This window comes from Geomonas subterranea, assembly GCF_019063845.1.
Classification (GTDB): Bacteria; Desulfobacterota; Desulfuromonadia; order Geobacterales; family Geobacteraceae; genus Geomonas; species Geomonas subterranea.
Window position 1 is genome coordinate 115,343 of sequence record NZ_CP077683.1, and the last position, 57,671, is coordinate 173,013.

At 63.9% G+C, this 57,671-nt stretch carries 46 protein-coding genes and 2 pseudogenes (2 of these 48 running past the window's edge); 28 read left to right on the forward strand and 20 right to left on the reverse strand.

The window, feature by feature from the left end:
- The 16 genes from KP001_RS00495 to KP001_RS00570 all read left to right on the forward strand — a co-directional run.
- Positions 1-746, forward strand: partial view of an OmpA family protein gene (locus KP001_RS00495; protein WP_217287651.1) — the final stretch only. 1,612 nt of this gene lie to the left of the window's left edge; the window shows 746 of its 2,358 coding nt (coding positions 1,613-2,358); its start codon lies beyond the left edge, outside the window; it ends in the stop codon at positions 744-746.
- A 77-nt stretch (positions 747-823) separates the two neighbouring features.
- Positions 824-1,354, forward strand: a complete 531-nt coding sequence (locus KP001_RS00500) for a hypothetical protein (RefSeq protein WP_217287652.1) — start codon at positions 824-826, stop codon at positions 1,352-1,354.
- Positions 1,355-1,373: 19 nt separating this feature from the next.
- On the forward strand, positions 1,374-1,949 hold the full coding sequence (locus KP001_RS00505; protein WP_217287653.1) for a hypothetical protein: 576 nt from the start codon (positions 1,374-1,376) through the stop codon (positions 1,947-1,949).
- A gap of 9 nt (positions 1,950-1,958) precedes the next feature.
- Positions 1,959-2,429 (forward strand): hypothetical protein, encoded by a 471-nt coding sequence (locus tag KP001_RS00510; protein WP_217287654.1) that lies wholly within the window; start codon positions 1,959-1,961, stop codon positions 2,427-2,429.
- Complete coding sequence (locus KP001_RS00515; RefSeq protein ID WP_217287655.1) at positions 2,426-3,526, forward strand: hypothetical protein; 1,101 nt, start codon at positions 2,426-2,428, stop codon at positions 3,524-3,526. Before KP001_RS00510 ends, KP001_RS00515 begins: the two co-directional genes overlap by 4 nt.
- On the forward strand, positions 3,498-5,474 hold the full coding sequence (locus tag KP001_RS00520) for a hypothetical protein (RefSeq protein WP_217287656.1): 1,977 nt from the start codon (positions 3,498-3,500) through the stop codon (positions 5,472-5,474). Before KP001_RS00515 ends, KP001_RS00520 begins: the two co-directional genes overlap by 29 nt.
- A gap of 424 nt (positions 5,475-5,898) precedes the next feature.
- Positions 5,899-14,352 carry a VCBS domain-containing protein gene (locus KP001_RS00525; RefSeq protein WP_217287657.1) on the forward strand — a complete coding sequence of 2,818 codons (8,454 nt, stop codon included), beginning with the start codon at positions 5,899-5,901 and terminating at the stop codon, positions 14,350-14,352.
- Between the two features lie 208 nt (positions 14,353-14,560).
- Complete coding sequence (locus KP001_RS00530; protein WP_217287658.1) at positions 14,561-16,207, forward strand: AAA family ATPase; 1,647 nt, start codon at positions 14,561-14,563, stop codon at positions 16,205-16,207.
- Positions 16,208-16,211: 4 nt separating this feature from the next.
- The gene (locus KP001_RS00535) at positions 16,212-16,913 is read left to right on the forward strand and encodes a general secretion pathway protein GspB (RefSeq protein ID WP_217287659.1); all 702 of its coding nucleotides are present in this window, start codon (positions 16,212-16,214) and stop codon (positions 16,911-16,913) included.
- An 88-nt stretch (positions 16,914-17,001) separates the two neighbouring features.
- Positions 17,002-19,194 carry an SF1B family DNA helicase RecD2 gene (recD2, locus tag KP001_RS00540; protein ID WP_217287660.1) on the forward strand — a complete coding sequence of 731 codons (2,193 nt, stop codon included), beginning with the start codon at positions 17,002-17,004 and terminating at the stop codon, positions 19,192-19,194.
- A 25-nt stretch (positions 19,195-19,219) separates the two neighbouring features.
- Entirely contained in the window at positions 19,220-19,921 is a 702-nt protein-coding gene (locus KP001_RS00545; RefSeq protein ID WP_217287661.1) for an aspartate/glutamate racemase family protein, read from the forward strand.
- Positions 19,922-19,955: 34 nt separating this feature from the next.
- Positions 19,956-20,495 (forward strand): surface-adhesin E family protein, encoded by a 540-nt coding sequence (locus tag KP001_RS00550; RefSeq protein WP_217287662.1) that lies wholly within the window; start codon positions 19,956-19,958, stop codon positions 20,493-20,495.
- A gap of 3 nt (positions 20,496-20,498) precedes the next feature.
- The gene (locus KP001_RS00555; RefSeq protein WP_217287663.1) at positions 20,499-21,833 is read left to right on the forward strand and encodes an MFS transporter; all 1,335 of its coding nucleotides are present in this window, start codon (positions 20,499-20,501) and stop codon (positions 21,831-21,833) included.
- Positions 21,834-21,880: 47 nt separating this feature from the next.
- The gene (locus KP001_RS00560; RefSeq protein WP_217287664.1) at positions 21,881-22,144 is read left to right on the forward strand and encodes a toxin HicA; all 264 of its coding nucleotides are present in this window, start codon (positions 21,881-21,883) and stop codon (positions 22,142-22,144) included.
- Positions 22,125-22,454 carry a type II toxin-antitoxin system HicB family antitoxin gene (locus tag KP001_RS00565; RefSeq protein WP_217287665.1) on the forward strand — a complete coding sequence of 110 codons (330 nt, stop codon included), beginning with the start codon at positions 22,125-22,127 and terminating at the stop codon, positions 22,452-22,454. Before KP001_RS00560 ends, KP001_RS00565 begins: the two co-directional genes overlap by 20 nt.
- A gap of 6 nt (positions 22,455-22,460) precedes the next feature.
- Entirely contained in the window at positions 22,461-23,078 is a 618-nt protein-coding gene (locus KP001_RS00570) for a LysE family translocator (protein WP_217287666.1), read from the forward strand.
- 21 nt (positions 23,079-23,099) lie between these two features.
- Here KP001_RS00570 and KP001_RS00575 read toward each other — a convergent pair whose 3' ends face one another.
- The 3 genes and pseudogenes from KP001_RS00575 to KP001_RS22325 form a co-directional block, all read right to left on the reverse strand.
- On the reverse strand, positions 23,100-23,525 hold the full coding sequence (locus KP001_RS00575) for an FKBP-type peptidyl-prolyl cis-trans isomerase (protein ID WP_217287667.1): 426 nt from the start codon (positions 23,523-23,525) through the stop codon (positions 23,100-23,102).
- A 46-nt stretch (positions 23,526-23,571) separates the two neighbouring features.
- Positions 23,572-24,099: a 4Fe-4S binding protein gene (locus KP001_RS22285; RefSeq protein WP_367620616.1), complete on the reverse strand. Its 528-nt coding sequence runs from the start codon at positions 24,097-24,099 to the stop codon at positions 23,572-23,574.
- A pseudogene (locus KP001_RS22325) lies at positions 24,047-24,946 on the reverse strand ((Fe-S)-binding protein); the annotation flags it as partial. The gene KP001_RS22285 and the pseudogene KP001_RS22325, both read right to left, overlap by 53 nt.
- A gap of 219 nt (positions 24,947-25,165) precedes the next feature.
- Between KP001_RS22325 and KP001_RS00585 the strand changes: the two are divergent.
- Both KP001_RS00585 and KP001_RS00590 read left to right on the forward strand, forming a co-directional pair.
- Positions 25,166-28,837, forward strand: coding sequence for a PAS domain S-box protein (locus tag KP001_RS00585; protein WP_217287668.1), 3,672 nt, complete (start codon positions 25,166-25,168; stop codon positions 28,835-28,837).
- Positions 28,834-29,802 (forward strand): diguanylate cyclase, encoded by a 969-nt coding sequence (locus KP001_RS00590; RefSeq protein ID WP_217287669.1) that lies wholly within the window; start codon positions 28,834-28,836, stop codon positions 29,800-29,802. Before KP001_RS00585 ends, KP001_RS00590 begins: the two co-directional genes overlap by 4 nt.
- Here the strand turns inward: KP001_RS00590 and KP001_RS00595 are convergent.
- The 11 genes and pseudogenes from KP001_RS00595 to KP001_RS00640 form a co-directional block, all read right to left on the reverse strand.
- Positions 29,796-30,377 carry a cob(I)yrinic acid a,c-diamide adenosyltransferase gene (locus KP001_RS00595; RefSeq protein ID WP_217287670.1) on the reverse strand — a complete coding sequence of 194 codons (582 nt, stop codon included), beginning with the start codon at positions 30,375-30,377 and terminating at the stop codon, positions 29,796-29,798. The two genes, KP001_RS00590 and KP001_RS00595, sit on opposite strands and share 7 nt — an antisense overlap.
- Before the next feature lie 52 nt (positions 30,378-30,429).
- Positions 30,430-31,104: a sulfite exporter TauE/SafE family protein gene (locus KP001_RS00600; RefSeq protein ID WP_217287671.1), complete on the reverse strand. Its 675-nt coding sequence runs from the start codon at positions 31,102-31,104 to the stop codon at positions 30,430-30,432.
- A gap of 131 nt (positions 31,105-31,235) precedes the next feature.
- Positions 31,236-31,370: a cbb3-type cytochrome oxidase assembly protein gene (locus KP001_RS00605; protein WP_239027859.1), complete on the reverse strand. Its 135-nt coding sequence runs from the start codon at positions 31,368-31,370 to the stop codon at positions 31,236-31,238.
- Positions 31,365-31,441, reverse strand: a pseudogene (locus KP001_RS21830) (cbb3-type cytochrome oxidase assembly protein CcoS); the annotation flags it as partial. The pseudogene KP001_RS21830 and the gene KP001_RS00605, both read right to left, overlap by 6 nt.
- A complete protein-coding gene (locus tag KP001_RS00610; RefSeq protein ID WP_239027860.1) occupies positions 31,434-33,854 on the reverse strand; it encodes a heavy metal translocating P-type ATPase in 2,421 nt (806 codons plus the stop codon). The pseudogene KP001_RS21830 and the gene KP001_RS00610, both read right to left, overlap by 8 nt.
- On the reverse strand, positions 33,851-34,306 hold the full coding sequence (locus KP001_RS00615; RefSeq protein ID WP_217287672.1) for a FixH family protein: 456 nt from the start codon (positions 34,304-34,306) through the stop codon (positions 33,851-33,853). Before KP001_RS00615 ends, KP001_RS00610 begins: the two co-directional genes overlap by 4 nt.
- 231 nt (positions 34,307-34,537) lie before the next feature.
- Entirely contained in the window at positions 34,538-35,710 is a 1,173-nt protein-coding gene (locus KP001_RS00620; RefSeq protein WP_239027861.1) for a 4Fe-4S dicluster domain-containing protein, read from the reverse strand.
- Between the two features lie 47 nt (positions 35,711-35,757).
- Complete coding sequence (locus KP001_RS00625) at positions 35,758-36,243, reverse strand: c-type cytochrome (RefSeq protein WP_217287674.1); 486 nt, start codon at positions 36,241-36,243, stop codon at positions 35,758-35,760.
- Positions 36,244-36,410: 167 nt separating this feature from the next.
- Positions 36,411-36,581, reverse strand: coding sequence for a cbb3-type cytochrome c oxidase subunit 3 (locus KP001_RS00630; protein ID WP_217287675.1), 171 nt, complete (start codon positions 36,579-36,581; stop codon positions 36,411-36,413).
- A 1-nt stretch (position 36,582) separates the two neighbouring features.
- Entirely contained in the window at positions 36,583-37,446 is an 864-nt protein-coding gene (locus KP001_RS00635) for a cbb3-type cytochrome c oxidase subunit II (RefSeq protein ID WP_217287676.1), read from the reverse strand.
- A gap of 12 nt (positions 37,447-37,458) precedes the next feature.
- Positions 37,459-38,862 carry a cbb3-type cytochrome c oxidase subunit I gene (locus tag KP001_RS00640; protein ID WP_217287677.1) on the reverse strand — a complete coding sequence of 468 codons (1,404 nt, stop codon included), beginning with the start codon at positions 38,860-38,862 and terminating at the stop codon, positions 37,459-37,461.
- A gap of 504 nt (positions 38,863-39,366) precedes the next feature.
- Here KP001_RS00640 and KP001_RS00645 point away from each other — a divergent pair.
- Positions 39,367-40,026, forward strand: coding sequence for a hypothetical protein (locus tag KP001_RS00645; RefSeq protein ID WP_217287678.1), 660 nt, complete (start codon positions 39,367-39,369; stop codon positions 40,024-40,026).
- A gap of 5 nt (positions 40,027-40,031) precedes the next feature.
- Here the strand turns inward: KP001_RS00645 and KP001_RS00650 are convergent, their stop codons facing one another.
- Positions 40,032-40,199, reverse strand: a complete 168-nt coding sequence (locus KP001_RS00650) for a hypothetical protein (protein WP_217287679.1) — start codon at positions 40,197-40,199, stop codon at positions 40,032-40,034.
- A gap of 199 nt (positions 40,200-40,398) precedes the next feature.
- Here KP001_RS00650 and hcp point away from each other — a divergent pair, with 199 nt between their 5' ends.
- Positions 40,399-42,048, forward strand: a complete 1,650-nt coding sequence (gene hcp, locus KP001_RS00655; RefSeq protein ID WP_217287680.1) for a hydroxylamine reductase — start codon at positions 40,399-40,401, stop codon at positions 42,046-42,048.
- Positions 42,049-42,902: 854 nt separating this feature from the next.
- Here hcp and KP001_RS00660 read toward each other — a convergent pair.
- From KP001_RS00660 to KP001_RS00675, 4 genes are all read right to left on the reverse strand, one after another.
- Complete coding sequence (locus KP001_RS00660; RefSeq protein WP_217287681.1) at positions 42,903-44,273, reverse strand: cbb3-type cytochrome c oxidase subunit I; 1,371 nt, start codon at positions 44,271-44,273, stop codon at positions 42,903-42,905.
- The gene (locus KP001_RS00665) at positions 44,270-44,986 is read right to left on the reverse strand and encodes a c-type cytochrome (protein WP_217287682.1); all 717 of its coding nucleotides are present in this window, start codon (positions 44,984-44,986) and stop codon (positions 44,270-44,272) included. The genes KP001_RS00660 and KP001_RS00665 overlap by 4 nt, the downstream gene beginning before the upstream one ends.
- Positions 44,987-45,480: 494 nt before the next feature.
- The gene (ric, locus tag KP001_RS00670; protein WP_217287683.1) at positions 45,481-46,212 is read right to left on the reverse strand and encodes an iron-sulfur cluster repair di-iron protein; all 732 of its coding nucleotides are present in this window, start codon (positions 46,210-46,212) and stop codon (positions 45,481-45,483) included.
- Between the two features lie 193 nt (positions 46,213-46,405).
- The gene (locus KP001_RS00675; RefSeq protein ID WP_217287684.1) at positions 46,406-46,825 is read right to left on the reverse strand and encodes a bacteriohemerythrin; all 420 of its coding nucleotides are present in this window, start codon (positions 46,823-46,825) and stop codon (positions 46,406-46,408) included.
- A gap of 367 nt (positions 46,826-47,192) precedes the next feature.
- Between KP001_RS00675 and KP001_RS00680 the strand changes: the two genes are divergently transcribed.
- Entirely contained in the window at positions 47,193-48,143 is a 951-nt protein-coding gene (locus KP001_RS00680) for a divergent polysaccharide deacetylase family protein (protein ID WP_217287685.1), read from the forward strand.
- A 202-nt stretch (positions 48,144-48,345) separates the two neighbouring features.
- Here the strand turns inward: KP001_RS00680 and KP001_RS00685 are convergent, their stop codons facing one another.
- The gene (locus tag KP001_RS00685; RefSeq protein WP_217287686.1) at positions 48,346-49,719 is read right to left on the reverse strand and encodes a ParA family protein; all 1,374 of its coding nucleotides are present in this window, start codon (positions 49,717-49,719) and stop codon (positions 48,346-48,348) included.
- Between the two features lie 398 nt (positions 49,720-50,117).
- On the opposite strand from KP001_RS00685, the gene xseA reads away from it, so the two are divergent.
- The 7 genes from xseA to KP001_RS00720 form a co-directional block, all read left to right on the forward strand.
- Positions 50,118-51,494 (forward strand): exodeoxyribonuclease VII large subunit, encoded by a 1,377-nt coding sequence (gene xseA, locus KP001_RS00690; RefSeq protein ID WP_217287687.1) that lies wholly within the window; start codon positions 50,118-50,120, stop codon positions 51,492-51,494.
- A 76-nt stretch (positions 51,495-51,570) separates the two neighbouring features.
- Entirely contained in the window at positions 51,571-51,798 is a 228-nt protein-coding gene (locus KP001_RS00695; RefSeq protein ID WP_217287688.1) for an exodeoxyribonuclease VII small subunit, read from the forward strand.
- Positions 51,799-51,997: 199 nt separating this feature from the next.
- Complete coding sequence (locus KP001_RS00700; RefSeq protein ID WP_217287689.1) at positions 51,998-52,882, forward strand: polyprenyl synthetase family protein; 885 nt, start codon at positions 51,998-52,000, stop codon at positions 52,880-52,882.
- Positions 52,883-54,820: a 1-deoxy-D-xylulose-5-phosphate synthase gene (gene dxs / locus KP001_RS00705; protein ID WP_224958285.1), complete on the forward strand. Its 1,938-nt coding sequence runs from the start codon at positions 52,883-52,885 to the stop codon at positions 54,818-54,820. It abuts the gene before it with no gap.
- Positions 54,813-56,045 (forward strand): peptidase MA family metallohydrolase, encoded by a 1,233-nt coding sequence (locus tag KP001_RS00710; protein ID WP_217287690.1) that lies wholly within the window; start codon positions 54,813-54,815, stop codon positions 56,043-56,045. The genes dxs and KP001_RS00710 overlap by 8 nt, the downstream gene beginning before the upstream one ends.
- A gap of 75 nt (positions 56,046-56,120) precedes the next feature.
- Positions 56,121-56,498 carry a holo-[acyl-carrier-protein] synthase gene (locus KP001_RS00715; RefSeq protein WP_217287691.1) on the forward strand — a complete coding sequence of 126 codons (378 nt, stop codon included), beginning with the start codon at positions 56,121-56,123 and terminating at the stop codon, positions 56,496-56,498.
- Positions 56,499-57,671: the 5' portion of an NAD(P)H-hydrate dehydratase gene (locus KP001_RS00720; RefSeq protein WP_217287692.1), read on the forward strand. Its footprint extends 390 nt past the window's final position; only the first 1,173 of its 1,563 coding nucleotides appear in the window; it begins with the start codon at positions 56,499-56,501; its stop codon lies off the right edge, out of view.

Consider the following 57,671-nt stretch of genomic DNA (forward strand, 5'->3'; position numbering starts at 1 on the left):
CCGAGGCCAGGCGCGTTCAGGAGCCTCCGGTCGCCTACCGCGACCAGGCCGTGCCGCCCCCCCCCGTGACCGTGGCGGTCCCGGGAGCGCTCCCCGCCGGGGAACTCTCCCCGCAGGCGGCGCCGCTGGCGGAGGGAGCGCAGCCCGCGCCTTTGCTTACGTCCTCCGCGCCGCCACCCCCGCTTCCCGGGGCGCAAAGAATTAAACAGGCAGCCCTGCCTATTCCCGACACCCCCGCCACCTCAGCGCCGACCGCGCTCCCCTCGACCGCCGCCGCGCCGGCCGTACCTCCCCTGGCTGCCGTACCCGACGCAGTACCCGTCGCCTCCGCGCTCAGAAAGCAGGAGCCCGAAGCTCCCGCTCCCGATGAAGCGCCCTTCGTCTTGAAGGCGGCGACACCCACCCCCGTGCCCGATGGCAGGATCGCCCTGACCGGCATCACCATCGACAAGGACGGCCTCAGTCTGTTCACGAGCGGCAAGGTGAACGAGTTCAGCCTGATCACCATGGTGGAGCCCTTCAGCCTGGTTATCGACCTCTACGGAGCGGTGAACGGGATCGGCCTTCCCAAGGCGCCGGTGGAGAAATTCGACCTCACCAACGTTCGTTTCAGAGAATTCCCCGACCACCTCCAGATCACCCTCGATGCCGGCCGGGAGGAAATCATCCCCTACCGCAGTTACAGGACCGACACCGGGTTGAGGATCAACATCAAGCCGAGAAGCAGTCACCACATAGGCCCCTGACCGGCAGCGCATGCCGCTTGCGTCGGAGCCCCACGATACGATGCTCTAAGTAGCTCATCCGTAAGGAGGAGTCTGACATGGACCACGTTATTGCATTGCGATGGAAACTGGCTGTCGTAGTGACGGGATTGGTGTCTCTACTTGCCGCGCCCGCGGTGCTCGCCGCCGACCCCCCGCCGCAGGAAGCACCCACGGAGCAGGCGAACGATCTCGGCCTGGAACTGAGGCTGCAGACGGTGAAGAAGGACCTCCTGGTCATGCTCAACTTCGCCGAGCACTTCATCGCCAGCGGCGAGACCAAGACCGCGGCGCAGCTCCAGGCCCCCCTCGACGACTACCTGCGCAGGCACGCCGACTACCTGGTGACGCAGGCGGTGGACGGCTCCAACATCGAGATGACCCAGCTCTCCGCCGAGATCGCGCTGGTGAAGACACGCCTTCTGATCGTGCTCAACTACCGCGACGACGCCGGCAGCGTCCTCACCGAGATGAAGCGGCTCTACGCTCCCTACCAGAAGATGTCGGTGCAGCTCCAGGGGAAGACCACCACGCTGGACGAGGCCATACGCCAGCTGGACAGCGACCTCGCGCGCATCGCCAGGAAATAACCGCTAAGGAGCATCCGCCATGGACATTCTGGGCCTCATCACCATCAACCCCAACAGCTTCAACATCTGGTCGCTGCGCATCTCGCTCACCCTGACCACCAGCATCTTCGTCATCGCCATGATCCTGGCGGTGCGGGCGTTTTTGCACACGAAGGCACTGGACCACAAGCACCTCGACGGCATCAAGGACCAGCACGCCACACCAGAGGACAGCCTTGCCGAGAGCGTGGCGAAGATGCTCTGGGCCACGAGCCAAAGCGACAACACGACCGGAGCCGCGGCCCCCAAGGAGTTCCTCTACGACGCCACCCGCGAGGTGGCGCAGAACAACTTCAACGGCACCTTCGTGAACCGCATCTACATGTTCGCGAACCTCCTCCCCCCCATTGGCCTTTGGGGGACTGTGGCGGGGATGATCGTGATCTTTCTCTACACCGGGGACCCGGGGAGCGCCATCAACAACGGCGCCATCGGGACGAAGCTCTGGTCCACCTATTTCGCGCTCATGTACTACGTGCTCCTGCAGGCGATCTGCGTCGTCCTGGATGTGATGGCGAAGCGCTCCATCAACCGCGGCCTGCAGGTGAAGATCTAGGAGGGGACCATGCGCACGGTGGGAACGTCCCGCAACCAGTGGCTCATCTCGTTTACCGATGTCGCCTTCCTGCTCCTTTTGGTTTTCACCCAGATGGCGCGCATGGACACCTCCAGCAGCCAGGTGGCGGAGATGCAGCTCCCCGCCCCGGTGGTGGCGAAGAGTCCCGAACTGGTGGCGATGCAGTCCAACCCCGACTACCACCAGCTTTTGGTGGAAAAGCACGGCGCGAGGCCCTACCGCCTGGTGCACATCGTGCGGGGGAGGGAGACGGCGAGGACCGATTCCCTTTCCTACGACGAGCTCTGCGCGGCGCTCAAGGGGCTGCAGGGGGACCGTGACCACCCGCGCCCCGTGGTGGTGCCGCTTCCGGAATCCTACAGCAGCGATCTTTTGTCGGCGGCCGCGGTGGTGAGCAAGTACTGGAACTCGAACGGCCTCGCGGTGGTGCACACCTCGCGCACCGGGGACAAGCCATGACCCTGCGCATCCAGAACGCCTGCGGCCATGGGGGCACGCGGCTCAGGCACATCCTGGTCTGCGCCGAGCATGAGCTGCGCCCTCCGGTCCCCCTGTGGCTGCGCCTTTTGGCGGTGTCGGCGCTGGTCCTGGTCGCCTTTTGCGTGAGCCGCTTCAAGATGCCCGGCGCGCCGGTATCAAAGCGCACCATCATGGACGTGAGCCGGCTGGAGCTGCAGGCACCTCCGGACAAGCCCAGAAAGGCTGCGCCCGTCGAGAAACCGGTGCACGTGGAGCCCCCGCGCATCGTGTACGCCCTCGACGCCAAGCCGCCGGCCTACCGCCCCCCGGAGCGCCCCGGTGACGCGGTGAAGCAAAAGAGAGCGCCGCTCAGGCACGAGGTCGACTACAAAGCGGAACTGCAGCGCCCGGCCATCGCCCGCGACCTCGGCTACCAGAGCGGGTCCGAGGTCCCTCTGTACCCGGCGGTCGCCCGCGAACGAAAGGGTGCGGAAGGTTTCGACGCCGCCGCGAGCGACGCCCCGGCCAGGCTTCCGGCGACCCGGCTTCGGAAGGAGGCGGGGAGCGCCGAGGTGGGGGCGCGCCCCACGCCGAAGAGCACCTACATCTACCGGGTGCGGGGCGGTCCGGGAAATCCGGTCGCTGCCGCCGACCAGCCGGTCGCGCTGCCCCAGCGCCCGACCCGCGCCGTCGAGGTGGGGGGGAGTGCGGCGCCCCCGCGGGTCGCGGCGGTGAGGAGCGCGCCGGAGGTGACCATCGAGGAGCCCAGGGGGGCGCCGGTCGCGTCGCCCAAACAGCGCAGCAAGAGCCCGAGCGGCGGTGGTGCGGGGGGGTCCGAGGTGGCGCTCGCGCGCGGTGTGTCCCTCATGAGCCTCAAGATCTGCGACAGCGCGCTGCAGCAGGAGGAAGCGATCAAGGCGGTTTTGAGCGTGGTGGGGTCGCGCTCAAGCTGCACCAGTGACAAAGGTGAGTTCCAGTTCAAAGGGACCAAACGAGTGTCGTCCTTCAACCTCATCATCTTCCCGTCCGGGGGACGAGAGCCATCCCAGCGATGCGAGGAGTTGGATCATGCCTACGACTGCCTTAAGAAGAACTGACGCCAGACGGATCATCGCATTCATCTTCTGCTGCCTGCTGTGCCTGGTGCTGGCGGCCGCCCCCTGCTGGGGCGCTCCCAGGAAAAAGGGGGGACATGCCGCGCCGGCCAAGAAGGAGCACAAGACGGCGGCCGTTCAGGCACAGGCCGTCCCCCAGATCAAGGAGTGGGGGCCGTACCTCGACGTCGCCTACGAGCTCACCTACTGGGACAAGAACGAGATCAAGGAGTGGCGCGAAAAGCGCGACCAGGAGATCGGCGAACCCCTCGCCTCCTACATCGCCACCTGGAACGGCAAGCTCATGTCGGGGCAGAAAGGGGAGCAGCCGCAGCTTTTCCGCGACCGCGACTACCTGAGGCTCGCCATCGCCCAGACCGTCGACTACCTGCAAAGCGACGCACCGGAGAGCCTCGCCGCCGCGGCCAAGACCATGGAGAGCCTGAAGGGCAAGGCCTCCATGCCCGAAATCGCGTACTGGTCCGGCATGGTGAAGGCGCTGCAGGCCCTGGAGCGCGATGACGCCGAGGATTTCGTCACCCAGGTCTACGGCATCTGGAACGGCTCCATCCTCTACATCGAGAAGAACGAGATCGCCACCGGCGCGACCAGCGGTTCCGTCCCGACCAACACCCCCTTCTACTACCGCAACCTCATCAACCTGGTGGTGAACCGCGCCATCATCGCGAGAAAGCTCGACGGCCTGAACGCGCTGGGCCCCCTGTTCGTCATGATGAACGACAGGAACCTCGGGGAGAAGGACAGCGAGGGGAAGTACACGAAGACGCTGGTGCAGCGGATCGTGGACGGGCTGAACGCGCCCGATTCAGACCGCTACCGGCTCAACTTCACCGTCGCGGCCATCGAGTCCAAGCGCCTGCAGCAGGTGGCGAGCGCCAAGCTCGACGCCGAGGGGATGACCGAGGGGGTGCAAAAGACCTACGAGCGGGCGCGGACCTACAACGACCTCTGTTTCAAGTGGGCGGCAGGGCCCCGCTCGAGCGGCGTCGTCATGGCGGCGGTGGACTACCTGGACATGACCAGCTTCGCGATACCGCGCCTGGCCGACAACGAGAACGCCGCCTCCTACAAGTTCTTCTCCACCCTGCCGGACCAGGAGGGGCGTACCGCGCTCCTGAAGTCGATGGCGATCTTCAACGATATCGCCCCCTATTCCGCGGGAGGATGGGAGCGCGCCGGTTACCAGAGCCGGGAGCTGTATCTCAAGTCGTCGCACCGGCTCTGGCGGGCCATCATGGAACTGGCGCTTTGGACCGGCGACTATTACCTGGTGAAGCTGAACACGACCCAGGACTCGCAGAATATCCAGAGCTACGCCACCTCGATGCAGATGGCGCTCAACTCGTACCTGAACTTCCTCACCGCCCAGCAGGGGAGGGGATTCAACGACGTGATACCTGATTCCGCCTATTTCGGGGCCTTCGAAGCGAGCGACAAGGTTTCCTACGCCTACCGCAAGGTGAGCGAGTTCAGTACCGACAATGGCGCCTACAACCTGTGGTTCACGCACCGCCTGCTCTCGGCCGAGCTGTTCCCGCTCTCGTTGCGCGAGGTGCGTCAGACCTCCGCCACCCTCAAGAAGGACGGGCGCTACAACCTGTACCTCGACTACTACCTGCCGCTGGCGAGCCGGATCAAGCAGTCCCCCGCCATCAAGAAGTGGGTGGGCGCGCAGCGTCCGGAGACGGCGACGGCGAGCCTTGCCTACATCACCGCGGTGGACAAGCTCTTCGCCGGCACCGCGACCGCTGATGCCCCCTCGGACACCCAGTTGATCGCCTCGTTCCAGAGCATGCGCGAGGAGATGCAGAGAAACCCGGACCACCCGACCCACAACCTTTTGAAGCTCTTCTACCTCGAAGAGATCCAGAAGAGTTCCAACTTCACCAAGCTGGTCAAGGAGCCCAACCGGCTGGACCGGCCGTTCTGAGTTCGCGACAGCCCCCCTTCCCTTGACGGGAGGGGGATGGGGGCGGGTGAAGCCGCAAGCAACTGAAATGATCCCGCACGTGAGGGGAGCGACAGCCGCCCGCGTTTGAACCAGCGTTCCCCCCTTTGCGAAGGGGGGACAGGGGGGATTTGCCTTGGCCCCTCAGTCATAAAAAAAGCCCTCCGGGTTACGGAGGGCTTTTTTCGTAGGATGAGAGGAAGCCGTACTGGCAGACAAATTTTATTGCCATGACAGCAGATGTGTGACAGTGACTGAAGAAATATGAGATGGGTGTAATCCGGATTACTATGTCTATCTAGTACCAAGGTACAATAGACATGATTGTGCCTCAGAGATATCTTTACCATAACCAAATTTAGGCAGCTCCCTTCACGTCTCACTATCAAATAAACGGAGAATGGTCATGGCACAGAACAATCAAGCAGCAGCGGCGGGCGCCGGGAACCAGGTAGTCGGCAAGGTTGTGATTCTGTATGGAACGGTGAAAGCGGTGTCCCCGGATGGCGCCGTCCGTCTGCTCATGCCGAACAGCCCGATCTACGCGAACGATCACATCGTCACCGAGAGCGACGGCAGCGTGTCGATCGTCTTTGACGGAGCCCAGGGGAACCAGTTGGATCTGGGCCGGATGATGAACGTCGCCATCGACCATGACGTTTACGGCACCGTCATGTCGGGGGATACAACCGATACCGTAGCGGAGGTGGAGCAGATTCAGCAGGCTCTCGCCACCGGTGATCAGCCCATCGAACTGGAAGCCCCGGCAGCGGGCGGTCCCGCCGATGCGGGCGGCACCCATCCGGTCTTCATCGTCACCCCGACCGGCGAGGAAGTGCTGCCGACGGGTGGGGTAACCACCACAGGTGTGACCTTCGGGACGACAGGTGCAATCGAGGGGGCTGTTACAGTAGCTACTACCTCACCAGTTCCCCCCGCAGGGCCTGGCGTAGGTTCAGATCACGGTTCTGTCACGGAAGATAGCTCAAATCCGACTCTTTCTACGACAGGAACACTAACGGTTGCAGATACCTTTGGCAACCAATACAGCATCAACACAGCTGTTGCACCTGTTGCAAGTGAGGGTGCACTTGGGAGCATCTCGATTGATAGTGCGGGGCACTGGACTTACAGTGTGAACAATGCCGCCGTTCAGTACCTTGGCGCTGGCGAGCCCAAAATAGAGACCTTCACCGTACAAGCCGCCGACGGCACCAGCCATGAAATAGTGATCACGATAACTGGAACCAACGACGTGCCTGTGATCGACGCGGAGCACTCGATCGCGACGGGGAGTGTGTCCGAAGGTGACCCCGCACACGGCACAGGAATGGCGGCAAGTGGCGTGGTCAGCTTTACTGACGTAGACCAGGGCGATCTGCACACGCTGACGGTCACGACAGGCCCGGCTCATGGCGTAGCTACCGTCGATGCCGACGGGACGTGGCACTACACGGTTACCGACAGCGGGGTCGTGGATGCGCTTCCGGAGGGTCAGGTCCTCACTGACTCCTTCATGGTGCAGGTCGCTGACAACCATGGCGGTACGGCGACGCAGCTGGTGACGCTGCAGATCACCGGTACCAACGACGCTCCTGTGATCGACGTAGTGAAGACGGTTGCCACCGGCTCGGTCTCCGAGGGTGATGATGGTTCTCTGAGGACGACGAGCGGTGTGGTCAGCTTCACTGACGTTGACCAGGGCGATCTGCACACGCTGACGGTGACGACAGGCCCGGCTCATGGCGTAGCTACCGTCGATGCCGACGGGACGTGGCACTACACGGTTACCGACAGCGGGGTCGTGGATGCGCTTCCGGAGGGTCAGGTCCTCACTGACTCCTTCATGGTGCAGGTCGCTGACAACCATGGCGGTACGGCGACGCAGCTGGTGACGCTGCAGATCACCGGTACCAACGACGCTCCTGTGATCGACGTAGTGAAGACGGTTGCCACCGGCTCGGTCTCCGAGGGTGATGATGGTTCTCTGAGGACGACGAGCGGTGTGGTCAGCTTCACTGACGTTGACCAGGGCGATCTGCACACGCTGACGGTGACGACAGGCCCGGCTCATGGCGTAGCTACCGTCGATGCCGACGGGACGTGGCACTACACGGTTACCGACAGCGGGGTCGTGGATGCGCTTCCGGAGGGTCAGGTCCTCACTGACTCCTTCATGGTGCAGGTCGCTGACAACCATGGCGGTACGGCGACGCAGCTGGTGACGCTGCAGATCACCGGTACCAACGACGCTCCTGTGATCGACGTAGTGAAGACGGTTGCCACCGGCTCGGTCTCCGAGGGTGATGATGGTTCTCTGAGGACGACGAGCGGTGTGGTCAGCTTCACTGACGTTGACCAGGGCGATCTGCACACGCTGACGGTGACGACAGGCCCGGCTCATGGCGTAGCTACCGTCGATGCCGACGGGACGTGGCACTACACGGTTACCGACAGCGGGGTCGTGGATGCGCTTCCGGAGGGTCAGGTCCTCACTGACTCCTTCATGGTGCAGGTCGCTGACAACCATGGCGGTACGGCGACGCAGCTGGTGACGCTGCAGATCACCGGTACCAACGACGCTCCTGTGATCGACGTAGTGAAGACGGTTGCCACCGGCTCGGTCTCCGAGGGTGATGATGGTTCCCTGAGGACGACGAGCGGTGTGGTCAGCTTCACTGACGTTGACCAGGGCGATCTGCACACGCTGACGGTGACGACAGGCCCGGCTCATGGCGTAGCTACCGTCGATGCCGACGGGACGTGGCACTACACGGTTACCGACAGCGGGGTCGTGGATGCGCTTCCGGAGGGTCAGGTCCTCACTGACTCCTTCATGGTGCAGGTCGCTGACAACCATGGCGGTACGGCGACGCAGCTGGTGACGCTGCAGATCACCGGTACCAACGACGCTCCTGTGATCGACGTAGTGAAGACGGTTGCCACCGGCTCGGTCTCCGAGGGTGATGATGGTTCCCTGAGGACGACGAGCGGTGTGGTCAGCTTCACTGACGTTGACCAGGGCGATCTGCACACGCTGACGGTGACGACAGGCCCGGCTCATGGCGTAGCTACCGTCGATGCCGACGGGACGTGGCACTACACGGTTACCGACAGCGGGGTCGTGGATGCGCTTCCGGAGGGTCAGGTCCTCACTGACTCCTTCATGGTGCAGGTCGCTGACAACCATGGCGGTACGGCGACGCAGCTGGTGACGCTGCAGATCACCGGTACCAACGACGCTCCTGTGATCGACGTAGTGAAGACGGTTGCCACCGGCTCGGTCTCCGAGGGTGATGATGGTTCCCTGAGGACGACGAGCGGTGTGGTCAGCTTCACTGACGTTGACCAGGGCGATCTGCACACGCTGACGGTGACGACAGGCCCGGCTCATGGCGTAGCTACCGTCGATGCCGACGGGACGTGGCACTACACGGTTACCGACAGCGGGGTCGTGGATGCGCTTCCGGAGGGTCAGGTCCTCACTGACTCCTTCATGGTGCAGGTCGCTGACAACCATGGCGGTACGGCGACGCAGCTGGTGACGCTGCAGATCACCGGTACCAACGACGCTCCTGTGATCGACGTAGTGAAGACGGTTGCCACCGGCTCGGTCTCCGAGGGTGATGATGGTTCCCTGAGGACGACGAGCGGTGTGGTCAGCTTCACTGACGTTGACCAGGGCGATCTGCACACGCTGACGGTGACGACAGGCCCGGCTCATGGCGTAGCTACCGTCGATGCCGACGGGACGTGGCACTACACGGTTACCGACAGCGGGGTCGTGGATGCGCTTCCGGAGGGTCAGGTCCTCACTGACTCCTTCATGGTGCAGGTCGCTGACAACCATGGCGGTACGGCGACGCAGCTGGTGACGCTGCAGATCACCGGTACCAACGACGCTCCTGTGATCGACGTAGTGAAGACGGTTGCCACCGGCTCGGTCTCCGAGGGTGATGATGGTTCTCTGAGGACGACGAGCGGTGTGGTCAGCTTCACTGACGTTGACCAGGGCGATCTGCACACGCTGACGGTGACGACAGGCCCGGCTCATGGCGTAGCTACCGTCGATGCCGACGGGACGTGGCACTACACGGTTACCGACAGCGGGGTCGTGGATGCGCTTCCGGAGGGTCAGGTCCTCACTGACTCCTTCATGGTGCAGGTCGCTGACAACCATGGCGGTACGGCGACGCAGCTGGTGACGCTGCAGATCACCGGTACCAACGACGCTCCTGTGATCGACGTAGTGAAGACGGTTGCCACCGGCTCGGTCTCCGAGGGTGATGATGGTTCTCTGAGGACGACGAGCGGTGTGGTCAGCTTCACTGACGTTGACCAGGGCGATCTGCACACGCTGACGGTGACGACAGGCCCGGCTCATGGCGTAGCTACCGTCGATGCCGACGGGACGTGGCACTACACGGTTACCGACAGCGGGGTCGTGGATGCGCTTCCGGAGGGTCAGGTCCTCACTGACTCCTTCATGGTGCAGGTCGCTGACAACCATGGCGGTACGGCGACGCAGCTGGTGACGCTGCAGATCACCGGTACCAACGACGCTCCTGTGATCGACGTAGTGAAGACGGTTGCCACCGGCTCGGTCTCCGAGGGTGATGATGGTTCTCTGAGGACGACGAGCGGTGTGGTCAGCTTCACTGACGTTGACCAGGGCGATCTGCACACGCTGACGGTGACGACAGGCCCGGCTCATGGCGTAGCTACCGTCGATGCCGACGGGACGTGGCACTACACGGTTACCGACAGCGGGGTCGTGGATGCGCTTCCGGAGGGTCAGGTCCTCACTGACTCCTTCATGGTGCAGGTCGCTGACAACCATGGCGGTACGGCGACGCAGCTGGTGACGCTGCAGATCACCGGTACCAACGACGCTCCTGTGATCGACGTAGTGAAGACGGTTGCCACCGGCTCGGTCTCCGAGGGTGATGATGGTTCCCTGAGGACGACGAGCGGTGTGGTCAGCTTCACTGACGTTGACCAGGGCGATCTGCACACGCTGACGGTGACGACAGGCCCGGCTCATGGCGTAGCTACCGTCGATGCCGACGGGACGTGGCACTACACGGTTACCGACAGCGGGGTCGTGGATGCGCTTCCGGAGGGTCAGGTCCTCACTGACTCCTTCATGGTGCAGGTCGCTGACAACCATGGCGGTACGGCGACGCAGCTGGTGACGCTGCAGATCACCGGTACCAACGACGCTCCTGTGATCGACGTAGTGAAGACGGTTGCCACCGGCTCGGTCTCCGAGGGTGATGATGGTTCTCTGAGGACGACGAGCGGTGTGGTCAGCTTCACTGACGTTGACCAGGGCGATCTGCACACGCTGACGGTGACGACAGGCCCGGCTCATGGCGTAGCTACCGTCGATGCCGACGGGACGTGGCACTACACGGTTACCGACAGCGGGGTCGTGGATGCGCTTCCGGAGGGTCAGGTCCTCACTGACTCCTTCATGGTGCAGGTCGCTGACAACCATGGCGGTACGGCGACGCAGCTGGTGACGCTGCAGATCACCGGTACCAACGACGCTCCTGTGATCGACGTAGTGAAGACGGTTGCCACCGGCTCGGTCTCCGAGGGTGATGATGGTTCTCTGAGGACGACGAGCGGTGTGGTCAGCTTCACTGACGTTGACCAGGGCGATCTGCACACGCTGACGGTGACGACAGGCCCGGCTCATGGCGTAGCTACCGTCGATGCCGACGGGACGTGGCACTACACGGTTACCGACAGCGGGGTCGTGGATGCGCTTCCGGAGGGTCAGGTCCTCACTGACTCCTTCATGGTGCAGGTCGCTGACAACCATGGCGGTACGGCGACGCAGCTGGTGACGCTGCAGATCACCGGTACCAACGACGCTCCTGTGATCGACGTAGTGAAGACGGTTGCCACCGGCTCGGTCTCCGAGGGTGATGATGGTTCCCTGAGGACGACGAGCGGTGTGGTCAGCTTCACTGACGTTGACCAGGGCGATCTGCACACGCTGACGGTGACGACAGGCCCGGCTCATGGCGTAGCTACCGTCGATGCCGACGGGACGTGGCACTACACGGTTACCGACAGCGGGGTCGTGGATGCGCTTCCGGAGGGTCAGGTCCTCACTGACTCCTTCATGGTGCAGGTCGCTGACAACCATGGCGGTACGGCGACGCAGCTGGTGACGCTGCAGATCACCGGTACCAACGACGCTCCTGTGATCGACGTAGTGAAGACGGTTGCCACCGGCTCGGTCTCCGAGGGTGATGATGGTTCTCTGAGGACGACGAGCGGTGTGGTCAGCTTCACTGACGTTGACCAGGGCGATCTGCACACGCTGACGGTGACGACAGGCCCGGCTCATGGCGTAGCTACCGTCGATGCCGACGGGACGTGGCACTACACGGTTACCGACAGCGGGGTCGTGGATGCGCTTCCGGAGGGTCAGGTCCTCACTGACTCCTTCATGGTGCAGGTCGCTGACAACCATGGCGGTACGGCGACGCAGCTGGTGACGCTGCAGATCACCGGTACCAACGACGCTCCTGTGATCGACGTAGTGAAGACGGTTGCCACCGGCTCGGTCTCCGAGGGTGATGATGGTTCTCTGAGGACGACGAGCGGTGTGGTCAGCTTCACTGACGTTGACCAGGGCGATCTGCACACGCTGACGGTGACGACAGGCCCGGCTCATGGCGTAGCTACCGTCGATGCCGACGGGACGTGGCACTACACGGTTACCGACAGCGGGGTCGTGGATGCGCTTCCGGAGGGTCAGGTCCTCACTGACTCCTTCATGGTGCAGGTCGCTGACAACCATGGCGGTACGGCGACGCAGCTGGTGACGCTGCAGATCACCGGTACCAACGACGCTCCTGTGATCGACGTAGTGAAGACGGTTGCCACCGGCTCGGTCTCCGAGGGTGATGATGGTTCTCTGAGGACGACGAGCGGTGTGGTCAGCTTCACTGACGTTGACCAGGGCGATCTGCACACGCTGACGGTGACGACAGGCCCGGCTCATGGCGTAGCTACCGTCGATGCCGACGGGACGTGGCACTACACGGTTACCGACAGCGGGGTCGTGGATGCGCTTCCGGAGGGTCAGGTCCTCACTGACTCCTTCATGGTGCAGGTCGCTGACAACCATGGCGGTACGGCGACGCAGATGGTGACGCTTGAAATCATTGGTACGAACGATAAGCCTGAAATTGGAGGCGTCTTTACCGGAACTGTCACAGAGGACAACGGTGCAGCCGGTGTATTGCCGATCAACCTCACTGCCTCCGGCGATCTCACCATCCATGACGTGGACCAGGGACAGTCGAGCTTTATCCCTCAAGGGAGTTTTGTCGGCACCTACGGCACCTTCACTCTCGATGCCAACGGTCACTGGACTTACACCGCTGATAACACACAAGCTGCTATCCAGCAGCTGGGGCTTAGCGGGCAGCTCACCGACAGCTTTACGGCAGTATCTTATGATGGGACGGCGAACCAGGTTGTAACAGTCACAATCAATGGCACCCCCGAATTCCCGACCGTTGATTCCCATAGCGTCTATATGCCGGACGCTTCCGCTGAGATGACCGGGGACTACGCAAACGGATATGCACTCCAGATCAGCGCACCTACCGATGCGGCGAGCATTACGGTGGGCAATGTCCCGACTGTCGGAACTGTAGGTTACATGGATGGTGGAACTTTCCATACCGTGCACGGTGGAGACGTGATCACTTCGTCCCAACTGCAGTCTCTTCTTTACAAACCGGACGGTGTAGCTACCTTCGATCCGGCGACTGGGTTTGGTGTCACAGGCGCCGACAACGTGAACTTCACCTATACCGTGAACAACGGTTTTGGCTCATCCGACGGTACCATCGACCTTCACACCATGCTGGGAACCGGCGGCTATATTGCTGAGGTACAAGTCGGTAGCGCATCCCATCCTTTAACTTCGGGAAGCAACCAGGCTGTTCAGTTCGCAGTCGATCCGGTGCTGGCATCAGCTACCGACTACTCACAGTCTGCGATCCAGCTCACAACAGACTTTAGGGATATGAACACTAAAACCCTGACTTCCCAGGTTGAGACCCAGGTAAACGTCAAGCTGATTATCGACGGCCATACCTTCACGGTGGTATCCGCTACCGACCCGGCCGTGAACTGGGAGAAAATTGCAGGGAGTGGGGGAAGTACCGACTACAATGTTGACCATGGGGCCTATTGGACCAGCGTAAATACCCATGCTCCTGCTGACGCCAATACTATTGAAAAGCACAGTATCTCCTTCAACGACATCTCGGATGGAACCAGTACCCTGGCTGACTACCTGACTGCTCATCCCCAGACCCCCGGTTCACTTTGGACTGTGGTGTACGACGATATCAAGTCCGGTAACGAACAGGCCCGGTTCATACATTTGTCCATAGTCCAGGATGTGGGGGCTCAGAATGCTGTGACCATTAATGGCTCCAGTGGCAATGACGTTATGTATGGCACAACGTCCGATGGTGACATCATTAACGGTGGTGCTGGCAATGACACTATTGTCGGTCGTGAAGGCAATGATGTTCTTTCTGGTGGCACAGGCCACAACACGTTCACGGGTGGTGCAGGTGCCGACACATTCAAAGTCTCAGGTAATGACACCATAAAAGACTTCACCGCCAACGAGGATAAGATCGTCATCGATCAACCGCATACGGATGTTCTGTTCGAGCATACGGCCGGATCCACTACGGCAAGTCTGACCGTCACTAACAACGGAACCCAGGTGGGTACGGTGACTTTTGAAAATGTTACCGATGCGACTGCTTTATTGAATTCTTTGATCCACGATGATCCTAAGATTCACTAAAATTCAGTAACTGGTTCAGCCAGGCTGCCGCGAGAGACTTCTTTCGCGGCAGCTTTTTTTTACCGGAGAGTGGTCCTCCATATGTGCCACCTTAGTTGCCGTTCATTCACGTGCAGGATTCGCTTGACACTCCCGCCGCAAAAAACTATAGCTATAACCTCCACTTCACCCAACCTTCTCCCGCCCTGACCGGGCACATCGGGGAAACATGTACTGGGAATCTTTCGGCTTCAAGGAAGCACCTTTCGCGCTCACTCCTAACCCGTCCTTTCTGTTCCTGAGCTCTCCGCACCAGGAGGCTTTCGCGCACCTGCTCTTCGCCATCGAGAACCGCGCCGGCTTCATCGAACTCTCCGGCGAGGTCGGCACCGGCAAGACCACCATCGTCCGCACGCTCTTAAACCAGCTCGACCCGGAAACCCACCGCACCGCGCTGATCTTCAACCCGATCCTCTCTCCCTTGGGCTTCATGAAAGAGGTGAACGCGGAATTCGGCCTTCCCACGGAAGGGAACGAGATCCGCGACCTGCACGCGGCCCTCAACGCCTACCTGCTCGAGGAGAACCGCGCGGGGCACACGGTGGTGCTGGTCATCGACGAGGCCCAGAACCTCGCGGTGGAGGTGCTGGAGCACGTGCGCCTCATCTCCAACCTGGAGACCGAAAGCGACAAGCTGATCCAGATCGTGCTCGTCGGACAGCCGGAACTGAACGCGCTCCTCGCCCGGGACGAGCTGAGGCAGCTCGACCAGCGCATCACGGTGCGCTACCACCTGAAGCCGATGTGCTTCGAGGACACCTGCGCCTACATCCGGCACCGGATCCGGTTCGCCGCCGAAGGGAGGGAGCCGCTGACCTTCTCCCCCGGCGCCTTCAAGCGCATCTTCAAGTTCTCCGGCGGCCTGCCGCGCCTGATCAACGGGGTGTGCGACCGCGCCCTGCTGCTCGCCTACACCCGCGAGTGCAAGGAGGTCACCCCCGCCATGGCGTCGCTCGCCATCTCCGACCTGCGCAAGGAATCGCCGCGCCGGCGGCGGGCATTGCAGGTGAGGGCGCTGTCGGCCGCGCTGGTTTTATGCGTCGCCATCATCGCGGGCTTTTCGGCAGTGTCCTTTCATCTGCTCCCCGAACCGAAGCAGGAAACAAAAGCGAAGAAGAAGGAGGGGGACAAGAAGGTCCCTCCCTTGTCGGCCGAGGCTGCGCGCCAGGCGATGGCGGCCCAGCCCGAACAGGAAAACCTTTACGCCGCAGTGAATGCCGTTATGGACGCTTGGCGGGTGCAGCGGGTCGAGCCGGTCCCGGGGCAACCCGCGAACCTGCGCACGCTGGTCCGTCAGCGCGGGCTGGTCGCGTCGAAGTTTTCCGCCAACATGGAACTCCTGGCCCGGCTGGACGCCCCCGCGCTGCTTCACATCACGCTGCCGGGGGGAGCGGAACGTCTGGTCGCCCTCGTGGGGGTGGATCAGGACGAGGTCGATGTCGTGCCTCAGGTCGCGGGGCGCTCCCGGCTCACGCGCGCCGAATTGGCGCAGCTTTGGAGTGGCGGGACCACGGCCGTCTGGAAGGATTTCCACGGCATCGCTTCCAGGACCAGGGGCACCGAGAAGGCTGCCGGGACCAGATCCCTCCAGGGGCTCCTGAAGCAGGTGGGGTGCTACGACGGCCCGCTCGACGGGAGCCTCAACGAGACCACCAAGGGGGCCCTTGCCGAGTTCCAGCGCCGGGAGCAGCTGACGGCGGACGGCAAGGTGGGGGCGCAGACTCTCATGCTCCTTTATCGCCGCGCCGGTGGCTTCTTCCCGCCGGGGGTGGCGCGGACCAAGGGCAACGACGGCAACCGGACGGGACGGATGTGACGATATGAGCCTGATACTCGACGCATTGAGAAAGATGGAACAGGAGCGCAGGAGCCGGCGCGGGTCCGCCCAGAACCTCCGCCCCGAGGTGCTGCGCTACCGCCTGGCGGCCCAGCCGAAAGAGCCGCGCCGGTTCCCGGTGGCGGTAATCGCGGGCGTCGTGCTGCTTTTGGCCGGCGTCGGCGCGGGATTCCTGCTGAAGGGGCATGCCCCGCAACCGGCAGCCGAAGCAACCCTCGCCCCCCCGACGCCGGTCGCCGCGGCGCCGTCCGCAGCCCCGGCCGTCACGGTGCCCCCGGCCGCCACCGTCGCACCACCGGTTCCGGCCGACGTCCCGGTTCCCGCGCCCGCTGTCGCACCGGCCGTTGCCGATAAAGCTCCGGCTGCAGTTCCCCAGCCGGTTGTGCCACCCGCGAGGAAGTCCTCCCGGGCTGCCGCGGCCCAGTTCGCGCCGTCCGCTCCCCCGCAAAGCGCGGCCCAGGAGCCTGCCGCAGCCGCGGGCGCACCCCAGGACATCACCATCTCCGGCATCGCCTACCAGGACGAGCGGCGGATGAGGCGGGCGGTCCTGAACGGGATCCTGGTCGGCGAGGGGGCCGAAGTCGGCGGCGCCCGCGTGCTCGAGATCAAGGAAACGAAGGTGAAGCTCTCGCGCGGCGGCCGCGTCTTCGAGGTTCCCTTCTCCTCCGGGCTGCAATCGCGTTAATCCCGGCCTGCACAGCCGGCCCCGGCTGCAGCGCCGTGGCCGGTCATCCCTGTTCCCAACTCCCCCGCGCACCACACCGGGAGCCCCGATGAAAGAACGATCACCAGCTGAGCATCCCGTCGAAAGAATTTCCGGCTCCCTGGAAAGGGTCACCTTCCACAGCGAGGAGACGGGCTTTTGCGTGCTGCGGGTGAAGGTTTCCGGGCACCGCGACCTGGTGACGGTGACCGGGAGCGCCGCGTCGGTGACGCCGGGAGAGTTCCTGGAGTGCACCGGTTCCTGGCACAACGACCGGACCCACGGGATGCAGTTCAAGGCGGAGCACCTGAAGGTGGTGCCCCCCACGACGCTTGAGGGGATCGAGAAATACCTCGGCTCCGGCATGGTGCACGGCATCGGCCACCACTTCGCCAAGGTGCTGGTGCAGGCCTTCCGCGAGGAGGTCTTCGACGTCATCGAGCACCGCCCGGAGCGGCTTTTGGAACTGCCGGGAATCGGCCGCAAGCGGATGGAGTCGGTGGCGGGCGCCTGGGTGGAGCAGAAGGCGATCCGCGAGATCATGGTCTTCCTGCAGTCCAACGGCCTCGGTACCGCGCGCGCCGTGCGCATCTACAAGAGCTACGGCAACGAGGCCATCTTCAAGGTGACCGAGAACCCGTACCGGCTCGCCCTCGACATCCACGGCATCGGCTTCAAGACCGCCGACGCCCTCGCCGCCAACCTCGGCATCGCGCGGGACTCCATGATCCGGGCGCAGGCAGGCGTCCGGCACGTGCTGCAGGAACTCTCCGCGAGCGGGCACTGCGCGGCCGCCCGGGCCGACCTGGCGCAGAGCGCCGCCTCCCTTCTCGACATCCCCCTTGCCGTCATCGAAGCCGCCATCGACGCGGAGATCACGGAGCAGAACCTCGTGGCCGAGCCGATCGCCGGGCGCCCCTGCGTCTTTTTGGCACCGCTGCATCGTGCCGAGGTCGGGGTCGCCGCCGCCCTGTCGCGCCTCTCCGGGGGCACCCCCCCCTGGGGCGGCATCGTCGCGGAAGAGGCCATCCCCTGGGTGGAAAGCCACAACGGCATCACCCTTTCCCCGTCGCAGCGCGACGCCATCCGGCTTGCGCTGAAGAGCAAGGTGGTCGTGGTGACCGGTGGCCCCGGGGTGGGCAAGACCACGCTGGTGAACAGCATCCTGGCCATCATCCGCTCGAGGCACCTCAAGGTGACCCTGTGCGCCCCGACCGGAAGGGCGGCCAAGCGGCTCACCGAATCGACCGGGATAGAGGCGAAGACCATCCATCGCCTGCTGGAGTTCGACCCGCAGAGCTTCGGCTTCAAGCGCGACCGCGACAACCCGCTTCCCACCGACCTCCTGGTGATGGACGAGGCCTCCATGGTCGACGTGGTGCTGATGAACAAACTCCTCCCGGCCGTCCCGGACCATGCGGGACTCATCATCGTGGGCGACGTGGACCAGCTCCCCTCGGTCGGCCCCGGCAGCGTCCTCGCCGACATCATCGATTCCGGCGCCGTCGCCACCGTGCGCCTCACGGAGATCTTCCGGCAGGCCGCGGGCTCCAGGATCATCGTCAACGCCCACCGCATCAACCGGGGCGAGCTCCCCCTGCGGGACGAGGGGAAGGAACTGGCCGACTTCTACTTCATCCCCGCCGCCACCGCCGACGACATCCACGGCAAGCTGCTCCAGGTGATCACGGAGCGGATCCCCAAGCGTTTCGGTTTCGATCCCGTGCGCGACATCCAGGTGCTCACCCCCATGAACCGCGGCGGGCTCGGCACCGGTTCGTTGAACGCGGAACTGCAGGGGGTGCTAAACGGCAAGGCGGAACCCCGCGTGACCCGCTTCGGCACCGGTTTCGCGCCGGGGGACAAGGTGATCCAGACCGTGAACAACTACGAGAAGGAAGTCTTCAACGGCGACATCGGCCGGATCGTCGAGGTGCGCCAGGAGGAGGGGACGCTCAGCGTCGATTTCGACGAGCGGCTGGTGGAATACCAGTTCGGCGAACTGGACGAGGTGAGCCTCGCCTACGCCACCAGCATCCACAAGAGCCAGGGTTCCGAATACACCGCCGTGGTGATCCCCCTGTCCATGCAGCACTACACCATGCTGGAGCGCAACCTGATCTACACCGCCGTGACCCGGGGTAAGAAGCTCGTGGTGGTGATCGGCGAGCCCAAGGCGCTCGCCATGGCGGTGCGTACCAGCAAGTCGCAGCGCAGGATGACCGACCTGGCGCGCAGGATCTGCAGCGCCCCCGCTGAATAAGGCGAACGTTCAAGAGGAGGAAGCGATGAAGACCATCGGCATGATTGGCGGGCTCGGCCCGGAGTCCACCGTCGACTATTACCAGTGCATCATCGGGGCGTTCCGTGTGCCGGGTAGCCTGGCCGCGCCGGAGATGGTGATCTACAGCGTGAGCCTGCAGGAGGTGATGGACCTGGCCGCCGGACGCGAGTGGAACCACCTGGTCTACCTCCTGGTGCAGAAGGTGAGGGCGCTGCACAAGGCCGGCGCCGACTTCGCCATCATCACCGCGAACACGCCGCACGTCGTCTTCGACGAGATTCAGCAGAAGTCCCCCATCCCGCTCATCAGCATCGTTACCGCCACCTGCGACCGGGCGAAGGAGCTGGGGGTTAAGAGGGTCGGCCTGTTGGGGACGAAGTTCACCATGGAAGAGAACTTCTTCGCTCCTCCCTTCGCGGCGGCGGGGATCACTGTCGCGGTCCCCTCTGCCGGCGACCAGCGCTACATTCACGACAAGCTGATGACGGAGATCGAACTGGGGATCATCAAGGACGACACGAGAAAAGGGCTGATCGACATAATCGGGCGTCTGGTGCTGCAGGAAAAGGTGGAGGCGATCATCCTTGGCTGCACCGAGCTGCCGCTGATACTAAAGGACGGCGACTTCGACACGACCTTTCTCAATACCACGGCGATCCATGTCGAAAGCGTGGTGAGGTATTGCAGGGAAGGGAGGACGTGGTAAAAGGAGCAGGGCTGAATTAAGCATAGGGGGAAGTATGAAGATATTGATGATCCTGGCGCTGGTTCTCATCGCGTCGACCTCGTTCGCCGGGGAGAAGAAAAAGGCGGCCAAGGAGGCGCCGAACTCGCGATCGCTGCAGGAGAAGTGGGATGCGGACGCCTCGCTGCTGAAGCTCGACTGCAACGACAGCATGTGCGCCTACGGCGTCAAGGGGTCCGCGCAGATCGTCGACGCCGACAGCAACATCCGCTCGGCGTGGGTCGCCTTTCTCTATACCGACGAGGGGCGCAAGGGGCTGTCGGGTGCGCTGAAAGGGAGCTATTACAGCAAGGAAAAGTGGAATATCAACTGCAACGACGCGACCATGAACGTCTCCTCGGTGAACTACTACGACGCCAAGGGGAGTCCGGTCAGCTCCTACGGCAACGACGAGCGGTGGAGCGACATCGTCCCCGGCAGCTTCGGCGAGACCGTCGCCGCCATAGTCTGCACCCTGGAGGATGACGGGGACGAGCAGGACAATTCCGGCGCAGTGCCGGGAGAGTCGCCCCCCCAGGAAGGCACCCCCTTGTAAGCCATGAGCCCCCTCACCGGCATATCCCGCGCAAAGGTGCTGCTTCGGGCGCTGCGCTCCCGCAATTACCGCCTTTTCGTGGCGGGGCAGAGCGTCTCGCTGGTCGGTACCTGGATGCAGCAGGTCGCCATGAGCTGGCTCGTGTACCGGATGACCGACTCCGCGGTGCTCCTGGGGGTGGTCGGCTTCACCAGCCAGGTCCCCACCTTCATCTTCGCGCCGGTGGCGGGGGTCTTCGCGGACCGCTGCAACCGGCGCCGGCTTTTGATGCTGACCCAGGCGCTGGCCATGGTCCAGGCGGCGCTTCTGGCTGCGTCGGTGATGCTGGGGGTGGTCCAGGTCTGGCACATCGTGCTGCTCAGCCTGGTTTTGGGGGTGGTGAACGCCTTCGACATACCGGTCCGCCAGTCCTTCGTGGTCGAGATGGTGACCGAGCGTGAAGATCTCGGCAACGCCATCGCCCTCAACTCATCCATGGTCAATGCCGCCCGCCTGATCGGCCCGACCGTCGCCGGTCTGCTGGTCGCCACGGTCGGGGAAGGGATCTGCTTTCTCTTGAACAGCGCCAGCTATCTGGCCGTCCTTCTCGCCCTGGCCGCCATGCGCATCGAGCCCCGCCCGGGGAGGGAAAAGCCCCGGCGCCGCATCTACCATGAGCTCAAGGAAGGTTTCATCTACGCCTTCGGCTTCGGGCCGATCCGCAGCATCCTGTTGCTGGTCGCGCTGATGAGCCTTACCGGAATGCCGTACACCGTGCTGGTCCCCGTTTTCGCCAAGGATATCCTGCACGGCGGCGCCCACACCTTCGGCTTTCTGATGACCGCCGCCGGATGCGGCGCCCTGGTCGGCACCATCTACCTTGCCTCCCGCGGCACCGTTTTGGGCCTCGGCAAGGTGATAGTCCTCTCCACCTGCCTGTTCTCCGTCGGGGTCGCCGTCTTCGCCATCTCGAGCAGCATGGCGCTTTCCCTCGCCGCCCTGGTCGTGGCGGGGTTTGGCGCCATGACCCTGGTGGCGTCCTGCAACACCATCCTGCAGACCATCCTGGAGGAGGACAAGCGGGGGAGGGTGATGAGTTTCTTCACCATGGCCTTCATGGGTATGGCCCCCTTCGGCAGCCTCGGAGCCGGTGCCATGACCAAGGTCGTCGGCCCGCGGGTAACCCTGGTCATCGGGGCCTGCTGCTGCCTTGCCGGAGCGTTTGTCTTTGCCAGGAACCTCCCCCGCATCAGGCAGATGGTCCGCCCCATCTACGCGCGGATGGGAATCGTGAAAGAGGTCGCCCAGGGGATGGAAACCGCGGCGGAGCAGCCGCAACTGCCCAAGGAGAAGGAGTGACCTGCCGCGCAACTTGACCTCGTAGTGTCAATATTGGTACTATACATATGGCCAGCGTAGTGGACATCATCGAAAGGCTTCGACGCGCGCCCGAAGCCGTGCGTTTCGCGGAGCTTTGCAGAGTCTGCGAGCACTACTTCGGGGAACCCCGCAGGAGAGGGGGGAGCCACCAGGTCTACAAGACCCCGTGGACCGGCGACCCGCGGGTGAACATCCAGAATTCCAACGGGTACGCGAAGGCGTACCAGGTGAAGCAGGTGCTGAAGGCGATTGAGCGGTTGGAGGTGGAACGTGGCAGAACTGACCGATAAATATACTTACAGAATCACGTGGTCGGAGGACGATGAAGAATTCGTGGGACTGTGCGCCGAGTTCCCAAGCTTGAGCTGGCTTGATAAGAGCCCCGAAGCGGCACTCAAAGGCATACGTGAACTCGTCGGCGACATCATCGTCGACATGAGCGGCGCCGGAGAGGCCGTTCCCGAACCTATCGCGGCCAGAAACTTCAGCGGGAGATTCGTGGTGCGCGTCCCTCCCGAGGTGCACCGGCAACTGGCGATTCAGGCCGCAGAAGCGGGGGTGAGCCTGAACCGGCTGGCCAGCGCCAAGCTCAGTCATTAAGGAACCATGATAGATTTTCTTACCGCAGGTTTTGTCCTTGGATGCTCGGCGGGGTTCTCGCCGGGGCCGCTTCTGATGCTGGTCATCTCCGAGACGCTCACCCACGGCACCCGCTCCGGGGTGCGGGTGGCGCTCTCCCCCATCATCACCGATTTCCCCATCATCGCCGCCACCCTGCTTCTGTTGATGAACCTCTCGGGGTATCACGGCATCCTCGGGGCCCTGTCGCTGGCGGGCGGCCTCTTCATCCTCTACACCGGCTACCACTCCCTGCGGGCACGGCCGGTCGAGCTGGAACTCCCCAAGGAGCCCCCGAAGTCGCTGCGCAAAGGCGTGCTCACCAACTTCCTCAGCCCGCACCCCTACCTGTTCTGGATCACCGTGGGGGCGCCCCTTTTGAGCCGGGCGCTCAAGGCCGGTCCCGCCGCCTTTGTCGCCTTCATCGGGAGCTTCTACCTCTGCCTCATCGGCGCCAAGATCATCCTCGCCGTCGCGGTGGGGAGATCGCGGGCCTTCATGGGGAGCACCGTTTACCTCTGGATCATGCGGATCCTCGGCGCGCTTTTGACTTTTTTCGCGCTGCTCTTGTTCCGGGAGGGGCTCAAGCTGTTGGGGGTAGGGTAGGAGGAGGGCGCGAGTCCCCCCTCAGGTGTGCTCTATTTCCACCACGTCGATCTGCAGCACGATCTCTTCACCCGCCAGTTGCGGGTTGCGGTCCAGGCTGACCCCCTTGTCGGTGCTGACGAAGCTGAACTCATCCGTGGTCCCCTGGTCCACCACCTCCTGCTGCATCTCGGTCGCGCTCCCGCCGATGGGGGCGGACTCGCGGGAGAAGCGGGACACGGCGGAGGGGTCCCTGCGCCCGTAGGCCTTGTCCGGCGGCACGGTGACCCGCTTCGATTCTCCCGCCGACATCCCCTCCAGCGCCTCCTCCAGCCCCCGCATCACCCTGCCCAACCCCACCGTGACCCGCAACGGGTCTCCTCCCGCCGTCGATTCGACCACCGCCCCGTTCTTGCGCAGCGCCGTGTAATGGACCTGCACCGTACTGCCGTACTTTACCGTTGGCATGTGCCACCTCCGTTGACGCTCTCTCTCACCTGCCGCCAGCCGTCCTTCAGTCGCACCCCGAGAAGCGGTCCACCTCCACGTTCTCCAGCAGGCGCCCCAGGTAGCGGGACTTCAGCTGTTCGCTGGCCATGAGCCTCTTGACGGGGGGCATCCTGAGTATGGCCCCGAGTATCGCCGCCATGGCGCGGTGGCTCAGGTAGGCCTGGTTGTCGAAGATGAGGTTTTGCAGCTTGCCGCGCTCGATCGCCATGAGCACCAGGCGATGGGCCGTGTTCACCGGCGTCAGGATGCGCCTCGCGCGGGGTTCCAGGCGCACGGCCCCGGCGGGACAGACCCGCGCGCAGATCCCGCACCCCAGGCAGAAATCTGTGGCGGCCCGCGCCTTGCGTCCGCCCCCCTCCCGACCTCCCCTTCCGGGGGAGGAGCTGTAGGTCGGACATCCCCGCCCCCGGAGGGGGAGGGTCAGGGAGGGGGGACGGCCCCTCGTCGGTGTCCATCGTGATGGCGTCCACCGGGCAGATGGCGGCGCACGTGCCGCAGCCCGTGCAGCGGTGGCTGGCCGTGGTCTGGACAAAGTTGGTGCTGTACATGGCGTTGGAGATGGCCAGCCTGCGGGTGGCGATGAGCCCTTCGCAGCAGCAGCGGCAGCAGTTGCAGATGAAGTTGACACGCTTCTGAACGTTGTCCGCGCACTGCACAAGGTTCAGGTCGCGCGCTTTTTGCAGCAGATCGAGCCCCTCGACGCTGTCCACCCGGCGCGCCACGCCGCGTCGCAGCAGCGATTGCGCCGCGAGGTTCAGGGTCATGCAGATGTCCAGCGGCGCCCCGCAGCCCCGGTCCAGCTGGGCCATCTTGTGCCGGCAGTAGCAAAGCCCCACCGCGATGTCGCTCGCGCTCTTGATCACCTCGCTCGCCCGCTCGTAATCGAGCACCAGGCAGGCCTTCTCGTCGGGGACCGCCTCCTCGTTCACCAGCACCCGCCCAAGCGAGGTCTCGCCGCCGGCAAAGAGGTCGCGGATGAAGGCGTCCTCGACGTTTATGTAGTGGAAAAAGAGCCGGGCCAGCTCCTTCTGGTCCAGGTCCGGACGCCGCCGCATCAGCGAGAACTCGAAGAATCCGGCCATCGGTGGAGGGAGGATGTAGATCGTCCTGCCGCCGCGCTCGATGTCGAGGAGCAGCGAACGCGAGGCGAGCTGTTCGAGCAGGATGCGCGCGTCGTTGGTGGCGACCTTCCAGATCCTTGCCGCCCTCGCCGCAGAAAAGGGGCGCAGCGGCAGCTGGCTCATGAGCGCCGCCTCCCGCTCGCTGCACAGGATGGAAAGGATCCTGAGCAGGAGCTCCGACTCCGGCGCCCCTTGCGGGAACTTGTTCACCCGCCGCATCAGGCGGTGGTAGCCGTCGTTTGGTCGCTCGCCCGGCATGTGAGGCCCCTTTTATTAGGAAAAAGACAATGTGCCAGTATAGCAGTCCGCCAAGGGCAGGCAACCACCGCTTGGAGCCGCCCGCATCCGGGAGATCCGGCCCTCGCCGTTTCGTTTATCCTGATGCCGCTAATTAAAGATCCCCCCCGCTGCGCCGAAAAAGAATAGAGCGACCGATGCGTTTCCGTCCCCGTGGTGGTCGAGGAGCCCTCCCTGACGATGAAGAAATTGACCCTGACAACGAAGATGAGCCTCATGGTGTCCCTTTTGGTGGCGCTGGTGCTCTCGTTGATGACGCTGTGCGCGGCGTGGTTCCTCGAAAAGCAGTACCAGGATACCGTGTCGGAGCAGCAGTTCTCCATGGTCAGCTCCATGGCCGGGGAGATCGACAGCAAGATGCGTCAGACCCAGCTCCAGCTCGTGGCCCTCGCCGACAGCATCCCGCACCGGCTCTTCACCAGCCCCCTGCTGGCCCAGCGCTTCCTGGAACAGCGCCCCGAGGCACTGGCGCTCTTCGACAGCGACATCTTCATCTTCGACGCCACGGGAAAGCTCCTCGCGGTCAATCCCCCGGAAAAGCAGCTGATCGGCAGGGATTACTCCTTCCGCGACTATTACCGGGAGGCGGCCCGCGACAAGAAGCCCGTCATTTCCGACCCTTTCATCTCAACCCAGGCCCACGGTCACCCAACGGTCGCCTTCGTGGTCCCGGTGCTGGACGGGCGGGGCGACATCCTCGGGATGATCGGCGGCATGATCGACCTGTACAAGGACAACTACCTGGGCAAGCTCTCCCACGCCCGGATAGGGGAGAACGGCTACCTCTACCTGTTCAACACGCGGCGCATCATCATCGCCCACCCGGACCAGCAACGCATCCTGAAGCACGATCTCCCGCCGGGGGGAAATCCCCTGCTGGACCGTGCCCTGGCCGGTTTCGAGGGGGCCGGCGAGACGGTCACCTCGCGCGGGTTGCCTGCGGTGGCCGCCTTCAAGCGCCTCAAGAGCACGGGGTGGATCCTCGCCTCGACCTTCCCGCTCACCGAGGCCTACGCGCCGGTGCGGGAGGCCAAGGTGCTGCTGGCGGCCGGGCTGGTGGCGGCGCTGGCGGGGAGCGTGCTGGTCTGCCTCTTGTTCATGAGGCGGCTGACGGCACCCCTTTCGACCTTCATCCGCCACGTGGAGGGGATCAGCGACGGGGACCAGGAGCTGGAGCCGGTGGCGATACGGACCGGCGACGAGATCGGCACGCTGGCCCGCGCCTTCAACCGCATGATCCTGGAGCTGCGCCGGCAAAAGGAATCGGCGCGCGAACTGCGCCTCGCCATCGACCAGGCGCCGGTGACGGTCATGGTCACCGACCGCAACGGCACCATAGAGTACGTGAATCCCCATTTCACCAAGGTGACCGGCTACAGCGCGGAGGAGGCGCTGGGGGGGACTCCGAGGCTGGTCAAATCGGGATGGCACCGGCGGGCGTTCTACGCGGAGATGTGGCAGACGGTCCTTTCCGGGCGGGTGTGGCGCGGCGAGATGCGCAACAAGCGTAAAAACGGCGACCTGTACTGGGAGAGCGCCTCGATCTCCCCGGTCAAGGACGACAGCGGGACCATCAAGAACCTTGTGGCGGTCAAGGAGGACATCACCGAGAGAAAGCGGGCCGAGGAGGCGCTGATCAGAAGCGACGAGCGGATCCGGCTCCTGCTGGAATCGACGGCGGAGGCGATCTTCGGGATGGACCTCCTCGGAAACTGCACCTTCGCCAACCGCGCCTGCGCCACCCTCCTCGGCTATGCCGGAACGGAGGAGCTGCTGGGCAAGAACATGCACCTGCTCATCCATCACACCGCCGTCGACGGCTCTCCCAACCCGGTGCAGCAATGTCCGCTCTACCGTGTGCTGCGCGGGGAGCAGGGGGTGCACAACGACGACCAGATCTTCTGGCGCGCGGACGGGACCAGCTTCGCCGTCGAGTACTGGTCCTATCCGCAGCTGAGCAACGGGGAACTGGTGGGGGGGGTGGTCACCTTCTTCGACATCACCGAGCGGAAGCGGGCCGAGGAGGAACTGCTCCGCGCGACCGAGGCCGCCGAGGCGGCGACGCGGGCCAAGAGCGAGTTTCTCGCCAACATGAGCCACGAGATCCGCACCCCGATGAACGCGGCCCTGGGGATGCTCTACCTCTTGCGGCAGACGGAGCTCACCGAACAGCAGAAGGAATACCTGGACAAGGCGCAGAGCGCCTCGGGGGTGCTGCTCCGGGTGATCAACGACATCCTCGATTTCTCCAAGATAGAGGCCGGGAAAATGCAGGTGGAGCAGATCCCGTTCCGGGTGGAGAAGGTGCTCTCCGACCTGCGGGACGTGGTGAGCGCCATCCTGCGGGACAAGGAGGTCGAGTTCGTCGTCAATAAAGCCGGCGACATTCCGGAGCTTTTGGTCGGGGACCCCCTCCGGCTGGGGCAGGTGCTGCTCAACCTGACCGGCAACGCCATCAAGTTCACCGAAAAGGGGAAGGTCGAGGTGGACGTGGCGCTGCTGGCACTCGAGGAGGGATGCGCCACCCTGCGCTTTTCCGTCACCGACACCGGCATAGGAATGGGGGCGAAGCAGCGGGAAGGGGTGTTCAAGCCCTTCACCCAGGCCGACACCTCCACCACCCGCAGGTACGGCGGGACCGGGCTGGGGCTCGCCATCTGCCAGGAACTGGTGCAGCTCATGGGGGGGCGGATCTGGGTGGAGAGCGAGCCGGGGCGCGGCAGCACCTTCAGCTTCGTGGCGCGCTTCGGACGGCTGGAGCCGGGGCAGGCGGCACCTCCGGAGCTCCCGGCGCACGATTCCCCCCCGGAGGGGCTCGCGGGGGTGCGCGTGCTCCTCGTGGAGGACAACACGATGAACCAGGAGGTGGCCCGCTTCATCCTCGAGCGCGGCGGTGTGAGGGTCGACGTCGCTCGGGACGGCGCGGAGGCGCTCTCCATGGTGCACGCCGACGGGGCCCGGTACCATGCCGTGCTCATGGACGTGCACATGCCGGTGATGGACGGCCTGGAGGCGACCCGGCGCATGCGGCTCGACCCCGCCCTGGAGCGGCTCCCCATCATCGCCATGACCGCCAGCGCGCTCCCCGGCGAGCGGATCCTCTGCCGGGAGGCCGGCATGAACGACCAGGTGGACAAGCCGATCAACGTCCCCGGGCTCTTCGCCACCCTGAGCCGCTGGGTCGGTCCGCTCCACGGTGCCGCCGGGGCGCCCCCCGAACCGGCGGGGGAGGGGGAGGACGTGCCGCTTCCCGACCACCTGCCGGGGCTCGACCTGAAGCGGGCGAAGTCCGTGCTCCAGGAGAACAGGCTCCTCAAAAAGCTGCTGCTCACTTTCCTGAAGGAAAACGAGGGGCTCGTGCAGCGGATCGCCGCTGCGGCCGGAAAGGGCGACCTCAAGGCGGCACGTCAGATGATCCACACGGTGAAGGGAAGCGCGGGTAACGTGGGGGCCATCTGGCTCGGGAGCGCCGCGGCTTCACTGGAGATCGCCCTGCGGGGAGACGACGCCATGGTGGTGCATGAGACCCTGGAGCGCTTCGCGGAGAAGCTCGCCGAGGTGCTCGGTTCCATCCGGGTGCTGCGGCAGGGGTGGACCGGGCGCGGCGGCGCGGAACCGGGGACGGCGGCCGGGCTCAGCTGCGAGGATCCCCCCCGCGCGGTGGCCCTGGCCGGGATTCTCGCCAGCCTGCTCGAGAGCCAGAACATGAACGCGCTCCCGGTATGGGAGGAGATGCGTTCCCTGCTGGCGGGCGACATCGTGGAGCGCCTGGACCTCACGCTGCAGGGGCTTGATTTCGCCGATGCCGGCGCGGTATTGCAGGAAATCATTCAGGAACTGGAGAACGCATGAACCCAGACCGCAGCGAACAAGGGGCAAGACCCAAGATCCTCATCGTGGACGACACCGCGGCCAACATCGAGGTGCTGTACCAGATCCTCAAGGCCGAATACGACATCCTGTTCGCCAAAAGCGGCACCGACGGCCTGCGCATGGCGCGGGAGCAGATGCCTGACCTGGTGCTCCTGGACGTGATGATGCCGGACATGGACGGCTACGAGGTATGCCGGGTGCTGAAACAGGAGCCGGAGACGGCGCGCATCCCGGTGGTGTTCGTGACGGCGATGGACAACGATGAGGACGAGACACGGGGGCTGGAGCTCGGCGCCATCGACTACCTCACCAAGCCGATCCGCCCCTGCATCGTCCGGGCGCGGGTGCGCAACCACCTGGAGCTGAAGCACCGGGGGGACCTGCTGGAGCAGTTGAGCGCGCAACTGGCGCACAAGAACCGGGAGCTGGAGGTGCTGGTGCGGGAGGATGGGCTTACCGGGATCGCCAACCGGCGCCACTTCGACGAGGCGCTGCGCTGTGAGATCCAGCGGGCCGCGCGCAACGGCCGCAACCTCTCCCTCATCATGTGCGACATCGACCACTTCAAGAGGTTCAACGACCTCTACGGCCATTTCGCCGGTGACAAATGCCTGCAGCTGGTGGGGGAGCTTTTGAAGAAGAGCTTCAAGCGTGCCGGCGAGGTGGTGGCGCGCTACGGCGGCGAGGAGTTCGCCGCCATCCTCCCCGACACCAGCGGCGAGCTGGCGGGGCACCTGGCGGAGCGGCTGCGGCTCGAGCTTTTCGGCCAGGCCCTGCCGCACGCCCAGTCCCCGTCCGGGGTGGTGACCATGAGCCTCGGCGTGACGGGGGGGCTCGTGACGCGGGAGCGGGGCGTGGAGTGGTTCATAACCTCAGCCGACAACGCGCTGTACCGCTCCAAGGAGGGGGGGAGAAACCGGGTCACCGTCTGGGAGGATCAGTAGTCGACCCCCGGCTGCGGCTCGATCTCCTTGCGGTAGGCGTGCTTCACCTCGACCACCTCGCTCACGGTGTCGGCCAGTTCCACCACCAGCGGGTGCGCGTCCCGCCCGGTGAGCACGAGATGCATGAGCGGCGGCTTGCGCGCCAGGATCTCGAGGAGCTGTTCCAGGTCGATCAGCTGCAGTTGCAGGGCGTTGTTGATCTCGTCGAGGATCACCATGTCGAAGGCGCCCGAGCCGATCTTCTCCAGGGAGAGCCGCACGGCGTCCTGCGCGTTGGCCCGGTGCTCGCTCCTCGGGTAGGGGTTGCCCAGGATGCCGCAGAACCCCTTGCCGGTGGTGTGCAGTTCCACCTGGTCGCCCAGAAGCTTCACCCCGTCCCACTCCCCCGCGTACAGGTCCCCCTTCATGAACTGGATGATGCAGACCTTCATGCCGTGCCCGCAGGCGCGCAGCGCCATCCCCAGCGCCGAGGTGGTCTTCCCCTTGCCGTGACCGGTGATGACCACGGTCAGTCCCTTTTTCAGCTTCGGTTCCAGCCTGTGTATCCGCACCGGCGGGCTTCCCTCTTTATTCATGATGCGGCCTCCCCTCGTTTCCTTATCAACAGTCCCGCGACGGCGGGGAGGATCAATGGTGCGCCGCCATCTTCCCGAGAACGCGCCACAACCCCGCCACCCCCATGAGGGCGATGGCGATGCCGGCGGTGCGCAGCATGGCGTTTCTGAGGGCGCCGGAGATGGCGCTCGACGCGGTCCCGAAACCGAGCATGACCGGGACCGTCCCCAGGCCCATGGCGGCCATGGTGGCCGCGCCGGTTGCGGGGCTCCCGGTCCCGGCGGCGATGAGGAGCGGCGCGTAGACCAGGCCGCAGGGGAGCAGGCCGAGCACCAGGCCGAGCGGCAGCGAGGCCAGGGGGGAGGGGGCGGCGAGGGCCCGCCTCACCGGCGCGGCGAGAAAGCGCGCGCCGCTTCCCTCCAGGGTGGAGAGGTTGAGGACGCTCAAACCGAGCGCCGAGGAGAGCCCCACCATGATCACCATGAGGTTCGCCCCCACCATGAACCAGCGGAACACCATCTTCATGGCCATGAGGTTGAGCGACGAGCCGATCAGCCCGGCCAGCGCCCCCAAAAGCGTGTAGGTGGCGATGCGGCCAGTGTTGTAGAAGAGCTGGGACTTGAGCCTCGCCCCGAGCGCCCCTTCCTTGTCTTTCAGGGAGATGGCGGCGACGATGCCGCCGCACATCCCGATGCAGTGGAAGCTGCCGGCGAGGCCGGCCACGAACGCCAACCAGATCTGTATCATAGCGGTCTCCTTGGGGAGTGGCTGCAGGGGAGTGGCTTCGCAGGTGCCTGTCCCCGTTGCCCGTTATCGGTGCGGCACCGCCCTTGCCCCCGTCCGCGTCTCCGGATCTTTGGGAAGGGGGTGAGACTGGGTCAGTTCATGCGCGTCGGGGGGGGGGACGGGGAGGGGGGAGGCCCGGCGCGACGGGGGAGCGGGTTCTCGTCGTCGTCCAGCATCCTGTGCTTGGGGCGCTCCAGGTCGGTGAACTCCCCCTTCTGCACCCCCACAGGAAGAAGAGCCAGCAGCCGCAGCCCAGGAAGAAGGAGAGTCCTATCAATGCGAAAAGCGAGTTATTCATCCGGAGTCCTCATGAGTCTCAACGAGTTGCCGACCACGCAGACGGAGCTGAGGGCCATGGCGGCCGCGGCGTAGACCGGGGTGAGGCGGCCGGTCATGGCGAGCGGGATGCCTATCAGGTTGTAGAGAAAGGCCCAGACGAGGTTCTGGCGGACCACCGCCATGGTGCGCCGCGCTATCCGGTGCGCCAGCGAAAGGCGCTCGAGGTCGGGCTTGGCGAGCACCAGGTCGGAGGTCTCCAGCGCGATGTCGGTTCCCCCGGCGACGGCGCAGCCGACGTCGGCGGCGGAGAGCGCCGGCGCGTCGTTGATGCCGTCCCCCACCATGAGCACCGTCGCGCCCCGCTGCTTGAGCTTCTCTATCTCCCTGGTCTTCTCCGCCGGCGACAGCGACCCGACCCCCCTGGCCACCCCGGCGCTTTTGGCCACCTTGTCGGTGCACTCCTGGCGGTCGCCGCTTAAAAGCAGGGTGTCGAGCCCCTTGCGTCTGAAGTAGGAGACCACGCCGGGCGCGTCGTCGCGCATCCGGTCCTTGAAGGTGAGGGTGCCGCTGTAACGTCCCTTGTGCGCCACTCCCACCAGCATCCCCCCCTCCGGCGATTCCAGCTCGCGCGGGATCCCCGTCACCCCGAGGCGCTCCAGGAACGGAACGCTCCCGAGGGCCACCGTCTCGCCCGCGACCCGCCCCGTCACCCCCGCGCCGGCCAGCGTCACCAGCTCGGTCCCGGCGGGATACTCGATGTCGTGCCGGAGGGCGTAGTCGCGCACCGCCTTCGCGATGGGGTGCAGCGAGCCGCATTCGACCGCGGCGGACAGTGCCAGCACCTGGCGCGGTTTCAGTCCCGGCGACGCCTGGATATCGACCAGCATCGGAGCCCCCCGGGTGAGGGTGCCGGTCTTGTCGAAGACCGCGATGCTGACGCGGCTCAACCGCTCCAGCACGTCCCCCCCCTTGAAGATCACCCCAAGGGCCGCGGCGGCCCCGGTCCCGGCGAGGATCGCCGTCGGCGTGGCGAGCCCCAGAGCGCAGGGACAGGCGATCACCAGCACCGCGAGCGCCACCATGAGGCTCGCTCCGAGCGATCTTCCCTGGCTGTAGTGCCAGCAAAAGGTCGCCACGGCGAGGGTGAGCACGGCCGGGACGAAATAGGCGCTGACCCGGTCGGCCATGGCCTGGATAGGCGCGCGCCGGCTCTGGGCCTCCTCCACCAGCTGCGCCACGCGGGCGATGAAGCTGTCCCCGGCCTTCCTGAGGCAGCGCACCCGCAGGGCGCCGGTCAGGTTGGAGCTCCCGGCGATCACCTGGTCCCCCCTTTTCCTCACCTGCGGCAGCGGCTCGCCGGTCGCAGCCGATTCGTCGACGTCGCTACTTCCCTCGACGACGGTCCCGTCCACCGGGAAGCGCTCCCCCGGGGCCACCAGGATCAGGTCTCCCGGGACGAGCTCCGAGGGCTCCACGCTCTCCAGGTGTTCCCCCGCGAAACGCTGCGCCTGCCCCGAGCAGAGCTCCAAGAGCCTCCCGATCCCGCTGGAGGCCCGCCTCTTGGCGCCGTTTTCCAGGAGCCTTCCGGCGAGGATCAGGGTGACGATCATGGCGGCGGTCTCGTAGTAGACCTCGCCCCCGGAGAAGGTCGCGTAGACGCTGTAGCCGTAGGAGGAGAGGGTGCCGATGGCGATCAGAAGCTCCATGTTGGGGGCGCCGTTGCCGAGGCCGCGCCAGGCCCCGGAGAGAAAGGGCCAGCCGCAGTAGAAGACCACCGGCGTCGTGACGAGGAGCGAGAAGAGCTGCAGGTACGCCTTCATCTGCGGCTCGATCCCCTGGAAGTAGCCGGCGTAGAGGGCGAAGGCGTAGGCCATGAGCTGCATGGTGAGGAAGAAGGCGGTGCCGAAGCGGACCAGGAGGTCCTTCTGCACCCGTTGCCCTGACTCCCTTGCGGCGTCCTCGGTGTAGGGGCGCGGCACGTAGCCGATCTGGTCGATGCGGTTGAAGATGGCGGCGGGGGTGATCCGTTCCGGGTCGAAGCGGACCCGGGCCCGCCCGGTGGCGTAGTTGACGCGGGCCTCCGTGACCCCCGGGATGGCACCGATGATCCTTTCGTTGAGCCAGACGCAGGAGGCGCAGCGGATGCCGTCGATGATGATGTCGATGGCGCTTCCCTCGGCCGAGGTGTAGACGAAGCGGGACAGGTAGGCGTCGCGGTACTCCCCCTTGAAGGCCTGGGGGATGAGCCCCGTTTCCTGCCAGTCGCGCCGGCGGTAGTAGTCGGCGAGGCCGGAACCGCTGATGAGGAGGTATGCGCCGTGGCAGCCGTGGCAGCAAAAGGAGAGCACCGAGTCCGTGGTGCGCTCCTCGACCAGCATCCCCGGCGCAATGTCGCCGCCGCAATGGAAACAGGGCGCGAGGGGGGCTCTCAATTGAAGAACACCACTTTCTGGGAGGCGATTGCCTCCCCCTTGGTGAAGAGAAGCTCGCCGCGCACCTCACCCTGCCCGGACGCGGGCCAGGGGGCGACGAAGACGCCCGGCTCTGATTCCGCCAGGGTCAGTACCTCTTTCTCGTTGCCGCTCCTGGTCTGGAACAGCAGGGTGCCGCCGGCGACCGGAGCTCCCTGCTGGTTGTGGACCCGGACCTGCAGGTCGCTGCCGGCAAGCGAAGCTGACATGACCCAGTCGAGACCGGGATTGTACGCGCCGCTCCTGGTCTTGGCGTAGTTGAGCCCGTTTTGGTAGTAGTCCGCGTCGGTGACCCGGCTCCCCTTTTCAAACGAGATGAACATGCTGGTGCCCATCCCGAGGAGAAAGATTGCCAGCAGCATCAGGATGGCGAGCTGCCACCGGCAGGAAGATAAGGTGATTCTTTTTTGCATGGTTCCTTCCTTCATTGAAAAGCCCTTGAAAAGCCCCTCACCCGGCCTCCGGCCACCCTCTCCCAGAGGGCGAGGGGATGGGTGGGCTTCGATCTTGATTCCAGCTCGGTTACCCCTCGCCCTCCGGGAGAGGGGCAGGGGTGAGGGCGCGGCGCAACCGCACCACGAACGGCAGCGGCAGGGGCGCGGCGCAACCGCACCACGACCGGCAGCGGGCTAGGGGGGAGGGCGCTACTGCGCCGCGACCGGCAGCGGGCTCGACGCCACCACTTTCCCGCCCGACACGAGCCTCAGCTCCACCAGCGTCCCCTGCGGCGGCTCCGGTTTGAGCTTCAGCGCAAAGCCGATCTTCCGATTGGCGTTGCCGGCCAGCTCCAGGCCCCGCACCGGCCCGACCAGCTCCACCCGGTACCCCGCAAGCGGCGCCGCCTCCAGCGAAAAGCTCCGGGCCTCGCCGCCGCGGTTCTCCAGGAAGGCGGAATAGAAATTCACCAGCGAGCCGTCCGGCAGCCGCTTCACCTCGCCGCTTTCGGCCCGCTGCACCTTGAGTGTCGCCTCCTTGCGCGTGGTCACCCCCACGACCAGGAGCCCCACCAGAAACAGGAGCACGCCACCCAGAAGGAGCGCCTTCTTGTTCACCGGCCGCGACCCGTCGGCGCCCGCCGGCCCGAAGGTGTAATGGATCAGCCCGCCGCTGCTGCGCTTGGCGAAAACATCACGGCAGGCGTCCAGGCAGCGGCCGCAGTTGATGCACTCTATCTGCAGCCCCTCGCGGATGTCGATCCCGGTCGGGCAGGCCCTGACGCAGGCGCCGCAACGCAGGCAGGCTTCCCTAAGCTCCGGGTCGAACTCCAGGGTGAGCGTGCCGCGCTCCATGGTCATCAGCTGGATGCGGCCGTAGGGGCAGACGGTCTTGCAGAACCGGCGCCGCACGAACGCAAGGTCGAGGTAGACCACGAGCGCCGTCACGGCGAAGGATATTCCCGCCACCGCTCCCAAGCTCCCCGAGCCGAGCCTCGCGAAGAATTCCGGCGGCGCGATGAAGTACCAGACCAGGTTGGCGGCGACCAACGCCGAGAGGGCGAGGTGCCAAAGCTGCCTCACCACCCCCCGCGGCAGCGCGGGGAGGGTGGAGGTCCGGCTGTCGATCCAGTCGGCCAGGTCACCGAGCGTGGTCTGCGGACAGAGCCAGCCGCACCAGACCCTGCCAAAGAGCATGGTGACGAACAAAAAGGCGAAGACCAGGATCAGCACCACGATGAGGAAGAGGTAGAACTCCTCGATGCGCAGCTTGGCGCCGAAAAAGAGGAGCGTCCTCGTTCCCGCGTCCAGGCGCAGCAGCGATTCCCCGCCTGGACGGATAAACGGGATCGACAGGATGAGCAGGGTGGCAAACCACTGCACGCCCCGGCGCCACGGCCCGACGCGCCCTTTTTTCAGCGGTGCGGCCTTCAAAGCGACAGGACGTACTGCACCACCCCCTGGATCTTGTCGCCCGACAGCTCGTTCTTGAAGCCGGGCATGCCGCCGGGGCGCCCGTCACTGATGCTCGCGGTCACCTCGGGGGCGGTCCTGCCGTACTTGAACTGCTTGGCGGTCAGGTCGGGGCCGATCCCCCCCTTGCCGTCGGCGCCGTGGCAGGATGCGCAGCGGGCGGCGAATTCCTTCTTCCCTGCCGCGATGAGGTCCGTGCTCCTGATCTCCTCGTGGGCCGGGACCGCCTGTCCCGCGCCCGGTGTCTGCACGGCCAGGCGCGCCTCCTTGGCCTTCTTGATCTCGGCGTACTCGCCGTACGAAGTCCAGCCGCTGAACAGGTAGTACGCCATGAAGATGATGCCCCAGGTCAAAAGGCCGAAGAACAGGATCCTGAACACGAGCGGGGAGTTCTTCTCCGCGCGGTACTTGATGCCGTCGTACTCTTTATTTTCGTCGGACATCGCGTCCTCCTTTGCTTATTTTTGAAGATGTTGCTCAGTTCCCCCTCCCCTTGCGGGAGGGGGCTAGGGGGTTGGGGAAGACGCCACCATCTTCACATTGGGCCGCTTCACCCACCCCCCGGCCCCCTCCCGTCAAGGGAGGGGGAGGCTAGAGCACCAAGTTTTTCCTATTTTTCGCTATTGTCCTCTTTTTTCGGTTTATCGTCGTCCATCATCCGGAACTTCGGTTCCTCCCCCTTGGCCTTGTGTTTTCGGCTGTAGGTGCGCACCACGATGACCGCAAAGATCAGGAAGAGGAGCAGGGTCACCCCCAGGTAGTAGATGCTCGCGCTGTCCATGTCAGTGCTTGTGCACCGACTTCAGGTAGGTGACCACCTTCCAGGTGCGCTCCTTGCCCAGTGTGTCGCCGAAGGCGGGCATGCCGCCGGCGGCGATGCCGCCGTAGACGCTGGAGAATACCTTGGAGTCAGGCTGGTCCATGTCGCGCAGGTCCGGCCCCACCTCGCCCTTGAGCTCGATCCCGTGGCACTGGGCGCAGTGTTCGGCGTAGAGCTTCTGCCCCTCGGGGAGGACGCTCATGTTGTCCTGGAACGGGTTCTTCAGCTCGCCGAGCACCGCGGCGGTGCCGGTCTTTCTCCAGGGGATGTCGTTGCCCACCTTCTGCATGTAGGCGATGATGGCGTCCATCTCGCTCTTGCCCTGCAGCGCCTGGATGTCGGCCGGGGTGTAGGGGAACCTGAGCGCCTTCATCTTCTTCTCGGAGAGGCTCGTGTCGAGCGGCCGGTTCAAAAAGTCGTAGGCGGGCATGTTGGAGCGCGGCACCATGGAGCGCGGGTCCTTCATGTGCTTCACGTGCCAGGCGTCCGGGTACTTGCCGCCGATACGGGCGAGGTCGGGGCCGTTTCGGCGCGAGCCCCAGAGAAAGGGCTGGTCGTAGACGAACTCGCCGCTTTTCGAGTACTCGCCGTAGCGCTCGGTGTCGGAGAGGAGCGGGCGCACGGTTTGCGTATGGCAGTTGTTGCACCCCTCGCGGATGTAGATGTCGCGTCCCTCCAACTGCAGCGGGGTGTAGGGCTTCACCGAGGCGATGGCGAGCTTCGGGTCGTTGATCCACCGGAAGGGGAGCACCATGGTGATGATGGTGCCGACCAGGATGGTGGCGGTGGCGAGGAGCAGGAATATGATGGGCTTCTTCTCTATCATGGCGTCTCCTCCCTAGGCTCTTTGCGCCGCGGCCTGGGCCTTGCCGCCGGTGATGGTCTGGTAGATGTTGTAGAGGAAGACGAGGAGCCCGGCGAGATAGATCACCCCGCCGACGGCCCGCATGTGCCAGTACGGGTAGAGTTCCACCATGGTCTCGATGAAGCTGTAGTGGAGGCTGCCATCGGGGTTGGTCGCGTTCAGCATCGCCGCCTGCTGCACGCCGGCGATCCACATGGTGATGGAGAAGATGAGCTGCCCGGTGAGGACCAGCCAGAAGTGCACGTTGGCAAGTCCTACGCTGTAGATCTCCGTGTGGTAGAGCCTGGGGATGGTGTAGTAGATGGCGGCGAAGAGGACCAGCGAGACCCACCCCAGCGTCCCCATGTGCACGTGCCCCGGCACCCAGTCGGTGAAGTGGATGAAGGCGGAGAAGGTGCGGATCGACTGGGATGGCCCCTGCAGCGTCTGCATTCCGTAGAAGGTGATGCCGAAAATGAGGAACTTGACCAGGTAGTTTTCCCGCATCTGGTGCCATTGGCCGTTCATGGAGAAGTAGCCGTTGAAGACCGCGGCCCAGGAGGGGGCGATCAGCATCACCGAGAAGCCCATGGCGAGGGTCTGGACCCAGTCGGGGACCGGCGCCCAGAGCAGGTGGTGCGCACCGGTCCAGAGGTACATGAAGATGAGGCTCCAGAAGGCGATCACCCCCATCCGGTGGCTGTAGATGGGGACGCCGGTCGTCTTGGGAAGGAAGTAGTAGAAGATGGCCAAAGGCGGCGTGGTGAGCACCATGGCCACCGCGTTGTGCCCGTACCACCACTGCACGTTGGCGTCGTTGGCGCCGGCGTAGGCGGAGTAGGACTTGGTGAGCGAGACGGGAATGGAGGCGTTGTTCACGAGGTAAAGCACCGCAACCCCGACCAGCGTAGCGAGGATGTACCACAGCGATATGTACATCTGCTCCTCGCGCCTTTTCACGATGGTCATCACGATGTTCACCGCGAAGATCACCCAGAGCACCACGACCAGGCTCGCCACCGGCCACTCAAGCTCCGCATACTCCTTGGAGCGGTTCATCCCCATGGCCAGCGTGACGGCGGCGAGCGCGATGACGATGTTGAAGAGCCAGAGCTGGGCCTTGGCGAGCCCCGGGCTCCACAGGCTCGTTCGCGTCAGGCGCTGGGTGATGTAGATGAAGAAGGCCATGAAGCTGCCGATGCCCCAGCCGAAGATCCCGGCGTTGGTGTGGATCGGGCGCAGGCGGCCGTAGGTGAGGTAGGGGGGGAAGTTGAGCTGCGGGAAGGCGATCTGGAACGAGATGAAGACGCCGACCAGCACGGCCACCAGTCCCCACACCATGCTCCAGATCACAAACCCTTTGACGATGTCGTCAGCGTACCCTTCCTGTTGGTTCATGCCGTCCTCCTGGAGATGAATGGATCAGTGCGGCGACATGTGAACGACGGATCTGCTGTGCCGAAACCCGTTGCTTGGTAGCCGCAAGCTTATGTCATAAATATAGGAACTGCCGCGATTTTGTCTGATTGAACCGGGGATTGTGTCAGAGTAACGTCCAATGATCCTGCAATAACAAAGTGTTAGTTTAAGTTGTAATCGCCGTTTAGCAAGCGCTCCTCCTGTATACGTAGTCATTTTGGTTCTCGAGTGAACTCCTGGGAATGTGGAGAATGTTTGCCGGTAACCGTTGCCTGTGACAAAGCGTCCCCCCCTTTGCGAAGGGGGAACAGGGGGGATTTGCTTGTTGCCGGTTCAAGCCCGTCTCTTTTGCCTGCAGAAACCGGCGCGGATGCCGATAGGAAAACTATCGGAGTGCCTGTGTTGACTGTGACGGGCTCCTCCTTTAACTAATTCTTGGCGTCGCCTCTTTCTACGGAGAGCGAGCAGGCGCGGAGGAGCCATATGAGTACCAGCGAATTGCTCTACTACTGTGCGGCGGGAGCGACCCTGGTCGTTCTCTGGATCGCGGCGACCTACTGGGCGGTCAACTTCTTCATCAGGCAAGTGACCCAGCAGAGCTGCCATGAATTCAGGGTGCGCATGAAGAGCGAGACGGAGCGGGCCCTGAAGCTGTTCCGGGAGGGGCTTTGCGAGCAGATCGTCCAGCAGGAGAACAAGTCCGACGCGCTGGCGAGGCTGTACGCCAACCTGATCGACCAGTTGCGGCTGGGGAGGGAGTTCCTTGCCTCCATAGGGCAGGGGGAGCGGGCCCAGGCGGAGAAACAGCTGAGGACCATCAGGGGGACCGGCGAGAGCTTCTCCGAGATCTTCCAGAAGCAGAGCCTCTTTCTGTCAGAGGAATTCACCAGGACCGGCAAGGATTTGTTGACTCAGCAAAAAACGGCGCAGGAGCGGCTGGAGGAACTGCTGCGCCGGGTGCAGAGGGAACCGCAGAACGCTCTCGCCGTCGACGACCTGAAAAAGGAATGGGGGCAGTTCGAGGACCTGTTGAACAAGCTCATGGATTTCGTGCGCAACGAGTTCCGCAAGCGCAACCCGGTGAGCAGCGCCATGATGAAGTGGCTCAACGAGGTGCCGGGCGAGTCCACGCACCCGTCCTAGCCTTCCTACTTTTCCAGGGGGTCAGGCTTGCAGAGGTGTTCCTCTTTCTTCGCCGCGCGCCCGCATTTCTTGCAGACGTAGCGCGGCTCCGCGACGATCTTCTTAAGTTCCTTCAGATTGTCCTTTATTTCGTCCTTGTCCCACTTGCATAGCGTCTTCGTGTCCTTTCCCATATCCAAAGCTCCTCTGGCATTGACAGCCAATGTTCTGTCTTTGCTAAGTATATTCTGCCGGCTGAGAATACCTGTTGTTCTGTTAGTTTGATTTAATTCGATTTTTGGGCAGACGGTTGTTGAAATGGAATTCTTTCCAGATATAGTAAAACAGTTTTCGAAATTTCCTAGTGAGTTCAATAGAAAAGGGGGAATACATATGTCGATGTTTTGCCGTCAATGTGAGCAGGCCGCCAAGGGTACCGGATGCGACGTAGTGGGGGTGTGTGGCAAGAACCCCGAGGTCGCCGCGCTGTTGGACCTCATGATGTACGGGCTGAAAGGACTGGCCATTTACGCTGACAAGGCAAGGGCGTTCGACGCCCGCAACACGGTCGCCGACATGTTCCTCATCGAGGGGCTTTTCACCACCGTCACCAACGTCGACTTCGATCCGGTGCAGTTGGCCGGCAAGCTGAGGAAGTGCTACGACCTGAAAGAGCAGGTGAAGGCGATGTACGAAAGCGCCTACCGCGCCAAGAACGGCGCGGCCGCCCCCGCCATCACCGACGGCCCCGCAGCGTGGGTCATCGCCGACAACCTGGAGGGGCTGGTTGCGCAGGGGCAGGTGCAGGGGGTGAAGAGCCAGCACAGCGACCCCGACATACTCTCCGCCATCGAGATCATCATCTACGGCCTTAAGGGGATGGCCGCCTACGCGAACCACGCCTTCATCCTCGGCAAGACCGACGAGGAAGTGTTCGCCTTCTTCCACAGCGCCCTTGCCGCCACCACCGATACCGGGAAGGGGCTCATGGACTTCGTGGGGATCGCCATGGAGTGCGGCAAGCTGAACATCAAGGTGATGGAGATGCTGAACACCGGGCACGTCGAGCACTACGGGCACCCGGTTCCCACCAAGGTCCAGCTCGGCACCCGTAAGAGCAAGGGGATCCTCGTTTCCGGCCACGACCTGCGCATGCTCGAGGAGCTCTTGAAGCAGACCGAAGGGAAGGGGATCGACATCTACACCCACGGCGAGATGCTCCCGGCCCACGGCTATCCCGGGCTCAAGAAGTACCAGCACCTCTACGGCAACTTCGGCGGCGCGTGGCAGGACCAGGCCAAGGAGTTCCCGAACTTCCCCGGCGCCATCATCTTCAACACCAACTGCATCCAGCGCCCGGCGGACAGCTACAAGGACCGCCTCTTCACCTGGGGCGAGGTCGGCTGGCCCGGCGCCAAGCACCTCACCGGCTACAAGTTCGACGAGGTGATCAACAAGGCACTGGAATGCCCGGACCTCCCGGACGCACCGGGTCAGGAGATCCTGACCGGCTTTGGTCACAACGCGGTGCTCGGCGTGGCGGACAAGGTGATCGAGGCGGTGAAGGCGGGAGCGGTGAAGCACTTCTTCCTGATCGGCGGCTGCGACGGCGCGAAGAGCGGGCGCAACTACTACACCGAGTTCGCCGAGAAAGTGCCCAAGGATTGCGTCATCCTGACCCTTGCCTGCGGCAAGTACCGTTTCAACAAGCTCGAGTTCGGCGATATCGGCGGCATCCCGCGTCTTCTGGACGTCGGTCAGTGCAACGACGCCTACTCCGCCGTGCAGATCGCATCGGCCCTGGCCGGCGCCTTCAACTGCGGGCTGAACGACCTGCCGCTCTCCTTCATCCTCTCCTGGTACGAGCAGAAGGCGCACGTCATCCTGCTTTCGCTGCTGTACCTGGGGGTGAAGAACATCAAGCTGGGACCGGCGCTTCCCGCCTACCTGTCGCCCAACGTGTTGCAGTTCCTGGTCGACAACTTCAACATCGGCCAGATCGGCAGCGTGGACGCGGACCTAAAAGCGAGTCTGGGTCAGTAAAGGATCATGAGCCTCGGACAGTAATCGCGGGGCTTGGGCAGTAATCGAAGGGGGGACCGGCGTGAGCCGGTCCCTGCAGTAGCAGCACGCAGCACCAGAGCAGATGTAGCTCCTTTAGCGCCAGGTCCGGGCAGACCTGGCGCCTTTTTTTGTCCATCCGGGATGCTGGAGACGCCGACCATATTTCACCAAGCGCTTCAGTAGAACTCGCGTTCCCCCCTTTGCGAAAGGGGGGACAGGGGGGATTTGAATTTAGGAAGCGTCCCTTACAATTCGTGCGGGGTCGCGGCAAATTCGGCACGCCCCGCTTTTACTGCTCCCGCCTCGCATTTAAAATCAGTAAGGCCTTCTTTAAAATAAGTAAGACCCTTTTTAAATTAACTAAGACCCCTGTTAAAAAAAAGAAGGTCATAGTTAATTTAAACAAGGTCGTGTTTAAATTACTCGGAGGGCTCATTAATTTAAAGTGCCCTGTAGCGTTTATCGAACGACCCTGTTGCAGGTAAAAAAGGGGGGCGTTAGAAAGCAACAAGGGTGTCTTCCGTAAAAAGGAGCACTGCTGCAAAATAAACCGGGTGTGCGAAACCTTAAATACGCCCCTCATCAGTTGATGAGGCATCTGCTTTGCATTACGGCAGCCCATATTTATTTTAAATGCACCCTTATATTAGAAAAAGCGACCCTGCTTTATTTTAAAATGGACCTTACATTAGAAAAAGCAGCCCTATTTTAAAATAACTGCAAGCGCAGCTCGCTCGCTGGCGGGGCGGATTTAAAGAGTCGACTGGATAATAGACGGAGAAAGGTGAAGGGACCATACCAAGGCGTATGGTCCCTTCCTTGTTTGGCAGGCATCAGATGTCGGAGGCTGGCGCGACCACCGGTTCGGGGGCGGGGATCGCGGACGGCTTGATGGTGAAGAGGTGGTACACGGTGATGATGACGCCGGCAAGGAAGACGAGACCGACGCCGAAGGCGACCCGGAACCAGAACATCATGGTGAGGTGCGCGGTGCTGTAACCGATGTCCAGGAACCGCTCCAGGTAGGTCTGCAGGATCCCTGCGATGCCGAAGACGAGCCCCAGGACGAACATGCCGATGGTGGTGATCCAGAAGCCCCACTTGCCCAGCCGGTCCTGGTATTTGTTGATCCCCTTGAGGCGCGGCATGGCGAAATAGAAGATGGTGAGGTTCAAGAGGGCATAGGCGCCGAAGAAGGCGAGGTGCCCGTGCGATACGGTGATCTGGCTGCCGTGGGTGTAGTAGTTGATCGGCGGCAGCGTGTGCATGAAGCCCCAAAGCCCGGCGCCGACCAGATGGTAGATGGCGAGACCGATGATGTAGTACCAGGTGAGCGGGTTCACGATCGGGTTTTTGCGCTCCCGCACGTGCATCCAGGTGTCCACCACCATGAGCACGATGGGGAGCGGCTCGAGGGCGCTGAAGATGCCCCCCCACCAGAGCCAGTAGTCGGGGGCGCCGATCCAGTAATAGTGATGGCCGGTGCCGACGATGCCGGTGAAGAGGAAGAGGCCGGTTTCAACGTAGAGCCATTTCTCCACTACCTTACGGTCCACCCCGGTCACGCGCATGATGATGTAGGCGACGATGGACGCCGTCACCACTTCCCAGGCCCCCTCCACCCAGAGATGGATGACCCACCACCAGTAGTAGTAATCCGTGTTGAGGTTCTGGTAGAAGGGCATCCCGAACAGGTACATGAGCGCCAGGAAGGTCACCCCGCCCAGGAGCATCCACTGCAGCGCCGTGCGCACCTCGGCCTTTATGATGGTCATGGCGACGTTGGCGATGAAGATGAGAGCCGCGACCACGATGAGCCAGTCCAGTGGGAGGGGTATTTCCAGCAGCGGCTTGCCTTGGGTCCACCCGAAAAGAAAGCCCACGACGGCCGTCACCGCCGTGCCGACGAAGATGGCGAGCTGCAGGTAGGCGAGCTTTTCGCTGTAGAGGTCCCGGGCGCATTCCGGAGGGAGGATGTAGTAGGTGCCTCCCATGAAGCCCAGAAGCATCCAGGCGACCAGGAGGTTCGTGTGCAGCGCGCGGGCGGTGGAGAAGGGGAAGACGTTGACCAGGTCCTGCGGCAGCGTGAAGGCGTAGTTGATGGAGAGCCACAGCCCCAAGATCACCTGCAGTATGAAGAGCACCAGGGCGATGCGGAAGTACCACAGTGACACCCGCTGGCTTTGGTATTCGATCAGCATCATTTGCTCACCTCCTTGTTCGACTTAAGGCTCAGCAGGAAATCCGCGATGATGCCTGCGGTCTGCGGGCTCACGTCCTGCGGCGGCATGGTCACGCCGGGACGAACCGACTGCGGGTTGATCATGTAGTTGATGAGGGTTTGGCGGTCGTAGGTGATCCGGTTGGCGATGGTGGTGAGATCTCCCCCGACGTTGCGCCCCTGGTTCTCGAAGGTGTGACAGCCGCCGCACGCCTGCAGCACCAGGTGGACCTTGTCCAGCTTCTGCGGCTGGGACTCACGCAGTTTATAGGCTTCGACGAATTTCTCGTCCTGCGGTGGCCACTTGCGGTTCTCGATCTCCCCCACCCAGCGCAGGAAGCTGACCAGCTGCCTCGTCTCCGTCTCGCTGACACCAAGCTGGGGCATTTTCCTGAAGGAGTTTTTGTACATGACGTCGGGGTGCTGCACGATGGAGGCGATGTTGTTTTCCCCCAGCCGGTAGAACGCCTTGGTCATGTCGGGTGCGTAGTACCCCCCGAAGCCCAAAATGGTGTGGCAGTCGTTGCAGTTGTACTTGTGCCAGACCTTCTTGCCGGCTACGACCTGTTCGTTGAGCTTGTCGGTGTGGGTGAACTTGGGGGTCTGCATGTGGAAATCGTAGGTTTGCCAGAGGAAGATCGCTGCCGAGGTGAGGGTTCCCACCCAGAAGATCAGCCGGGCTGTTTTTCCGGTCATACCGCCCTCCTTTTGTGGTGTGTTTGGTGACTATGGTTAGATTAATCTAATGATTGACAGCAGGAAGGATATCGTGAGGAGGGGGGATGTCAACCCGGCGCCATAAATAAGGCCCCGAAAGGATTGTCGTGATCCGGTTTCGGGGCCGCTGGCCTTCGGGTGATGTACTGGGGAGAAACTAATGTGGGAGTGGCTGCACCCCTTTAATCTTTGCGCTGCCTCAGGGGGCAAAGCGAAATGGCCGCCATGGCGAGCCAGGAAAAGGCGAACGTTGCTACTATGACGGTCATAAAGTGCTCCTTGTTTTTTGGCTGTTCGTAACGTGTGGCCCCTCCCTTACGGCAGGTGGGCGAAGCCGCGATGCCCGGAAAAGGTGGCGCCTCGCCCCTCCCCCTAACCCCCTCCCGCGAGGGGAGAGCGGGAGGGGGGACCAGGGAGAGCGTTTGCCGGAATCCCCGGATGAACGTGCGCCGTGACGGCACGCTGCGGTTGCGCTACAGCTTACCGGCTTTCAGGAACAGTATGTTGTTCTCCAGATGGACGTGCTTGTGCAGGTCGTCCTCAAACTCCTTCAGCTTCTGATAGGTGACCATGAAGGTGTTGCAGGCGTCCGCGGGCACCGCATAGTTCTTGGAAAGCCGGCGGATCTCGTGCACAGCGGCCCCGACTTCGTCATGCTCGTGGCCCAGTTCCGCCAGGACCGCCTTCAGCTTCTTGATCTCTTCCGGGTTGGGCGCTCCACCTTCCTTTCTCATTTCGGTCAGCTTCCTGATGGCCGGGAAGAGTTGTCCCTCCTCGCTTTCCAGGTGCTGCATCAGGTCGGCCGCCACCTTGCCGAAGATCTCGGCGATCTGCACCACCTCGGGGTGGTTGGGGCCGTGAACCTGGGCGATCTTGTTGGCATAGGCGGTGATGGTCGGGATGCTCTCCTTGAGGTAGCCGTGGTGCGCGTTGACGATGTAGTCGGCCAGGAAGGGGAGTTCCCAGGCGTCGTAGTTCTGGCTGCGCTCCAGCGGGCGGGAACCTGCCTCTTCAAGGTCGCGCTGGAGCGACGCGAGGTCGATCCCTCTTTCCCGGCAGGCCTGTGCCAGCGGCATGTTGCCGCCGCAGCAGAAGTCGATGCCGTATTTTTCAAAGACTTCGGCGGTGCGAAAATCCCTGGCGACCACCGTGCCTACGGTTTCCACGTTGGTTGCTGCGACTGGTTCCGGATGTGTTTTTTCCATGGTGTCGCTCCCTTGGCGGCTCTTCTATGGCAGAGCGGCCGGTTCGGACGTTGCGGGGTGTGTTCCCCCTTGAGACCCATGGTAACACTATATGCAGTTTAGAGTATGATCCAGATCAAAAAGTGGCAGGTAGTGCGGGGTGGGTGGTCTGGCAGCGCCGGGGGCGCCGGCGCGGGCGGAAGATGGATGATGGTCAGGGGAGGCGGGGGGAGGCGGCGCTGTTGACAAACCGGCCGATGGCGCGGTCCATGGTGGAGATGTGGTCGATGAGCCAACTGGTGATGAAGTTGGTCATGGCGCTGACAACGCTTTGGGAGATTCCCTCCGCCTTAAGGCGCTCTTTCAGTAGATTGATCTGGTCGATGAAGGCAAGGTGCTTTTCGCGGTGTTTCTCATAGTCCGGGTAGCGGACCTGCTGCATCAACTTCTCCTCTTCCTTGAAGTGCGTCACGGCATAGGCTTCGAGGAACCAGAACATGCGCATGATCTCTTCCACGTCCAGGTTATTCTGGTAGGCGTTGACGAAGGCGTTGAACTTGTCGAAAAGAAGCTTGTGCTGAACATCGATCTCCAGCATCCCGATGCTGAGATCGTCTCTCCACTCCACCAACATACATCCCTCCGTAACAGTCTCCGCTGTATATACATTACTCTCCTCGCTTTTATCAATATCTTTAATGTTCGTCGGGGGGAGGAGGGAGGGGCACGACAGTCGTGGTTGAATTGGTCGGGAGAGGCAAAGCCCTTGAAAGTCCGTTGGAAATGTCCGCGTCCGCCATGGCGCGCCGGTGCCTGCTCTCCAAGCAGGGGGTGGCATTACGTGATGAACCAGCCTCCCCCTTTTTCTTTCTCAAGGACTCTCCTTTGCAAATCATTTGCAATGCCACTGCGCCTCATGCTATCTCACATTAAAATGATGTCGTGGGGCGGGCGCTGCTGCAACTCCTGGTTGCCATGCGCTCATCCCGTCGGAGGTGTGTGTGGCAAAAAGGGGTAAGGCCGTAAACAGACGTAAACCCGCACCGGGCGGTGGACGCACGCCGCTTTTGGCGCTTTTGATAGTCGCACTACTTATAGCCGCGGCTTTCTTCCTGCTGGAGCACTTCAAGAAGCCCTCTCCGCCGTCCCAGCCTCCCGCCAAGCCCGCGGTCAGCGCTTCGAAGCACCAGCCGATGCCCGAACGGACGCCCCCGGTGCAGCAGAAACTTTCCACCTCCCGGGCGCCGGCGGTCAAACCGCATCCGGCCGCACTCCCCAAGGCCACAGGTCCCGGTCGTCTCGCCATCATCATCGATGACATGGGAACCAGCATGCAGGAGTTGAAGACGCTGCAGTCGATCGGGCAGCCGCTCACCTACTCGGTGATCCCGAGCCTTGCCCACGCAAAGCAGGTGGCTGAAGGGGCGCACGCGGCGGGCGCCGAGGTGATGGTGCATATGCCGATGGAGCCCGAGGGGTATCCCAAGCAGAAGCTGGAGTCGGTGGGAGTGTTGGTTGCCATGGACGACGGCGAGATCGCGAACCGGATCAGGAGTTACTTCGCCACTGTGCCCCACGCCGTCGGCGCCAACAACCATATGGGGTCGCGCTTCACCCAGGACGCGGCGAAGATGAAGGTGGTGCTGCAGGTGCTGAAGGAGAAGGGGGTCTTCTTCGTGGACAGCAAGACCTCTCCGGCCTCGGTTGGCTACCGGGAGGCGAAGGCGCTGGGGATGAAGTGTGCGGTGCGACAGGTGTTTCTGGACAACGTGCAGGACGAGGGCGCCATCGGCAAGCAGTTGGCCCAGGCCGCAGCCACGGCAAGAAAAAAGGGTGCGGCGATAGCAATCTGTCATCCGCACCCTGCAACCATGCGAGCCCTCAAGGTCTATATGCCCGAACTGGCCAAAAGCGGCATCACCTTTGTCCACGCGTCGGAGCTGACCAACTAGAACCTTGCTCCTTACACATTGCCCGCCCATCCCCTCTCCCTTTGGGAGAGGGTGCCCGCAGGGCGGGTGAGGGCGACGCCATGAGGGAGATAGTGGTCCCGGGTTCTGGGTTGGAAGCATAAAGGGGACAGGCACCTGCGGAGCCAGTCCCCTTTGTTTAGGCGTAAAGCGGACAGGCACCTGCGGAGCCAGTCCCCTTTGTTTATAGCTGTGCCGCGATCCGCTTCTTGAGCTTCGCTACTTCCCGGTACTTCTCATCCACGAGGATGGAGGCGGGATTGTCACCGTTCACGGGATGAACCATCAGGAACGCGTCCCGCAGTTCCCCCTGGTACCCGGACAGCGTCTCCGTCATGATCCCGGAGAAGCCGTCGTACTCCGGCGCGCGGGCCAGCGGATACTTCTTCTTCAGCAACTCACTTCCGGTCAGGTCGAAACGGTGGAAGTCGATGCTCCCTGCCTCGTCACCCACCCCCGGGTTCAGCACGAACACCGATTCCAGCGCGGTCTGGTGGATCATCTGCCTGGTCGGGTCGTCGGGCGGCAGCTGGCGCTCGATCTTGAATATGGTCGAAACCAGGAACCCCGTGAAGCAGTCGGCTTCCATGTAGCCGCTTGCGGCGCCGTCGGAACTCTCGCAGTAGTAGGAAACCTGCGAATCCTGGCGCAGTTCCTTGCCGCAGACCAGGCACTGGCTCTTCAGCCCGGACAGCCTGCCGAAGTACTCCTCTTTCTTGCGCTTGTTCTCCTCGTGCTGCCACTTGTCGTAGAGCATGGCGCGCGGCTCTTCGGTCTCGTAGAACTCGTTGAGGCAGGTTTGCCCCAGCGCCGCGAACTGGCCATAGACGTCGGTGCCGCGCCCGTGGGTAAGGATCGGGTAGATCTTACCCTCCGGGTTGGTGTTGAGGCTTTCCACCTTGGGGCTCTTGGATATGAAGATGTCGGAGCAGCGGAAGCCGCGGTTGATGGCGAACGCCTTCAGGAGCGTTTTCTGGTCCTTGAACATCCCTTCGAACTTGATCCTCTCGTCGATCAGGCAGGGGATCAGTGACAGGCTTTTCCGGTCCAGCCCCTTCTTGTCGAAGAGCTCGAAGATGTTGCGGCAGTTGTCCATGCTGGCCATATCCTTGATCGGGACCAGCACCCGGTCCGCTGCGTAGAGCGCGTTCTGGGTCATCACGTCGAGGTCCGGGCGGGTGTCGACGATCAGGATCCCCGGGATCTCGGACATCGCCAGCAGCCGCGCCAGCACCATCGGTCCCTTGAGCGAACCGCGCAGTTCCGGCAGGGTGGAGGAGGAGGGGATGTAGTTGACCCCGTACTGTCCGGTGTGCAGCAGGTCGCGCCCGCGGGTCTCCAGCAGGAGGTCGGCCACGGTTCCGTTGAGCTTCTGCCCCTTGATGGAGAACATCTTGTCGATGGTGAAGTGGTTGTCGAAGGAGAAGATCGACACCGGGAGATTCTCGTCAAGGCCCTTCAGGAAGATCGCGAGGTTGGTTGCCAGCGTGGTCTTGCCGACCCCCCCCTTTTCAGAGGAAACGGTTATTACATAAGGGTAATTTTTCATGGCGCGCATACTAACATTGACACGGCCGGACGGTCAACCCGTTTGACAGTGGCGCTGGGTGCGTGCTAGAAAACGGCTGCAGATGTCGTTTTGACGGACCGCTTCTTCCCCGCCCCCGGAGGGGGAGGGGAAGGGAGGGGGGAAGCCGGTTTCACCCTGTCGTTGCACCCTGTCGTTGCACCCTGTCGTTGCACCCTGTCCTGCCGCAGCTGGGCTTTTCTCCCTCGCCCTCCGGGAGAGGGTGGCCGAAGGCCGGGTGAGGGCGATGGCGGCGGCATGATTTTGCCATCAGGCGGGGCCCTCACCCCTGCCCCTCTCCCGGAGGGCGAGGGGAGTATTACGATGGGCGGCGCTTCAGCCCGACCTTCTCCAACGGGGAGAGGGGGATACGCAAGCAAGGAGGATACGTGCAACTTTTCAAGGACCGGCGGGTCCTCACGGTAAGTGCTTTGACGGCGCTGGTGCGCGGCCTCCTGGAGGAGAACTTCGAGCAGGTCTGGGTCGAAGGGGAGATCTCCAACCTCGCCTGCCCCCAGTCCGGCCACTGCTACTTCACCCTCAAGGACCCCGGCGCACAGATCCGCTGCGTCATGTTCCGCGGCGCCTTCCGCTCCCTCAAATTCACACCGCGCGACGGCATGCGCGTGCTCGTGCGCGCCCGCATGACCTTGTTCGAGCCGCGCGGGGAGTACCAGCTCTCGGTCGACTCCATGGAGCCACAGGGGATCGGCGCGCTGCAGATGGCGTTCATCCAGCTGAAGGAGCGTCTCGCCAAGGAGGGGCTCTTCTCTGAGCTCCACAAACGTGAGATCCCCAAGCTGCCGCGCCGGATCGGGGTGGTCACTTCGCCCACCGGCGCCGCCATCCGCGATATCCTCACCGTGCTTTCCCGCCGCTTCGCCAACGTGGAACTCCTGATCGCTCCGGTCCGGGTCCAGGGGGAGGGGGCGGCGCTGGAAATCGCCGCGGCCATCGCCGACCTGAACCGCTACGGCAACGTCGACGTCATGATCGTCGGGCGCGGCGGCGGATCCCTGGAGGACCTCTGGGCCTTCAACGAGGAGGTGGTGGCGCGGGCCATTCATAAATCCACCGTTCCTGTCATCTCGGCGGTCGGGCACGAGATCGACTTCACTATCGCGGATTTCGTTGCGGACCTGCGGGCCGCCACCCCGTCGGCCGCGGCCGAGCTGGTGGTGCAGAGCAAGCAGGAGCTGACCGCGGCGGTGGAGGCGCTCAGCCACCGGCTGCAGGTCGCGCAACTGCGCCGTCTGGAGCGCTCCCGCGCGCTGGTGACGGCGCTCAGTCGCGCCATCACCGACCCCAGCCGCATCCTCGGCCATCTGGCGCAACGGGTCGATACCCTGGACGCACGCCTGGTGCGGGAGGCGGGGCTGATCCTCGACGACGCCTCGGAGCGGATCGTCACCCTGTCGGCGCGCCTGGCCCGCCAGAGCCCCGCGCTCATCCTGAGGCAAAACGCGGAGCGGCTCTCGACGCTGTCGCTGCGCCTGGATCACGCCATGACCCGGCGCCTGGCCTGCGCCGCCGAGAGCGTCGGCCTCGCCACCGGAACCCTGAACGCGGTCTCCCCGCTCGCCACCCTTTCCCGCGGCTACAGCATCGCCCGCAAGCTCCCCGGCCGCTCCGTGATCACCTCCTTTAGGCAACTGGCCCCCGGGGACCGGCTGGAACTCTCCCTCGCCGCCGGTTCCGCCCTTTGCACCGTGGAGCGGGCCTGCGGGCAGAGTGAATCCTTGACGGCACCTGAGCGATCGGTATAATAGGCGATCACTTTTTAATAATTAAACGCGGCGGCGCTTCTAATCCGTCGCGGCAGTACCCGGACACGAGGTTGGCATGGCAGTCGAGAAGTTTGAAACCGCACTGAAGAAGCTCGAGGACGTCGTGAAAAAGCTGGAAGGGGGGGAGCTCTCGCTCGAGGATTCCCTGAAGGCGTTCGAGGAAGGGGTGAAGCATTCCGCCTTCTGCTCCAAGAAGCTCAACGAGGCCGAGCGGCGCGTCGAGCTCCTCGTCAAGCAGCGCGACGGCAGCCTCTCGGCCAGGCCTTTCGAGGAAGAGGAGTAGACCAACCTCTTGTTTCATCGCGCCCCGGCATCGAATGCAGGACGCCTCCCCCGCCCTCGACAGGCCTACGCGCAAGCGCTACGGCCTGCTAGCGGGAGGAGGGGGAAGCCGCAGGGGTACGGCAATGATGGCACCTTCCCCCACCCCCTAACCCCCTCCCGCAAGGGGAGGGGGATCTTGATTGACAAGGGAATCTCACATGGATCTTAAGGAATACCTGAAGCAGAAGTGCCAGTTGGTCGACCAGGCGCTGGAGCGCTACCTTCCCGATGCCAAGGAACTCCCGGCATCCCTGCACGGCGCCATGCGCTACTCGGTTTTCGCCGGCGGCAAGCGCGTCCGGCCGGTGCTTATGCTGGCGGCCTGCGAGGCCGTGGGGGGCTCGGCTGATGCGGTCATGCCGGCGGCGTGCGCCATGGAGATGATCCACACCTACTCGCTGATCCACGACGACCTTCCCGCCATGGACAACGACGACTTCCGCAGGGGGAACCCCACCAACCATAAAGTATATGGTGAGGCGACCGCCATCCTGGCGGGCGACGCCCTGTTGACCGAGGCCTTCATTCTCCTCTCCAACGGCACCGGGGGGGATCCCGCGGCGCGGCTCAGGGTGATCCAGGAGATCGCCGTCGCCTCCGGCTCGCACGGCATGGTGGGGGGGCAGGTGGTCGACATGGAAAGCGAGGGGCGCCACGACGTCGACCTCCCCACGCTCTCCTACATCCACACCCACAAGACCGGCGCGCTGATCCGGGCATCGGTCCGCTGCGGCGCCATCCTGGGGGGGGCGAGCGGGGAGCAGTTCACGTCGCTCACCCGTTACGCCGATGCCATCGGCCTCGCCTTCCAGATCGCCGACGATATCCTCGACGTCGAGGGGACCACCGAAGAACTGGGCAAGGACGCCGGCAGCGACCAGGCTAGAGGCAAGGCGACCTATCCGGCGCTGATGGGGCTGGAGGCGTCCAAGGCCCGCGCCCAGGAGCTGGTGCAGATCGCCCTCGACGCGCTCGCCTCGTTCGACGAGCGGGCCGAGCCGCTGCGCGCCATCGCCTCGTACATCGTGAAAAGGAAATCGTAAATGCCCAGCATCCTTGACGGCATCACCGACCCGAGTCAACTGAAGTCGCTCTCGTTGCGCGAGCTGGAGACGCTCGCCGAAGAGCTGCGTGCGCGCATCATCGACACCTGCGCCGCGAACGGCGGCCACGTGGCACCGAGCCTCGGCGTGGTGGAGCTCACCATCGCGCTGCACCGGGTCTTCGATTCCCCCAAGGACAAGATCGTCTGGGACGTGGGGCACCAGGCCTACGCCCACAAGCTGCTGACCGGCAGGAAGGAGCGCTTCGGCACGCTGCGCACCCGGGGGGGGATCAGCGGCTTCCCCAAGCGGCTCGAGTCGCCGCATGACTGCTTCGACGTCGGGCACTCCTCCACCTCCATCTCCGCCGGCGTCGGCTTCGCCGTGGGGCGCGACCTGAAGAAGGGGCGCAACAAGGTGCTGGCAGTGATCGGCGACGGCGCCATGACCGGCGGCCTCGCCTTCGAGGGGCTGAACCACGCGGGGGAGCTGAACAAGGACCTGGTGGTGATCCTGAACGACAACGAGATGTCCATCTCCGAGAACGTCGGAGCCCTCTCCAACCTCCTCTCCCGCACCATCACCAGCGAATACGTGCACCGCGCCAAGAAGGACCTGGAAGCCTTCCTGGAGGGGCTCCCGATGTTCGGCAAATCGGTCTTGAAGATCGCCAAGCGTGCGGAGGAGTCGCTGAAGACCCTGTTCACCCCGGGGATGCTCTTCGAGGCCTTCGGTTTCGAGTACATAGGCCCCATCGACGGTCACGACATTCCGAAACTTCTGGAGACGCTTGAGAACGTGAAGCGCTTCGACGACGCGGTGCTGATCCACGTGTTGACCAGGAAAGGAAAGGGGTATCCCCCCGCCGAGGCGAACCCCTCGCTGTTCCACGGTGTTGGGCCCTTCGACGTCAAGACGGGGAAGGTGCTCAAGGGGAAGGGGGGCGCCGCCTCCTACACCGGCGTCTTCGGAGAGACCGTGAAACGGCTGGCGCAGGAGGACGAGCGGATCGTCGCCATCACCGCCGCCATGCCCGACGGTACCGGCCTCACCCCGTTCGCCAGGGAATTCCCCGAGCGTTTCTTCGACGTCGGGATCGCGGAGCAGCACGCGGTGACCTTCGCCGCCGGGCTCGCCGCGCAGGGATTCAAGCCCGTGATCGCCCTCTATTCTTCCTTCCTGCAGCGCGGCTTCGACCAGCTCTGCCACGACGTCTGCCTGCAGGACCTCCCGGTGGTGTTCGCCATCGACCGTGCCGGCGTGGTGGGGAGCGACGGTCCCACCCATCACGGGGTCTTCGACCTCTCCTATCTGCGCGTCATCCCGGGGCTCACCGTGATGGCCCCCAAGGACGAGAACGAACTGCAGCACATGCTGGCGACCGCCCTCTCCCTGGATGGGCCGGCGGCCCTTCGTTACCCGCGCGGCAACGGCCTGGGGGTCCCGATGGACCAGATCCTCACCCCGCTTCCCATTGGCAGGGGGGAGCGGCTCAAAGAGGGAAAGGAGGGCGCCATCATCGCCCTCGGCACCATGGTCGAGCCGTCCCGTGAGGCGGCGGCGGCCCTTTCCCTGGAGGGGATCGAGGTGGCCGTGATGAACGCCCGCTTCGTCAAGCCGCTCGACGCCGGGCTCATCCTGGAGCTGGCCCGGACGGGGCTTCTGGTCACGGTGGAAGACAACGTGATCCAGGGGGGCTTCGGCACCGCCGTTCTCGAACTTCTCGAAGAGCACGGGATGACCGGGGTCCGGGTGGTGCGTCTTGGCTATCCCGACTCTTTCGTCGAGCAGGGGGAGCAGGCGGACCTGAAGGCCGCCTACGGCCTCGACGCCGCCGGGATCGCGCGTTCCGTGCGCGAGGCCTGCCAAGGGCGCCGCGCCGCCGCGCCCGGCCTGCCGCCGGAACAGCCTGGCTTCCCGGAACAGCCGCATGTCTGACCCCCGCGCGCTGCTTGTCGCCCTGCTTCTTTGCGCCGGCACCGCTCTCGCCGCCGATCCTCTCACCTATGGCACCAAAGCCCAGCAACTGATCACCAAGGGGGACTTTGTCCAGGCGCTCGAAGAGCTGAAGGCGGCGACATCGCGTTTTCCCTACGACGAGGAGCTGCGGCGCCAGCTCGCCTTCACCTACACCGAGCTTGCCAAGCGCGACCTGCAGGCGGGACGTTTCGCGCCGGCGGCGGAAAACTTCCGGCAGGCGCACGAGCTGCTCCCCGGCAGCAGGGAACTCGGCCTCATGCGCGGCATCGCCTTGTACCTCAACAAGGATTACGCTGCCGCCCGGGATGAGCTGCTCCAGGCGGGGGAGGGGAGCGAGCCGCTCGTCTACCTCGGCAAGATCAGCTACGATACCGGCGACCTCCCCGGCGCGCTGGACCTCTGGCGCCGCGCCAAGGAGCTCGATCCCGCCAACAAGGTGCTGGCGGGCCTGATCGAGAAGGCCGAGCGCGAGCTGCCGGTGGAATCGAGGATGGACAGGGGGTACAGCTCCATGTTCGACCTCAGCGTCGACGCCGAGCTTCCCCCGGGGCTTTCCGCCGAGGTGCTGGACGCGCTGGAGAGCGCCTACAACGCCGCGGGCGCCGACCTGGGGCTGTTCCCGACCACCCGCATTCCGGTACTCCTCTACACCAAAAAGGATTACAGCAGCGTGACCGCCGGGCCGGACTGGTCCGGCGGGCTCTACGACGGCAAGATCCGCCTCCCGGTGGGCGGGATCACGAAGCTCACCCCGCAACTGCGCGCCATCATCTTCCACGAGTTCACCCACGTCCTGGTGGCGGAGCTTACCCGGGGGAATGTCCCGACCTGGCTCAACGAGGGGCTGGCCGAGATCGAGGGGCGCAAGGAGTACGTCCCGCGCGTACCGGAACTCCGTGGCAACCATCTGATCCCGGTGGCCAAGCTGTCCGGGGGCTTTACCGGCATGGCGGGCGCGGAGGCGGGGCTTGCCTACCAGCAAAGCTACCTGATGACCCGTTTCATGGTCGACCGCTACGGGTGGTACGCCGTGCAGCAGGTTCTGAAGTACCTTGGCCAGGGAAACAGCATGGAGTCGGCGGTCGCCAAGGCTTTGTCTGATTACTCGCTGGACCTGAACGCGGTGGTGAGAGAATGGCGCGAGTCGCTTCCCGGTGCTGGTACGGGCGACGCGGCACAGTGAGTGGTATAGTATCAGTGGGAGCGGCGGATGTGACTTTATCAGCGCCGGTCCTGAGGAACTACAGGGGAGTCTTTCTTGATTTACGGTACCGGCGTTGACATCGTGGAGATCGCGCGCTTCGACAAGTTCCTGAAGCAGGGGAACGACGCCCTGTTTCAGCGCATCTTCACGCAAAACGAGATAGCTTACTGCTCGGCGAAGAAACATGCCGCGCAGCACTACGCACTCCGTTTCGGCGCCAAGGAAGCCTTTTTGAAGGCGCTCGGCACGGGGCTGCGCGGCGGGCTTTCCTGGCAGGACATGGAAGTGGTCAACGACGAGCTGGGCAAGCCGACGTTGAGGCTTGCCGGGCGGGCCGGGGAGCTGTTCCGCGAGGCGGGGCTGTGCGGCTGTTTCCTGTCGCTTTCCCACGACGCCGGCTGTGCTGTGGCCATGGTGGTACTGGAGCGCTAGATGAAGGTCGTGAGCGGACAGGTCATGCAGCTTATGGATCGCCGGGCCATCGGCGAGTTCGGCGTGCCGGGGGTGGAGCTCATGGAGCGAGCCGGGCGGAGCTGCGCCGACGTCATCGAGGAGGCGTTCGGTGAGAGGGAGGCGAGGCGTGCCGTCATCGTGGCGGGAAAGGGGAACAACGGCGGCGACGGCTTCGTGATCTCCCGGCTGCTCGCCGAGCGCGGCTGGGAAGCGCCGGTGCTGCTTCTGGCCGCGCCGGAGGCGGTGTCGGGAGATGCCGCGGCGAATCTCGCGCGCCTTGCGCCTGCAACGGTAAAGAGTCTGCCGCAGGGGGTTGCCGGGGCGGAGACCCTGCTGAAAAGCGCCACCGTCATCGTGGACGCGCTGCTCGGTACCGGCATGAACAGCGAGGTCTCCGGCATCTACGGCGAGGCCATCGACCTCATCAACGCGGCCGGCGTGCCCGTGGTCTCGGTCGATATCCCCTCGGGCGTCGACTCCGCCAGCGGAAAGGTGCTGGGGCGCGCGGTGCGCGCCGACATCACCGTCACCTTCGCCCTGGCGAAGCTCGGCAACATCCTGTACCCGGGCGCGGGACTGTGCGGACGGCTCGTGGTGGCCGACATCGGCATGCCTGACGCCGTGGTCGCCGGGGCCGAAGGAGCGGAGTACGTCGATGCCGCCGCCGCGGCCGCGCTCTTCCGCCCCCGCAGCGCCACCGCCCACAAGGGGAGCGGCGGCCACTGTCTCATCGTCGCCGGCAGCACCGGGAAGACCGGCGCCGCCGCCATGGCGGCCAACAGCGCGCAGCGCAGCGGTGCGGGGCTCGTTACCCTGGCCGTGCCGGCCGCGTTGAACCCGGTGCTGGAACAAAAGACCACCGAGGTCATGACCATCCCGACCGGGCCGGAAGGTGCCGGGTACCTCAGGGCCGGATCGCTCGCCGAGATTCTCGCCGCCGCGGCTGTCCGCGACGTGGTCGCGCTGGGACCGGGGATCGGCACCGCCCCCTCTACGGTCTATCTGGTGCACTCGCTCCTCGCCGCGCTCGATAAGCCGCTGGTTCTGGATGCCGACGGACTGAACGCCGTGGCGCATAACCCTGAGCTCCTGCTCGCGGGATCGGGGCGGGTCACCGTGCTCACCCCGCATCCGGGGGAGATGGCGCGCCTT

Coding starts and splice junctions, on each gene's coding strand:
- KP001_RS00500 (WP_217287652.1), top strand. CDS start 824: ATGGACCACGTTATTGCATTGCGATGGAAACTGGCTGTCGTAGTGACG.
- KP001_RS00505 (WP_217287653.1), top strand. CDS start 1,374: ATGGACATTCTGGGCCTCATCACCATCAACCCCAACAGCTTCAACATC.
- KP001_RS00510 (WP_217287654.1), top strand. CDS start 1,959: ATGCGCACGGTGGGAACGTCCCGCAACCAGTGGCTCATCTCGTTTACC.
- KP001_RS00515 (WP_217287655.1), top strand. CDS start 2,426: ATGACCCTGCGCATCCAGAACGCCTGCGGCCATGGGGGCACGCGGCTC.
- KP001_RS00520 (WP_217287656.1), top strand. CDS start 3,498: ATGCCTACGACTGCCTTAAGAAGAACTGACGCCAGACGGATCATCGCA.
- KP001_RS00525 (WP_217287657.1), top strand. CDS start 5,899: ATGGCACAGAACAATCAAGCAGCAGCGGCGGGCGCCGGGAACCAGGTA.
- KP001_RS00530 (WP_217287658.1), top strand. CDS start 14,561: ATGTACTGGGAATCTTTCGGCTTCAAGGAAGCACCTTTCGCGCTCACT.
- KP001_RS00535 (WP_217287659.1), top strand. CDS start 16,212: ATGAGCCTGATACTCGACGCATTGAGAAAGATGGAACAGGAGCGCAGG.
- recD2 (WP_217287660.1), top strand. CDS start 17,002: ATGAAAGAACGATCACCAGCTGAGCATCCCGTCGAAAGAATTTCCGGC.
- KP001_RS00545 (WP_217287661.1), top strand. CDS start 19,220: ATGAAGACCATCGGCATGATTGGCGGGCTCGGCCCGGAGTCCACCGTC.
- KP001_RS00550 (WP_217287662.1), top strand. CDS start 19,956: ATGAAGATATTGATGATCCTGGCGCTGGTTCTCATCGCGTCGACCTCG.
- KP001_RS00555 (WP_217287663.1), top strand. CDS start 20,499: ATGAGCCCCCTCACCGGCATATCCCGCGCAAAGGTGCTGCTTCGGGCG.
- KP001_RS00560 (WP_217287664.1), top strand. CDS start 21,881: ATGGCCAGCGTAGTGGACATCATCGAAAGGCTTCGACGCGCGCCCGAA.
- KP001_RS00570 (WP_217287666.1), top strand. CDS start 22,461: ATGATAGATTTTCTTACCGCAGGTTTTGTCCTTGGATGCTCGGCGGGG.
- KP001_RS00575 (WP_217287667.1), bottom strand. CDS start 23,525: ATGCCAACGGTAAAGTACGGCAGTACGGTGCAGGTCCATTACACGGCG.
- KP001_RS00585 (WP_217287668.1), top strand. CDS start 25,166: ATGAAGAAATTGACCCTGACAACGAAGATGAGCCTCATGGTGTCCCTT.
- KP001_RS00590 (WP_217287669.1), top strand. CDS start 28,834: ATGAACCCAGACCGCAGCGAACAAGGGGCAAGACCCAAGATCCTCATC.
- KP001_RS00595 (WP_217287670.1), bottom strand. CDS start 30,377: ATGAATAAAGAGGGAAGCCCGCCGGTGCGGATACACAGGCTGGAACCG.
- KP001_RS00600 (WP_217287671.1), bottom strand. CDS start 31,104: ATGATACAGATCTGGTTGGCGTTCGTGGCCGGCCTCGCCGGCAGCTTC.
- KP001_RS00615 (WP_217287672.1), bottom strand. CDS start 34,306: ATGCAAAAAAGAATCACCTTATCTTCCTGCCGGTGGCAGCTCGCCATC.
- KP001_RS00625 (WP_217287674.1), bottom strand. CDS start 36,243: ATGTCCGACGAAAATAAAGAGTACGACGGCATCAAGTACCGCGCGGAG.
- KP001_RS00630 (WP_217287675.1), bottom strand. CDS start 36,581: ATGGACAGCGCGAGCATCTACTACCTGGGGGTGACCCTGCTCCTCTTC.
- KP001_RS00635 (WP_217287676.1), bottom strand. CDS start 37,446: ATGATAGAGAAGAAGCCCATCATATTCCTGCTCCTCGCCACCGCCACC.
- KP001_RS00640 (WP_217287677.1), bottom strand. CDS start 38,862: ATGAACCAACAGGAAGGGTACGCTGACGACATCGTCAAAGGGTTTGTG.
- KP001_RS00645 (WP_217287678.1), top strand. CDS start 39,367: ATGAGTACCAGCGAATTGCTCTACTACTGTGCGGCGGGAGCGACCCTG.
- KP001_RS00650 (WP_217287679.1), bottom strand. CDS start 40,199: ATGGGAAAGGACACGAAGACGCTATGCAAGTGGGACAAGGACGAAATA.
- hcp (WP_217287680.1), top strand. CDS start 40,399: ATGTCGATGTTTTGCCGTCAATGTGAGCAGGCCGCCAAGGGTACCGGA.
- KP001_RS00660 (WP_217287681.1), bottom strand. CDS start 44,273: ATGATGCTGATCGAATACCAAAGCCAGCGGGTGTCACTGTGGTACTTC.
- KP001_RS00665 (WP_217287682.1), bottom strand. CDS start 44,986: ATGACCGGAAAAACAGCCCGGCTGATCTTCTGGGTGGGAACCCTCACC.
- ric (WP_217287683.1), bottom strand. CDS start 46,212: ATGGAAAAAACACATCCGGAACCAGTCGCAGCAACCAACGTGGAAACC.
- KP001_RS00675 (WP_217287684.1), bottom strand. CDS start 46,825: ATGTTGGTGGAGTGGAGAGACGATCTCAGCATCGGGATGCTGGAGATC.
- KP001_RS00685 (WP_217287686.1), bottom strand. CDS start 49,719: ATGCGCGCCATGAAAAATTACCCTTATGTAATAACCGTTTCCTCTGAA.
- KP001_RS00695 (WP_217287688.1), top strand. CDS start 51,571: ATGGCAGTCGAGAAGTTTGAAACCGCACTGAAGAAGCTCGAGGACGTC.
- KP001_RS00700 (WP_217287689.1), top strand. CDS start 51,998: ATGGATCTTAAGGAATACCTGAAGCAGAAGTGCCAGTTGGTCGACCAG.
- dxs (WP_224958285.1), top strand. CDS start 52,883: ATGCCCAGCATCCTTGACGGCATCACCGACCCGAGTCAACTGAAGTCG.
- KP001_RS00710 (WP_217287690.1), top strand. CDS start 54,813: ATGTCTGACCCCCGCGCGCTGCTTGTCGCCCTGCTTCTTTGCGCCGGC.